This window comes from Sphingobacterium sp. MAE (assembly GCF_056711605.1).
In genome coordinates this window covers 3343446-3401116 of record NZ_CM160044.1, presented here as the reverse complement: position 1 = coordinate 3401116, position 57671 = coordinate 3343446, and the positions used below count along the sequence as shown (strand labels likewise).

General features: G+C 37.1%; 50 protein-coding genes (2 of these 50 cut by a window edge). 20 read left to right on the top strand and 30 right to left on the bottom strand.

Annotated elements, in window-relative coordinates; all coding sequences use genetic code 11:
• Positions 1–354 carry the 3' end of a DUF389 domain-containing protein gene (locus AC06G9_RS14650; protein WP_248753259.1) on the top strand. The gene continues 942 nt to the left of window position 1, outside the view, so the window shows 354 of its 1296 coding nt (coding positions 943–1296); the start codon falls outside the window, past its left edge; its stop codon occupies positions 352–354.
• A gap of 168 nt (positions 355–522) precedes the next feature.
• Here the strand turns inward: AC06G9_RS14650 and AC06G9_RS14645 are convergent, their stop codons facing one another.
• Together AC06G9_RS14645 and AC06G9_RS14640 are read right to left on the bottom strand one after the other, a co-directional pair.
• Positions 523–792 carry a hypothetical protein gene (locus AC06G9_RS14645; RefSeq protein WP_480956571.1) on the bottom strand — a complete coding sequence of 90 codons (270 nt, stop codon included), beginning with the start codon at positions 790–792 and terminating at the stop codon, positions 523–525.
• Positions 793–878: 86 nt separating this feature from the next.
• Positions 879–2201 (bottom strand): mechanosensitive ion channel family protein, encoded by a 1323-nt coding sequence (locus AC06G9_RS14640; RefSeq protein WP_260948937.1) that lies wholly within the window; start codon positions 2199–2201, stop codon positions 879–881.
• A 317-nt stretch (positions 2202–2518) separates the two neighbouring features.
• On the opposite strand from AC06G9_RS14640, the gene AC06G9_RS14635 reads away from it, so the two are divergent.
• The gene (locus AC06G9_RS14635; protein ID WP_293927571.1) at positions 2519–3358 is read left to right on the top strand and encodes a universal stress protein; all 840 of its coding nucleotides are present in this window, start codon (positions 2519–2521) and stop codon (positions 3356–3358) included.
• A gap of 53 nt (positions 3359–3411) precedes the next feature.
• On the opposite strand, the gene AC06G9_RS14630 is transcribed toward AC06G9_RS14635, so the two are convergent.
• The 3 genes from AC06G9_RS14630 to AC06G9_RS14620 form a co-directional block, all read right to left on the bottom strand.
• Complete coding sequence (locus tag AC06G9_RS14630) at positions 3412–4092, bottom strand: potassium channel family protein (protein WP_293927573.1); 681 nt, start codon at positions 4090–4092, stop codon at positions 3412–3414.
• Positions 4093–4132: 40 nt separating this feature from the next.
• Positions 4133–5305, bottom strand: a complete 1173-nt coding sequence (gene nhaA / locus AC06G9_RS14625) for a Na+/H+ antiporter NhaA (RefSeq protein WP_480958191.1) — start codon at positions 5303–5305, stop codon at positions 4133–4135.
• A 114-nt stretch (positions 5306–5419) separates the two neighbouring features.
• Positions 5420–6262 carry a helix-turn-helix domain-containing protein gene (locus AC06G9_RS14620; protein WP_248753266.1) on the bottom strand — a complete coding sequence of 281 codons (843 nt, stop codon included), beginning with the start codon at positions 6260–6262 and terminating at the stop codon, positions 5420–5422.
• A gap of 308 nt (positions 6263–6570) precedes the next feature.
• Here AC06G9_RS14620 and AC06G9_RS14615 point away from each other — a divergent pair, with 308 nt between their 5' ends.
• Positions 6571–7386 (top strand): undecaprenyl-diphosphate phosphatase, encoded by an 816-nt coding sequence (locus tag AC06G9_RS14615; RefSeq protein ID WP_281046944.1) that lies wholly within the window; start codon positions 6571–6573, stop codon positions 7384–7386.
• A gap of 88 nt (positions 7387–7474) precedes the next feature.
• Here AC06G9_RS14615 and gltS read toward each other — a convergent pair whose 3' ends face one another.
• Entirely contained in the window at positions 7475–8662 is a 1188-nt protein-coding gene (gene gltS, locus AC06G9_RS14610) for a sodium/glutamate symporter (protein WP_281046945.1), read from the bottom strand.
• A 349-nt stretch (positions 8663–9011) separates the two neighbouring features.
• Between gltS and AC06G9_RS14605 the strand changes: the two genes are divergently transcribed.
• Positions 9012–9824, top strand: a complete 813-nt coding sequence (locus tag AC06G9_RS14605; protein WP_293927583.1) for an AraC family transcriptional regulator — start codon at positions 9012–9014, stop codon at positions 9822–9824.
• On the opposite strand, the gene AC06G9_RS14600 is transcribed toward AC06G9_RS14605, so the two are convergent.
• On the bottom strand, positions 9821–12265 hold the full coding sequence (locus AC06G9_RS14600) for a TonB-dependent receptor (RefSeq protein ID WP_293927586.1): 2445 nt from the start codon (positions 12263–12265) through the stop codon (positions 9821–9823). The two genes, AC06G9_RS14605 and AC06G9_RS14600, sit on opposite strands and share 4 nt — an antisense overlap.
• A 382-nt stretch (positions 12266–12647) precedes the next feature.
• Between AC06G9_RS14600 and AC06G9_RS14595 the strand changes: the two genes are divergently transcribed.
• Positions 12648–14918, top strand: coding sequence for an inorganic phosphate transporter (locus AC06G9_RS14595; RefSeq protein ID WP_293927588.1), 2271 nt, complete (start codon positions 12648–12650; stop codon positions 14916–14918).
• Between the two features lie 187 nt (positions 14919–15105).
• Here AC06G9_RS14595 and AC06G9_RS14590 read toward each other — a convergent pair whose 3' ends face one another.
• The 9 genes from AC06G9_RS14590 to AC06G9_RS14550 form a co-directional block, all read right to left on the bottom strand.
• Positions 15106–16692: a M60 family metallopeptidase gene (locus tag AC06G9_RS14590; RefSeq protein WP_293927591.1), complete on the bottom strand. Its 1587-nt coding sequence runs from the start codon at positions 16690–16692 to the stop codon at positions 15106–15108.
• A gap of 177 nt (positions 16693–16869) precedes the next feature.
• Positions 16870–20040, bottom strand: a complete 3171-nt coding sequence (locus AC06G9_RS14585) for an efflux RND transporter permease subunit (protein WP_480956570.1) — start codon at positions 20038–20040, stop codon at positions 16870–16872.
• A gap of 33 nt (positions 20041–20073) precedes the next feature.
• A complete protein-coding gene (locus AC06G9_RS14580) occupies positions 20074–21219 on the bottom strand; it encodes an efflux RND transporter periplasmic adaptor subunit (protein WP_045752152.1) in 1146 nt (381 codons plus the stop codon).
• 25 nt (positions 21220–21244) lie between these two features.
• The gene (locus AC06G9_RS14575; RefSeq protein WP_480956569.1) at positions 21245–22573 is read right to left on the bottom strand and encodes a TolC family protein; all 1329 of its coding nucleotides are present in this window, start codon (positions 22571–22573) and stop codon (positions 21245–21247) included.
• Positions 22574–22577: 4 nt separating this feature from the next.
• A complete protein-coding gene (locus tag AC06G9_RS14570) occupies positions 22578–23165 on the bottom strand; it encodes a TetR/AcrR family transcriptional regulator (protein ID WP_045752154.1) in 588 nt (195 codons plus the stop codon).
• A gap of 297 nt (positions 23166–23462) precedes the next feature.
• Positions 23463–23888, bottom strand: a complete 426-nt coding sequence (locus tag AC06G9_RS14565; protein ID WP_480956568.1) for a c-type cytochrome — start codon at positions 23886–23888, stop codon at positions 23463–23465.
• Between the two features lies 1 nt (position 23889).
• Positions 23890–24537, bottom strand: a complete 648-nt coding sequence (locus AC06G9_RS14560; RefSeq protein ID WP_248753279.1) for an SCO family protein — start codon at positions 24535–24537, stop codon at positions 23890–23892.
• A gap of 1 nt (position 24538) precedes the next feature.
• Positions 24539–24967: a hypothetical protein gene (locus AC06G9_RS14555; protein ID WP_045755817.1), complete on the bottom strand. Its 429-nt coding sequence runs from the start codon at positions 24965–24967 to the stop codon at positions 24539–24541.
• Between the two features lie 61 nt (positions 24968–25028).
• Positions 25029–25508 (bottom strand): DUF4442 domain-containing protein, encoded by a 480-nt coding sequence (locus tag AC06G9_RS14550; RefSeq protein WP_045755818.1) that lies wholly within the window; start codon positions 25506–25508, stop codon positions 25029–25031.
• Between the two features lie 90 nt (positions 25509–25598).
• On the opposite strand from AC06G9_RS14550, the gene AC06G9_RS14545 reads away from it, so the two are divergent.
• A complete protein-coding gene (locus tag AC06G9_RS14545) occupies positions 25599–26831 on the top strand; it encodes an MFS transporter (protein ID WP_045755819.1) in 1233 nt (410 codons plus the stop codon).
• Positions 26832–27068: 237 nt separating this feature from the next.
• Here the strand turns inward: AC06G9_RS14545 and purN are convergent, their stop codons facing one another.
• Positions 27069–27641, bottom strand: coding sequence for a phosphoribosylglycinamide formyltransferase (gene purN, locus AC06G9_RS14540; RefSeq protein ID WP_248753281.1), 573 nt, complete (start codon positions 27639–27641; stop codon positions 27069–27071).
• A 147-nt stretch (positions 27642–27788) separates the two neighbouring features.
• Between purN and AC06G9_RS14535 the strand changes: the two genes are divergently transcribed.
• Positions 27789–28286, top strand: coding sequence for a TlpA family protein disulfide reductase (locus AC06G9_RS14535; RefSeq protein WP_480956567.1), 498 nt, complete (start codon positions 27789–27791; stop codon positions 28284–28286).
• Positions 28287–28384: 98 nt separating this feature from the next.
• Positions 28385–30295 carry an amidophosphoribosyltransferase gene (locus tag AC06G9_RS14530; RefSeq protein WP_094773477.1) on the top strand — a complete coding sequence of 637 codons (1911 nt, stop codon included), beginning with the start codon at positions 28385–28387 and terminating at the stop codon, positions 30293–30295.
• 75 nt (positions 30296–30370) lie between these two features.
• Here the strand turns inward: AC06G9_RS14530 and AC06G9_RS14525 are convergent, their stop codons facing one another.
• The 6 genes from AC06G9_RS14525 to AC06G9_RS14500 form a co-directional block, all read right to left on the bottom strand.
• Positions 30371–31582 carry an MFS transporter gene (locus AC06G9_RS14525; RefSeq protein WP_094773401.1) on the bottom strand — a complete coding sequence of 404 codons (1212 nt, stop codon included), beginning with the start codon at positions 31580–31582 and terminating at the stop codon, positions 30371–30373.
• A gap of 64 nt (positions 31583–31646) precedes the next feature.
• Positions 31647–32606, bottom strand: coding sequence for a metallophosphoesterase (locus tag AC06G9_RS14520; protein WP_480956566.1), 960 nt, complete (start codon positions 32604–32606; stop codon positions 31647–31649).
• Positions 32581–33345, bottom strand: a complete 765-nt coding sequence (locus AC06G9_RS14515; protein WP_293927648.1) for a 5'-nucleotidase C-terminal domain-containing protein — start codon at positions 33343–33345, stop codon at positions 32581–32583. The genes AC06G9_RS14520 and AC06G9_RS14515 overlap by 26 nt, the downstream gene beginning before the upstream one ends.
• A gap of 89 nt (positions 33346–33434) precedes the next feature.
• The gene (locus AC06G9_RS14510) at positions 33435–34502 is read right to left on the bottom strand and encodes an EamA family transporter (protein ID WP_281046951.1); all 1068 of its coding nucleotides are present in this window, start codon (positions 34500–34502) and stop codon (positions 33435–33437) included.
• Between the two features lie 20 nt (positions 34503–34522).
• Entirely contained in the window at positions 34523–34996 is a 474-nt protein-coding gene (locus tag AC06G9_RS14505) for an Lrp/AsnC family transcriptional regulator (protein ID WP_045755826.1), read from the bottom strand.
• A 207-nt stretch (positions 34997–35203) separates the two neighbouring features.
• Complete coding sequence (locus tag AC06G9_RS14500; protein ID WP_045755827.1) at positions 35204–35722, bottom strand: FUSC family protein; 519 nt, start codon at positions 35720–35722, stop codon at positions 35204–35206.
• A 161-nt stretch (positions 35723–35883) separates the two neighbouring features.
• On the opposite strand from AC06G9_RS14500, the gene AC06G9_RS14495 reads away from it, so the two are divergent.
• Positions 35884–38802 carry an FAD-binding and (Fe-S)-binding domain-containing protein gene (locus tag AC06G9_RS14495; RefSeq protein ID WP_480956565.1) on the top strand — a complete coding sequence of 973 codons (2919 nt, stop codon included), beginning with the start codon at positions 35884–35886 and terminating at the stop codon, positions 38800–38802.
• Positions 38803–38890: 88 nt separating this feature from the next.
• Positions 38891–39526, top strand: a complete 636-nt coding sequence (locus tag AC06G9_RS14490) for a hypothetical protein (protein WP_045755829.1) — start codon at positions 38891–38893, stop codon at positions 39524–39526.
• Between the two features lie 51 nt (positions 39527–39577).
• Here AC06G9_RS14490 and AC06G9_RS14485 read toward each other — a convergent pair whose 3' ends face one another.
• Both AC06G9_RS14485 and AC06G9_RS14480 read right to left on the bottom strand, forming a co-directional pair.
• Positions 39578–42109 carry a DUF5686 and carboxypeptidase-like regulatory domain-containing protein gene (locus AC06G9_RS14485; RefSeq protein ID WP_480956564.1) on the bottom strand — a complete coding sequence of 844 codons (2532 nt, stop codon included), beginning with the start codon at positions 42107–42109 and terminating at the stop codon, positions 39578–39580.
• Between the two features lie 373 nt (positions 42110–42482).
• Complete coding sequence (locus tag AC06G9_RS14480; RefSeq protein ID WP_480956563.1) at positions 42483–44192, bottom strand: pseudouridine synthase; 1710 nt, start codon at positions 44190–44192, stop codon at positions 42483–42485.
• A gap of 144 nt (positions 44193–44336) precedes the next feature.
• Between AC06G9_RS14480 and AC06G9_RS14475 the strand changes: the two genes are divergently transcribed.
• The 3 genes from AC06G9_RS14475 to AC06G9_RS14465 all read left to right on the top strand — a co-directional run bounded on the left by AC06G9_RS14475 (position 44337) and on the right by AC06G9_RS14465 (position 46493).
• The gene (locus AC06G9_RS14475) at positions 44337–44807 is read left to right on the top strand and encodes a Dps family protein (protein ID WP_248753287.1); all 471 of its coding nucleotides are present in this window, start codon (positions 44337–44339) and stop codon (positions 44805–44807) included.
• Between the two features lie 124 nt (positions 44808–44931).
• Positions 44932–45687 carry a hypothetical protein gene (locus AC06G9_RS14470; protein WP_480956562.1) on the top strand — a complete coding sequence of 252 codons (756 nt, stop codon included), beginning with the start codon at positions 44932–44934 and terminating at the stop codon, positions 45685–45687.
• 5 nt (positions 45688–45692) lie between these two features.
• Positions 45693–46493 carry a M90 family metallopeptidase gene (locus AC06G9_RS14465; protein WP_094773404.1) on the top strand — a complete coding sequence of 267 codons (801 nt, stop codon included), beginning with the start codon at positions 45693–45695 and terminating at the stop codon, positions 46491–46493.
• A 190-nt stretch (positions 46494–46683) separates the two neighbouring features.
• Here the strand turns inward: AC06G9_RS14465 and AC06G9_RS14460 are convergent, their stop codons facing one another.
• A complete protein-coding gene (locus AC06G9_RS14460) occupies positions 46684–48459 on the bottom strand; it encodes an ABC transporter ATP-binding protein (protein WP_094773337.1) in 1776 nt (591 codons plus the stop codon).
• A 172-nt stretch (positions 48460–48631) separates the two neighbouring features.
• Between AC06G9_RS14460 and AC06G9_RS14455 the strand changes: the two genes are divergently transcribed.
• From AC06G9_RS14455 to AC06G9_RS14425, 7 genes are all read left to right on the top strand, one after another.
• Positions 48632–49705 carry a Glu/Leu/Phe/Val family dehydrogenase gene (locus AC06G9_RS14455; protein ID WP_094773338.1) on the top strand — a complete coding sequence of 358 codons (1074 nt, stop codon included), beginning with the start codon at positions 48632–48634 and terminating at the stop codon, positions 49703–49705.
• Positions 49706–49760: 55 nt separating this feature from the next.
• The gene (gene nusB, locus AC06G9_RS14450) at positions 49761–50708 is read left to right on the top strand and encodes a transcription antitermination factor NusB (protein ID WP_045755835.1); all 948 of its coding nucleotides are present in this window, start codon (positions 49761–49763) and stop codon (positions 50706–50708) included.
• A gap of 10 nt (positions 50709–50718) precedes the next feature.
• Positions 50719–51186 (top strand): DUF1573 domain-containing protein, encoded by a 468-nt coding sequence (locus AC06G9_RS14445; protein ID WP_480956561.1) that lies wholly within the window; start codon positions 50719–50721, stop codon positions 51184–51186.
• Between the two features lie 22 nt (positions 51187–51208).
• Complete coding sequence (gene yajC, locus AC06G9_RS14440) at positions 51209–51520, top strand: preprotein translocase subunit YajC (RefSeq protein WP_045755837.1); 312 nt, start codon at positions 51209–51211, stop codon at positions 51518–51520.
• Positions 51521–51639: 119 nt separating this feature from the next.
• Positions 51640–52590 carry a YbbR-like domain-containing protein gene (locus AC06G9_RS14435; protein WP_045755838.1) on the top strand — a complete coding sequence of 317 codons (951 nt, stop codon included), beginning with the start codon at positions 51640–51642 and terminating at the stop codon, positions 52588–52590.
• A 1-nt stretch (position 52591) separates the two neighbouring features.
• Positions 52592–53173, top strand: a complete 582-nt coding sequence (gene coaE / locus AC06G9_RS14430; RefSeq protein WP_045755896.1) for a dephospho-CoA kinase — start codon at positions 52592–52594, stop codon at positions 53171–53173.
• A gap of 6 nt (positions 53174–53179) precedes the next feature.
• Entirely contained in the window at positions 53180–54127 is a 948-nt protein-coding gene (locus tag AC06G9_RS14425) for an MBL fold metallo-hydrolase (RefSeq protein WP_260948974.1), read from the top strand.
• A 65-nt stretch (positions 54128–54192) separates the two neighbouring features.
• On the opposite strand, the gene AC06G9_RS14420 is transcribed toward AC06G9_RS14425, so the two are convergent.
• The 4 genes from AC06G9_RS14420 to AC06G9_RS14405 form a co-directional block, all read right to left on the bottom strand.
• Positions 54193–55386: an MFS transporter gene (locus tag AC06G9_RS14420; RefSeq protein ID WP_480956560.1), complete on the bottom strand. Its 1194-nt coding sequence runs from the start codon at positions 55384–55386 to the stop codon at positions 54193–54195.
• 94 nt (positions 55387–55480) lie between these two features.
• On the bottom strand, positions 55481–56287 hold the full coding sequence (metQ, locus tag AC06G9_RS14415) for a methionine ABC transporter substrate-binding lipoprotein MetQ (RefSeq protein ID WP_045756076.1): 807 nt from the start codon (positions 56285–56287) through the stop codon (positions 55481–55483).
• A 17-nt stretch (positions 56288–56304) separates the two neighbouring features.
• Positions 56305–56958 (bottom strand): methionine ABC transporter permease MetI, encoded by a 654-nt coding sequence (gene metI / locus AC06G9_RS14410; protein WP_480956559.1) that lies wholly within the window; start codon positions 56956–56958, stop codon positions 56305–56307.
• Positions 56951–57671: the 3' portion of a methionine ABC transporter ATP-binding protein gene (locus AC06G9_RS14405; RefSeq protein ID WP_480956558.1), read on the bottom strand. The gene runs 299 nt beyond the window's last position; only the last 721 of its 1020 coding nucleotides appear in the window; its start codon lies beyond the right edge, outside the window — the gene reads right to left on this strand; its stop codon occupies positions 56951–56953. Before AC06G9_RS14405 ends, metI begins: the two co-directional genes overlap by 8 nt.

Genomic DNA, 57671 nt, shown 5'->3' with positions numbered 1-57671 from the left:
CTGATCCGTCAAGATAGTACTGATTTGAAGCGTGATATATTAGCTGAAATCAGTAGGCGTTCGGAAAATGTATCGGAAAAAGATATCGCTATTCAAAATCTTCGAAAAGAACTTGCAACTTATAAGTTTGATGATCAGGAATTAATTCAGGAAATAACAACGTTATTTCCAACGTTAACTCCTTTTTCGATCGGAAAGCAGCTAGCGGTGAATACCGTTGATAGTACCAAAATGGAAACGATATTATTTTATAATAGCAAAGAAAAACTAGATAGTAAAGAGCTCGCAAAACTTAAAAATTGGTTGAACATCAAAATTAAAGGTTCCGATATTAAGATCTTGAAGGGAGAGTAGCATTGAAAGTACTCGTCCAGTATCAACTAATGGACGAGTACTGTAGAGACAATTTTTAAATCGGATGTTTAGTCACCTTTTCTAAATTTGTTATTTACATATTCGTTAAATCTATATGGCACATTTTACTTCTGTTCTAAAAAAAGACGATGCGAACTGATGCTATTGTTAATCCTGATCTTTTAGATTGCTACCTATGAAAATCTCGTTTTTTTCATGTGATGATAAGGATAGAAAACGTTGATATTGTTTGAGAAAATCACTAATAATCTCATTTTTGGTAAAATATTGAATATCATATCCCTGACGTTCATCTCCAAAATAAGTCATAGGAACATGGGTTTTCATTGTACCGATTTCTGGTGCATTTTCTTCCTCAAGTAAGAAGTCTGATATTTCTTCAAGTTGGCTACCGACCCCACATTGAAAATCAGTCATAGCATCGTGTTTTATTTCAATTTCTACAGATGAAGGACTACTTAATATAATTTTCTCACGATAAAAAAATCAATAGTTGCATTATGCTATGGTTTTAACATTGATGGAGAATGCTTCTGATTTAAATGCTTCCGAAGATCATCTGATGCAGGCAGTTCAAAAACCTCTAGATCAAAATACTTAATAGCGGCAAATAGATGATCGAAAATATCGGACATGGTATCCTCAAAAAATGACCATTGTGTTCCTTTTGTAAACATATAAAGTTCCAAGGGAAGTCCATGTTCATTGGGAGCTAATTGACGAACCAATAATGTCAACTGCTGATGAATATCTGGATTTTGCACGGCATAAGCTTTAATGTAGGCTCTGAATAATCCAATATTGGTCATCCTTCTACCATTTACAAGAACCGTGGGGTCTACTTTGTTTTGTTCGTTGTACTCTTTTATTTCTTTTTCCCTTTTTTCTATATAAGGAGCTAAAAGTGCAATTTTTTTAAGCTCTTGGATTTCTTCATTGCTGAGATAACGAATCGTCGATATTTTGATGTTGATAGATCTCTTGATCCTCCGACCGCCACTTTCTTGCATACCCCTGTAGTTTTTGAAGGAATCACTGAGTAATGTATAGGTCGGTATCGTGACGATCGTTTTATCCCAGTTTTGTACGCGGACATTGTTCAGATTTATTTGTAGGATATCGCCATCGACCCCATATTTTGGCATTTCTATCCAGTCTCCCACGCGAACCGAATCGTTTGCTGACACCTGTATGCTCGCTACGAATCCGAGTATGGTGTCTTTAAAAACCAACATCAATATAGCAGATGCAGCTCCGAGAGAGACCAGAAATGACCAAGGAGAGTTGCCTGTAACTGCAGAAACAATAAGAGTTCCAACGACAAAGATTAGGAAGATCTGCAATACTTGGAGATAACTATCAACAGGCTTATCCAAAAATGCTTTTGAAGAACGCAATATATCTCTCAAAGTTTTTAATAGCGCATTTGCTACACCGTAGATAGCAAAAATCATCAGTATTCCGAGCAGTTTGGTAATGATATCGATGAATGAAGGGAACCCAATAAAAATATAGGGTAGCAACTGTTGAGCTATTGCTATTAGTATCAAACGGCTTAAATGGATCTGTACCTTATTTTCAAGTAACTTGTCATCCCAGTTGTTTTTACTTTTTTTAATAAATCCGGTAACGATTGAATTGAAAAAAAAACGCAAAATATAATCTAAAAATAGTAAGAGTATAAAAGTTGCGATTATGAGAAAGGTAGCACTTAAGATGTGTGCATTTTTGTCGTGAACTCCTATTGATTCCACGAGATTGAATGTCCATTGATAAATTGAACTTGTTGTTTTTTCGGTAATGTTAATGATGTTTGCTTTTTCCATATTAACAAACAAATGTACGAAAAATAAATAGTAGCGTTTTAAAACTCCTATTGATCATTCTAAATTTTTTAAATAAGTGTTTAATATTCAGTATTTTGCATCTGTTTTTCTCTTTTCAAAATTACTTTTGAATCTTTAATTATGGAAAAGCAAACTATAGACTACAATGGAAAAATGCGATGTAAAAAAGGTTTTCTAATTCCATTTGCTGGGACAAATGTGTGAGCTAAGTTTTCATTTTTTTAAACAATACGAGGGTACGATTGTTTAAAAAATGATAACACATCTTTAATGAACCGATTATAGATTTCAAGAACATGGAAACAATTGTTTTTTTAACTGACTTTTCTGTTACTGCTCGACATGCCTTCAATCAGTTATTGACTATCGCTAAACGGACAGAAATTAAAAATGTCATTATATACCACTCGCTTGCGTATTATAATAGCAGTTTTTATGGTAGTGGAGACTTCATGCTGCCGCCTCCTTTAATAGATGATGTTGAAATAGATGAAGTAAGGGGACAATTGCGTCATTTAAAGCGGGAGCTATTAAATGTCTCTCCACTAACAGATGTGAGCGCACATTACGACTTACTGACCGTGATGGATGGCGTCTTTCGAATTTCTGAAAATGACAAAATTGATCTGATAGTGGTTGGTTTGCGTGGAAGTGGCGATGGGGGGAAAAATAGTGTAGGATCGACAACCATTGATCTCATCGAATCACATGCCTTTAATCTATTGCTGGTTCCAGAAATGAATCCGGCACATCTTTATAAAAAAGCACTTTTAGCTGTAGATTTATCACATTTGCATGAAAGGCTACCTGTAAAAACGATATTTCAGATGCAGGAGCTCTTGAGTTTAGAATGGCATGTCGTCAATGTTAGTGTCCTAGGTCAGCAGTCTGCTGCTCAACTTATAGAAGAGCAGTCATTTTTACATTCAAGTTTAGACAGTCTTGAGCCTATTTATTCCTATCTGGAAGGAGAGGATATCGTTTCGAAAATTAACACCTATGTAGAAGATCATCACATAGACCTCTTAGTTACAGCACCTCGGAAATTAGGCTTTTTAGCCACTTTATTTCGTAAAAGTGCTTCTAAAAAGTTGGCTGTTCACACCCGAGTGCCCATATTGATGTTGGTTCCTTAGAGACAGTATTAAATGCTGCCGCTTTGGATACGAGAGCGACCCTATAAGGTATATTATACCTGATTTGATTTGCCATTATTAGAGACTAATCTCGCTATGACTACTGCTGGGTATAATATTCCAATTACGGACAACATCACTGATAGCATTCGGGCCGACATTCCGTCCGGATAGATATCGCCATATCCTACTGTTGTAAGGGAAACTAAACTGTAGTAAATATATACGGAATAATCCATGTCATTGTTTGCTAACAGCACATTTCCGGTAATCGATTTTCCTGTGTGTATGTTTAAAATTTCAAAAGCAAAAGCTCCCATCAAAGCAAATAACAAATACACATTTATAGCACCGATGATTCGGTACTTATTCGTATTGGTGTCCCTGAAAAGTAATCGAATATTAATAAGTATAAATTGACTCATATTGATAAGCCCTGCCAGTCGTTCGATCAGGTAGTATTCTTTTGGTGTATCGTCAAATCTGATCAGCTGTAGGATTAAATGAGCAAAAAACAAGAGTGATGATAGATAAATACTCCACCTTTCTTTACTGGAAAAAATTCCAATAAAATACAATACCAAAAATAAAACATTTAGTATGATGATATTTGCAAAACCTTGTTCCAGTAGAATAGGCATGACAAATACCATAAACATCAACATAACCACCAAGGTTACGAAACTAGCATCAGAAAGCCAGTAGTTCTTTATTTTATGAAGTGTATGTTTCAAAATTATTTTTTAAAAAGTATCGTCTCAGTCAGATCTTTTATTAAAGCTGTTCAGTTGATCTTTTATTACCGAAACTTTTCAATAAAAAATATCCAATTAATCCAGCTAAAACTGAAGAAATCAGAATAGATAACTTCGCTTCATTAACATACAAAGGATTTTCATAAGATAATATGGAAATAAAGATAGACATTGTAAAACCAATACTGGCTAATAATCCAATTCCTATTATATGTTTTAAATTACTACCTTCCGGTAGGCTGCTAATTTTTAATTTAGAGCAGATGAAGGCCATCAAAAATATCCCTAAAGGTTTTCCTAGTAAAAGTCCAAGGCTGATACCGAGACCCAACGGAGCTATTAAGCCATGAATCATTTCGCTTTCAATGGTAATATTGGTGTTTGCAAAGGCAAATATGGGAATAATTAAAAAATTGACAGGTTTTACCAGAGCATGCTCTAATCGCTCTAATGGTGATTCGATTGCCGTATCGTTAGTTGGTATCGTCATGGCAACCAATACGCCCGCAACAGTAGCGTGAATACCTGAATGGTGTATGAAATACCAAATAAATACACCGGGAATAAGGTACAAGTAGGGATTTAAGATATTTAATCTATTCATAATGACTAGAATAGTAAGACCAATTCCGGCATATATCAGATAAGTAATTTCAATACCAGAAGAGTAAAATAATGCAATTACTAAAATTGCGATCAAATCGTCCACAATCGCCAGAGCGGCTAAGAAGATTTTTAAGCTTGCTGGTATTTTGTTTCCAAGAAGCGTTATAACAGCCAAAGCAAATGCAATATCTGTAGCCATCGGAATGCCCCAACCAGAAGCAGTGTCTTTTCCTGCGTTTATACTCAAATAAATCAGCGCAGGAATAACTGCTCCACCTATTGCGCAGAGGATAGGTAATGAAGCCTTCTTAGGAGAGGACAATTCGCCTTCTACAATCTCTCTTTTAATTTCTAAGCCTACCAGCAAGAAGAAGATTGCCATTAAACCATCATTAATCCAAAGGAGCACGCTATATTTTAAATGGACAGCAGTTGATTCATATCCCAATTCCCAATCTAAAAGCGCCTGAAGAGATGATCCGAGTGATGTGTTTGCAATGATTAATGAAATAATGACACAGATAAATAATAGTATTCCGCCAGCATTACTAGATTTGAAAAAATCTTTAAAAACATTTAGATTAATTCCTTTTTACATAATTTCAATTGTAAAAGTTCAGTACAAAAATACAAATCATTGGAACCTCCAACTAGTAAAAAAGAGACATAAATACACCCTAGCGATTCTTAATTTAGTGAATCAGTTCCAGGAATAGTGTTTCGGAGAAACACCTAAATATTGTTTGAAATCTTTAAAAAAATGATTGTAATCGTAATAGCCTCCCTCAAAAGGTGCCATATTTAATGGAGTAGGCATTTCTCTTTCATACATTTCATAGGTGTATATGAAGCGTTGAAGTGAAATATACTTCTTTGGTGTAATGCCGAGATATCGAAGGAAATTTCTTTGTAACCATTTTTGATTTACATTTTCACCTAATAACATCACCAGTTGAGAAACCGTTAGATTGCCTTTATATGTGTCTATAACCGTTATTGAAGATTTCAGAATAGGAGGTAAAAAATCATTTATTTTTAATTGTTCAAGCGCGCTATTCCAGACGTGAAGTTTATCTTCTATATTATTCTTGGTATACATCTCTTTAATGATAGAAGACCATTTCGTATCGACGACATCTTCAAAACTGCATACGGTATTATTTGTTAGCGCAGTGCTATTGATATTAAAGATGGAATAAAATGAGGCCGGATTAAAACGAATGACTATAATATATGCTAAACCATCTGGTATTTCCCACTGCATATCTTTAATTATTCCGCAACATAACCAAACGGATTTTAATTTGATCAGGTCACCCTTTTTTCTTAATATAGTTTCATTCGACAAGCTAGGCATAAAAATAAGCGAAGGAATACCATCATTGAACAGGGGCTGGTTTTTTTCTAGATCTTTACATGGAAATACATAAGTTCCTAATATGTATTTATTAGAGCAATTTTTAGAAAGTAAGCTGTCGTTTAAAGAATGTTGTCTTTGACTAAGCTCATTTTTTTTGATTCGATTTAATAATTTTATTGGCATATTTATACGTTTCAATCTATTGTTAGATTACTTTGACAAGGTGGGGTATTTAATACTTATTTTATAGCAATAATCATACCCATAAGGGAATATCTAATGTATATTTTAACAAGGTTTGTTCTACTAAAATGATCAGTAATAAGAGTATTATACATTAATTTTTGTTCGCTTAATACAATCTGTTATTCAGTGTATTAATCTTTAGCATGTTTCTTGAAATTGGACCAGACCAACTTAGATAAATCGATATTTATGATACTTGAAAAAATATGGTTACATTGGAACCTTAATTTAAAAAGAATTACATAATGAGTGAATCGATCAAAGCTATTATTGTTGGAATTGTACAAGGATTAACTGAATTTTTACCCGTTTCATCTTCTGGGCATATCGTTATTGCTCAACAGTTACTAGGTCTTCAATTCGATCCTGAGGAAAATTTATTGTTTGCTATTGTTTTACATTTAGCTACAGCTTTGAGTACTATTGTAATTTTTAGGAAGGACATTTTGAAAATAATCAAAGGAATATTTCAGTTTAAATGGAATGAGGAAACAAAATATTCTTGGTATATCGTACTTTCAATGATTCCTGCCACGTTTGTAGGTTTTTTTCTAAAAGATACGCTAGAAGAACTCTTCTCCAATTTATTAATTGTGGGCATGATGCTTTTAGTTACGAGTTGTCTCCTATATTTTGCAAATAGAGCTAAAAATACGAGTAAGTCGATAGGTACTAAAGAGGCTATCATCATAGGACTTGCTCAATCGTGTGCTGCATTACTTCCTGGTTTATCTAGGTCTGGCTCTACTATTTCAACATCCATCTTATTGGGAGTTGATAAATCTGCAGCCGCACGTTTTTCTTTCCTCATGGTTTTGCCCTTGATACTTGGAGCTTCAGCCAAGATGGTATTAGATTTAAATATTGAATATCAATCTTTAGCATCTTTAACGATTAAACCATTTTCCTTGTTATTTGGATTTATTGCTGCATTTGTTTCCGGGTTGATTGCATGTACATGGATGATTAATATTGTGAAAAAAGCTAAACTGACCTATTTTGCTATTTATTGCTTTACAGTAGGAATTACAGTCATTACCTATGCGTTTTTTTATTCTTAATATTTAGCTACTTAAGTCAATAATTGGGCGTTAGAGCCAAATTATTGACTTCATGTATTGCGTATAGAAGTAAACTATGTATACTACCCTATGATATATAACTTACAAATAGTTTTATAAATAAGTTGTTTAATATATCGACAAAGAAAGCGCCTACCATAGGAACAATTAGAAATGCTTTATGTGATGGACCATATTTATCTGTTATTGATTGCATATTCGCTACAGCGGTTGGCGTAGCCCCTAATCCAAATCCACAATGTCCCGCACTTAATACTATTGCATCATAATCACTTCCCATCACTTTAAAAGTAATAAACATCGCAAAGAAGACCAACAAAACAGTTTGTAGTACTAAAATGATCAGTACTTGCGAAGCTAATCCCTGTAACTGCCATAATTGTAGAGACATCAGCGCAATGGTTAAGAAAAGGTATAAGCCTGTATTTCCAAGTACATCCACAGCATGATCATTGACTACATATGTTGATGTTCTATTAATGGTATTCCGAATGACAACCCCAACAAACAAGCACCAAACAAAATTAGGTAGTTCAATCCAAGAGCCTTTTCCATATTCATAGAGAATTTGACCCAATGTCAAGCAAATGGCAAACATGGTTAATGTTTCAATCATATTCCGCACATTGATTCTTCTTTTTGAAGCTGGACTTTCAAACATTTCTATAGGAAGTTCCTTTTCTTGAACTTCATTTGTAGGATTTATATTTTTCTTCTTTAATAGCACTTTTGCAACAGGTCCACCTATGAGTCCTCCCATCACCAATCCATAGGTTGCACAGGCCATAGCAAGCTCCATTGCTCCACTTATATGGAAAGTATCCGTTAGATTTTGTGCCCATGCTGCGCCTGTTCCATGACCTCCAGTTAGCGTTATTGAACCAGCGATCAGTCCATAGCTCGGGTTTATACCTAGCATTGAAGCTATAGATATCCCAAAAATATTTTGAACAACTATAAAAGCCCCTGTCAGAACCACAAATATTAATAACGGTTTTCCACCTTTTTTTAGTTTCTCAAATTCGGCACTTAAACCAATCGAAGTAAAGAAAAACAGCATCATGGTTGTTTGAAGTGAGGATTCAAATGAAAAGCTAAGATCCATAGTTACATGTAAGATGTAGAGAATAATAGCAACAAAAAATCCTCCAACAACTGGTTCAGGAATATTATAGTTTCTGAAAAAACTTACCTTCTTAACGATAAAAAATCCTAAAAGCAATACTAAGCATGCACAAGCTAATGTTTCAAACAATCCAAAGACCATAAATGTATTTTAAGTGAGTATTTTATATATAATAGAGCTTAAAGGTAGAGATATAAAATAGGAACTCCTATTTTGCACTTGTTGTTTTTAATGGTTCTGATTCCCATTAAATTTTCATAGTAGTATTTAGGAAGTTATGATCATCACAAATATGGATTATATTGAGCCTTTCTAAATACTTTAAAATTTGGTTGATTTGAAATAGATTTACTAGAAGATTTCTATACTGTTTCTGATAGCGGTTCATTGATTTTGGATTACGGTGTCATTACGTGACATGATTAAGTGGATTGTAATTGTGCTATTTTACAATATTGTTTACTATAATTGCAGAACGATGAAGGATAGAAAAAAGATCGAGATAAAAGATAAATTGGAAGTTCAACGGTTAATAAAAGTTGTCGATTTTGACTTTTCCAAAAATATAACCAGACCGCACAAGCATAATGGATACCTGGAACTGGTCTTTCTATCGTCGACATCAGGTAAACATGTCGTAGATGGTCGAGAATCCATTATAGAGACACCATGCTTACTCATCATTCAGAAGGATAACGTACATCATTGGGAGTTGGTCAATCCAGTAAAGGGTTTTGTACTCTTGGTAAAAGATACTTTTGTGAGCCAAAGTTTGGATCTTGAAATCAATAGATTGGTCAATACTATTGGTCGATATGATACGATATACTTTGATAAACCTGATATTTTTGAAAATCTCTTAAGAATTTTAGCTGTGGAGGATAATAAAATTTGCCAAGAAGGCTTGTTTAAAGCTTTCTTGGCAAAAGTATTAGAATATAAAGCCAGTTCAAAACAGGCCAAATCTACGCAGCAAAATCTTTATGACCGATTCTGTGACTTACTCAACAAGGAGATCAGAGTGGTAAACCACGTCGCTTACTACGCTTCTCAGTTGAATACGAGCCCACAAAACCTCAGTGCTAACTGTAAGACCAATGCTGATCTAACGGCTTCGCAGGTATTAGCAGGATATATCATCAAGGAAGCCAAAAGACTGTTGTTCTACACGGCAAATTCGATATCAGAGGTAGCATTTGACTTAGGTTTTTCTGATAAATCAAATTTTTCTAAGTACTTTAAGCGTTATGCAGGTATGACTCCTTCTGAATTCAAAAAACAAGAAAACTAGAATTCTTTTTCTCCAAATTCGCTTTTCGGAAGTTTAAATAACTTATTCAGTTTATGCATATTGAAGCTTAGATTAAGCAAAACTATATTTTTTTCATAAATGTAGTTTGTCGTGGTATAGAAGTCATGGGAGTAGGTGGTAATCCGTTGTTCGTTTACACCCCAGTCACCGAGTTCAATAAATTGCCATTGCAATTGAGCCGTGAGTGCTCCCTTCCAAAAAGCTTTACTTAAATTAAAGTTCGGTACGATAAATCGGGAATCCATACCCTGTACCGTGGGTTTTTCTGATAAATAATTGATCTGCAGTCCTGTACTCCAGTTTTTTAAGAAATCAGCTTGAATGCCGGCATTAATGGAATATACCCAGTCCTGATTTGTTCTGGTATCTTGATCATTTAATACCTGTCCAGAAATTTTGTAGTGATATACATTAAGTCCGCCATTTAGTTTCAGCCAAGAGATCAATCGAATTTCGCCACCGATCTCTGCACCATATCGAGAGGCATAATCGGCATTGGTAAAAACACGGTGGAGAATGGTATCTGCATATACGGAATTTACTCTTTGGATCGGATTTTTAGTGTTTTGGTAATAACCGTTCAAAAAAACACTTCCTGTTTTTAGTTTTTTGATCAGTCCAGTTTCAGTATTTACAGTGAACTCCGGTAATAATTCCGGATCGCCTTGTTCTAGAGTTTCGGAATGTTCCCGTTCTGGAATAGGATTCAGTTCAAAGTTATTGTTACGTTGCACCCGTCTGGATGCTGCTACTTTCCATGACCAACCGGATCCCAAATCGTGCATTAAATTAAAGGTTGGGTATAATTGATGGATAGCATATGGATATTTCTGATTGTTATGCAGTAAATATAAATCGCGTTGGTAATATTCGTACCGCAGACCTAGGGATAACTGGGTTGCTGAAAATTGCTGATTATACTGTGTGAAAATAGCATGTACACGGTTGGTCGCGGTTAGTTTACCGGTAAATTCTGGAACTAATTGTTGGTTGCTGCTACCATTTTGAGAAGCGTAATAGTCGAAACTCCCTTTTTGGTTATCGTTTCTTAGCTGGTAACCGGTCGATAATTCCTGATGATCAGATTTCCAGGTGTGCTGTAGGGAAAGTCTTAATCCATGAAGTGGATTTTTATACTTATTGTGGATCCACTGTACTGTATCTACATCACGTTCGATATTTCCATTTTTGGTTGAGCCATAAATATGAGCATATTCGTAGATAACACCCATTTGAAGGGAATTAGCGGTGTTGATTTTATATTCATAATTAAAATCAAACATGTAAAATTCTCCTTGTTTATTCTGGAGATTAGAATTGAAATAGTCTGTTCGTGCTATTTCCTCTCCGGTAGATGGACGGATGGTCCTGTTATTATAGTAAATATCGGCAAGTCGATCTTGAAATTTTCGGGAAGCTAGTATACCTAAGCTCACAGCATGTTTGTCGGATAGATCATAAGTACCATTCAACCTAATGCCAAAGTTGTATTTATCAAAACTTCTTTCACCTTTTGAAGGGAAAAAGGTCTGACGGTCTCCAATGACTGTATTGACATCACCTTCCCGAAATCCAGCATTGTCATTTCTGAGATAATTTGCAGCAGCATTTAATGCTAATTTTTTCTTATTGTATTGGAAACCAATGTCGCCTCCAAAACGCTTTTGCGGTTCACGATTATTATAGTCATCTATACTCGGTAAACCGGCTTGAAGATTGACTAACCAGGAAAATCCAGCGACAGTAGATTTTTTTGTTTTTAGATTGATGATGCCACCTTTGCCATCCGGATCAAACTGGGCGGTGGGACTGGTGATATATTCTACTTCGGTGACATCGTTGGCCGCTATTTGATTTAAGATAGTTGCAGGATCCAGGAAAGAGGGTTTCCCATTTATTAATACAATGACACCCGTATTACCACGCATACTGATATGGCCACTCGCATCAACCGATGCAGAAGGTAAATTTTTTACAATATCCAATGCAGTGCCACCAGTGGCATTTTTGTATTGACTTGCCATATACGCCTGTCTATCACTACTGTGTTTTTGTGTTGCTGTATTAGCAATAATGGTTACTTCTTGAAGATTTTGTCCAGCTGCAGCCAGTAATAGAGTTCCAATATGGATTTTCTTTTGGTCCTTGATTTCAATAGACCGGTGTATTTGTTTGTAACCGATGAATTTGACATTGATTTTGTATTTTCCCTTCTTGATATTGGAAAATCGAAAAGCTCCAAGTGAATCTGTCATCATTCCATCGATTACTTTGTTGTCGACATCGAGTAGACCGATACTGGCATAAGGTATTGGACTGTTTGACAAGGAGTCTTTAACCTGACCGGAAAGCTTTATGCTCTGGGCAATTCCAAATTGAACTGTTAATAGAAAGTAAAGTGCAATTAAATATCTAATCATCTGGCTTAAGTTTGCCCAAAAGTAGAAAAGATAAAAAGTTTTCCATTCTGGATTGAATATTATACCCTAATTTTTTCAAATGCACTTTTTTATGGAGCCATACCTCATTTATCATAAACTGATGTCTATTATCTTAATATTGATTTTTTACAAACATTCCGTGATAGGTATTGTTATCTATATACTTTTGACAACTTTAATCAAAAATTTTTCATAAAATTTAATTATATATAAATCTTCTCTAGGACAATATAAGTACGTCTGAAATATATAATTTGTTTGTTAATGTCGTTAACTATATGTGTTGTTAATAAAAACGATACTTAACATTAAATTAATATACGGGTCATCTTTTGTTCATACCTTTGCAAAAATAATAACTATGGACAATTATTTATATCTCGTAATTATTACGCTGATCACTTTAGGGATTATCGACCTCATGGTCGGCGTAACCAATGATGCTGTCAATTTCTTAAATTCGGCCATTGGCTCCAAAGCTATTTCTTTCCGCCTGATTATGATTCTCGCTAGTGCGGGTATATTGTCTGGGGCGGTTTTTTCAAGTGGAATGATGGAGATTGCACGAAGTGGAATTTATGTTCCAGGTATGTTCAGTTTTAATGATGTCATAGTTATCTTCCTAGCGGTCATGATTACAGACATCATACTCTTGGATGTATTCAACTATTTTGGTCTCCCTACCTCTACAACCGTGTCGATTGTTTTTGAACTCTTAGGAGCTGCTGTCTGTCTTGGACTCTATAAAATTGCAACCACTTCGGGCGATTGGTCAACTCTGTCACAGTATATTAATACAGAGAAAGCATCAGAAATTGTCGTCAGTATCCTCTTATCCGTATTATTGTCTTTTACTGTAGGTATGGCGGTTCAGTATCTTTCTCGACTCATATTCACTTTTCAATACGAACATAAAATCAAATCCTTTGGTGGTATATTTGGTGGTATCGCCTTGGCTTCAATTAGTTACTTTATCCTTATAAAAGGAATGAAGACAGTTTCTTTCATTGACAAAGCAACAAAGGAGTGGATTAACACACACGAGCTCCATTTAATATTGGGAAGCTTTGTGCTGTTCACTATTTTTAGTTTTATCCTGATCAGGTTAAAGATTAACATTCTTAAAGTTATCATCGGTATTGGTACATTCGCCTTAGCGCTATCTTTTGCGGGGAATGATCTGGTCAACTTTATCGGCGTACCGGTAGCAGCTATTCAGGCCATCGGTTTCTTTCAGGCATCTGGCGGCAATCCGGACACCTATATGATGTCAGAATTAGCTTCTGCAGATATCGTTGCCCCAGCTTGGATTTTATTTATCGCAGGAGCTATCATGATGATTACGCTATGGACTTCCAAAAAAGCAAAGACCGTTATCGAAACGGAGATGAGTTTAAGCAGTCAAGACGGCGGTTCCGAAAAATTTGAGCCTAATACCTTATCACGTTGGATAGTACGCGGCTTTGTAAATATTGGAGGAGCGATCAGCTATCTGATGCCACGTACACTACGATCACGTTTAGATAGCCGTTTCGAAAATACTTCCTTAGGCAAAAAGAATAAGGAAGAAGAGCCGATGTTTGATATGGTGCGCGCCTCTGTCAACCTGATGGTGGCCAGTAGTCTTATCGCTTTAGGTACATCCATGAAACTCCCATTATCTACGACCTATGTTACATTTATGGTCGCTATGGGTACGGCTTTTGCCGATAGAGCCTGGGATAGAGAAAGTGCGGTATATCGTGTATCTGGTGTATTCCACGTTATAGGAGGATGGTTCCTTACTGCTGCTACAGCTTTTGCTGGTGCATTTATGATCGCTTACCTACTTAAAATTGGTGGTATCATTACCTTTGTAGGTGCATTAATCTTCTTAGCGGTGCTCTTGGTATATAACGCTAAAAGCCACAAAAAGAAAGTTGCGGTACAAGCAGAGCGCAAACTGAAACTCGGCAGAGAAGATATCTATACCCTGCAGCAGGTTTCCGATGCTAGTGCCGATCAGATAAGCGAAGTTTTTGCCAAGTCAAATATCTTCTATAAAGAAATTGTGGACGGCCTGATCAAAAACGATTTGACAAGTCTTTCCATGAACAAAAAAATGATTAAGAGATTCTTGCGCGATTTGGACTCGACTAACGACAATCTCTACAACTTCATTCGCAACCTAGATGATACATCGGTAAAAGGGAGTCGGTTCTACATTATTTCCTTAGGCTACCTACAAGATATCGTGGAGAACCTTTACGTTATTGCGGGCAATGCACACAATCATGTCGATAATAACCATAAACTGCTTAAGGAATATCAAGGCAATGATCTGAGGCAGGTTGCCAATGAGCTTGGTAACTGGTATGCCGAAGTATATAATCTATATAAGCGCCGTGACTTCTTAAAGCTTGATTCAACGATGAAGCAACGCGATCAGCTACAGAAAGTCATTAACAATCTTTTAGACAAGCAGATTGACCACATCCGGACGACTGAAAATAGTCCGAAGAACAGTAAATTGTACTTCTCTATTTTGTTAGAGACAAACGAGCTGATAAGCTCAACGTTTAAACTTTTAAGATTGTTCAAAGAGTTTGAAGAGTTCAAAATCAATAATAAAAACAAAACTAGCGTCAACTAATCATCTAAAGCCCGATATATTATCGGGCTTTTTATTTGAAATGATTGCTACTTCTCCTATGTGTTTGTGAGGTACGTGTCTAAATAATTCCGCATTAGATGATAAATGTGAATTATTTACATTCAGATTTAGTATGTAAAGAAATATAGAATTTACAGTTAGCAATATATTTTTGAATAAGATAAGATTAATCCGTTAACTTAGATATATCCATACTTGGTTTGGGAAGGTTCAACTGTTTAATTTCCTGTTTACACTTATCGACCATTTCCTGAGTCATTTCATAAGTATAGTTGCCATAATCATCATAAGTAAATTTTCCGACATAGAAGAAGCCATACAGGTCAAAGAAATCGGATAGATCAAGTTTTGCAACCTTTGATGCTGTTTTTACAAAATTCAATTGATGTATTGCAGGGTTGTTTCCGCGATCGCCCATGACTTGACCGCCACCCCGTCTGCTTCTACGTTCTGGATTCTGTTGGCGAAAAGCTTCAAATAGATCGGGATAAAAATTAGGATTATGACCTTGATTTGCGAAGTACAATTGAAGTTGCCAGAAAGGAACTAAACGATTGAATACATCCGGATCTTGTAGGTAACTGATCTTGCGATTGATAATACTTTCTCTTGATTTTTTGTAATTATTTTGTGCCGAAAGACGGCTTTTATTGCCATAAGAAGTGGTGACATACAGAGAGAAAATATTGTTGCTCACTTCGCCCAATCCTCCCCAATTTAAGTAAGGTCTTAATTGATGCACGTGTCCTACTTCGTGTGAAAAACCCCAACATGGATCTCCTTTGATCACTCGGGCCGGATCTACAACTAGTGGCATCGCATTGCCCGGGTCTGTACCCATATAAGCGACCCCATCACCATCACGAAACATATAATAATTATAGTTTACGCGCGATAGAATTTTGTTTTCAGGGACTTTGTTATATTTAATAAGTCCCATAATCCGGTGCTGCCTGTAAATCAAGGAATCATAATTACTGATCAATTCGACACCTTTTCCATAAGCATATTTTTTGATATCGGCAGTAGGGTAGGCGATCTGAATGTGGCGACCTTTGGCATCTATAATCGGATACACAGCTTGATCTACTAATCTGTTCCAATCTTCATCGTTGTTTTTCGTAATATCAAAGTAACCATTGACTGCGCTACCCATAAAATGTACTTGGATTGCTTTCTCATTTTTAGGATCTTCAGAGAAATAGTCGATATAGGCCAAACCATCAAAATCTTTGACATCAATGATGTTGACACCATTCTTGAGTTTGAATTCTTGCTTAACAATGCCCCATCCTTTGGGATCTTTGGTCGGATCCATTCCTTCAGGAGCTCTGCGGTTCCAATTCGGAATGATCAATTTAACATCATGATCAGCAGAAATATGGTCTGCCGATATAATATGACGTCCTACAGGAAGATAGATGCCGGTCATGTTTTCATATTTGCTATAACCATCACCAATCATTAAGCTATGTCCCAATGTTGAGGGGCTGAGAATAGCTTTGTATTCAGCAAACCTATAAGTTTGATCGTATTGATTTTTAAGTATGGCAATCGCGACCTCTTTGACTTGCGGATTTTTGATTTTGTTGAGATCATTTTTTTTAATTCCTTTTCTGAGCTTAAGCGCTAAGGGGCTTTCAAATACTTGTAAATCTTGATACGCATCTGCATAATCTTTAGCAGATTGGGCATGTAGTGTTGTTGTCATTGCTCCAGTAAGCAATAGCAACGTGAGAAATTTTAATTTCATGATTTTGATTAGGTTTAATGAGCTAAATTACAGATTTGTTAGTATCAATATCAAGGTTACCATGTAAGAATGTTGTGATGATAGAGTAAGGTAAATTTTGGATACGCGAGAAAAAAAAGAAAGCCTTTCAAATTGAATTGAAAGGCTTTCTTTATCCTGTTGAGTTTGTTTTAATGTCTAGTGAGCAGACAAGTTTTTCGCTTTTTCTTCATCAAAATTAGCCTCTAATTCTGCTAATTTTTTCTTACCATAAGCTAATCGTGTGATCACAACGAACAATACGGGAACGATAAATATCGCTAATACAGTCGCTGCAGTCATACCACCAAATACGGTCCATCCAATCGTCTGACGTGAAATCGCTCCAGCACCTTTTGAGAGCATTAAGGGTATGATACCTAATATAAATGCAAATGATGTCATGATAATCGGACGAAGACGAAGTTTAACCGCATCAAGCGTTGCGTCGTACAAGTTCATACCGATATCGACACGTTCCTTGGCAAACTCCACGATCAAAATGGCATTTTTAGCGGCCAAACCAATGATGGCAACTAAACCAATTTGAGCATAGATATTATTATCCAACGTAGGAATCAAAGTTAACGTTAAAATCGCTCCAAACACCCCAAGAGGTACCGATAGTAAAATCGAGAATGGCACAGACCAACTTTCGTAGAGTGCAGCCAATAATAAGAATACAAACAAAATACAAAGACCGAAAATCATAATCGTCATATTTCCAGATTTGGTCTCTTGTAAAGCCAATCCTGAGAAATCATACGAATATCCGTTTGGTAATGTTTCTGCAGCAACTTCCTGAAGAGCTCTAATGGCATCACCAGAAGAATAACCTGGAGCTGCACTACCACTCACCTCGATACTTCTAAAGATATTATAGTGATTGATAATAGCAGGGTTTTGTACCAAATTCCAAGTAACCAATGAACCTAAAGGAACGGATTCGCCACGACTATTGTTGACATATAGTTTGTTGATATCTTCAATATTCATGCGGTAATTTTGATCCGCCTGTGATACTACCCTAAAGTTACGTCCATATCTGGTAAAATCATTGATATACGATGATCCCAAGTAGGCCGATATAGTGGAGTAGATGGTCGAAACCGGAACGCCCATTTTTTTAGCTTGCTCTCTATTAACAGATAACTTGTAATTTGGAGTTTTTGTATTAAATAGGGTATAAGCCATTCCAATCTCTGGTCTTTGATTAGCTGCTGCTAAAAATTTACCAACAACGCCTTCAAAAACTTTGATATCTACGGTTTGTTGATCCTGAATCATCAAACTGAAACCACCAGATGTACCTAATCCTGGAATAGCAGGAGGAGTTACAGCAAGTACGCGAGCTTTGGTATAACCTGCATATTTACCCATGATACCACCTGTAATTTGATTTGCTGTACGTGCTCTTTCACCCCAAGGTTTTAACGAAACGAAGACCGTTGCTACGTTTGGTTGGAAAGCACGGTTCAAAATATTAATACCTGCAATGGCGGTAATATCTTTTATCTCCGGATAATCTTTACGTAACTCTTGTTCTACTTCATGTAGAATTTCTTTTGTACGAGTTGAAGAGGATCCCTCTGGAAGAGTGATACCAGCGAAGAACATACCATTGTCTTCACCAGGGATAAATCCAGTTGGTTTTTTGTTGAACATATATCCTGTACCGATGAAGATACAGAGTAAAATGATAAGCGCCATAGGTGCTTTTTTGATACAATATCTGACACCGCGTGAATATTTGTTCGTTACTCTTTCGAACCAGATGTTAAACTTGTAAAAGAACTTGTTGAGCCCTTTCGCTTCCGAGTGAACTGCTGTTGGTCTTAACATGATCGAACATAAAGCTGGAGTCAAAGACAAGGCAATAAATGCCGATAACATAACCGATACGGCAATGGTAATGGAGAATTGTTGGTACAATTGTCCCACCATACCCGGGATAAACCCTACGGGTACGAATACAGCCGAAAGAATCAAAGCAATCGCAATAACGGGAGCAGTAATGTCTTTCATGGCGCGACGTGTTGCATCTGCTGCTGACATTTTATAATGGTCAATATAATGCTGTACCGCCTCGACGACCACAATCGCGTCATCCACCACGATTCCAATCGCAAGTACGAATGCCAGTAAAGTCAAGTTATTGATCGAGAAACCAAACAATAAGAAGAAAATAAAAGTACCTACAATAGATACAGGGATCGCTAATACCGGAATTAGAGTTGCTCTCCATGATTGTAGGAAGAAAAATACCACTAATGTTACCAATAGTAAGGCTTCGATCAAGGTATGGATAACGGATTCGATAGAAGCATTTACAACGGAAATGGTTTCATAACCTACGACATAATCAACATCATCAGGAAATGATTTTTTCAAACGTTCCAATGCGGAATAGATACCTTCTGCCGATTGAACAGCATTACCTCCTGGCGTTTGAGATACCATCATACCCGAAGATGTCATCCCATTTACACGTGTACTGGTCGCATAACTAAATTGACCTAATTCAACTCGGGCTACATCTTTTAATAAAACAATCGATCCATCCGTATTTGATTTCACAATAATATCTTCAAAATCTTCTACTGAAGATAAATCGGAATCCGTGATCACCGGATATTCAAATACCTGATCCGATTTTTGAGGAGAAGAACCTACTGATCCTCCCGGGATTCTTAAGTTTTGTTCACCAATAGCTGCAGATACATCAGCAGGAGTTAGTCTTAAACTGGTTAATTTATTTGCATCTAACCACACACGCATGGAGAATGGTTGCCCAAATGCGGTCACCTCACCAACACCATTGACACGTAATAATGCATCTTTAATGTATAAATTGGCATAGTTATCTAAAAATTTTGCATCACGTGTACCCTTTGGAGATACCAGAGAAACCAACATCAAGATATCGGTATTTGCTTTACGCGTTGTAACTCCTAGACGTTTAACGGCCTCAGGTAGTGCAGGTTCGGCAATACCGACACGGTTTTGTACATCCAGTGTCGCAATATCAATATCAGTACCTACTTCAAAGGTTACTGTAATCTGTGATTGACCATTTGATGTACTATTAGAAGACATGTAAAGCATGCCTGGAGTACCATTAATTTGACTCTCGATTGGAGTCGTTACTGTCTGTTCGACAGTTTGGGCATCCGCTCCCGTATAGTTCGCTGTGACCGATACGGTTGGCGGCGCTACAGATGGATACTGACTGATCGGCAAAGACACAATTGAAATTCCTCCTACGATCAAAATCAATAGGGAAATAACAATGGCTGTGACGGGTCTTTTTATAAAAACTTCTGAAATCATATGTTTTTGTATATCTTATAAAATCTGTGAAAATTATTTTTTTGCAGCACTTGCATCTGGCGCTCCAGCAGGAGCTTCAGCAACTTTTACTCCTGTTTGCACATTCATAATACCGTCAACAACAATTTTTTCACCGACTTTAAGTCCTGATTTTACGACTACTTTATCGCCTAGTTTTATACCTAACTCCACTTTACGTTGTTCCGCTTTACTGCTATCGCCAACTACGTATACATTAAATACACCTAATTGATCTTGAATAGCTTTATATGGAATAACCACTTCTTCTGTAGCAGAATTCGTTTTAACGTTTAACGAAAGATTCATGCCTGCTCTCAAAATATTGCTTGCATTGTCAAAATTAGCACGTACTTTAATTGTTCCTGTCTGTGGGTCTACAGCGCGGTCAATCGTTGTGATTCGACCGGAAGAAGCGTATTCTGTACCATCTGGCAATACAGCATTGATCTGAGCTGCAGAACCTGATTTTTGTAAATTGACAAATTGCGGAATATCACGCTCGCTTACTTGAATTTCTACTGCAACTGGGTTGACAGATGATAGCGTATTTAGACGCGTAGTACCAGGATTAACCAAAGCTCCAAGACGTACTTCCGATATACCGACAATACCCGCAAAAGGAGCACGGATGGTCGAACGATTTAAATTTGTTTGAGCTGTCGTTACCGCGGCTTGAGCGCCCAAAATTTGGGCTTTTTGATTGGCCACATCTGTTTTCGCGTAGTCCAATGTTTGTTTCGCGATCGCATCTTTGTCTGCTAATGCTTGGTAGCGGTTTAAATCTGTTTGTACACGATCCAAATTGGATTGCGCAATTCTCAGATTGGCTCTCGCCTGATCTAAAGCTGCGGTATAGCGTGTGCCATCTATTTCATATAGTTTTTGACCTTTGGAGACAGACGCTCCATCAGTGACAAATATTTTTGTTACATAACCAGAAACTTCAGCAAATAATTCGGCTTCATTCAAAGGTTTTACAGTAGCTGGATAAGTTTGGTTGCCCGTAACGATCTCTTCAGTGGCTGTAGCAAGTGATACAGGTACAACACGCTCTGCTTGCTGCGCAGCCTGTTGTTTCTGCGCATCTTTATTGCCACATGACTGCCAAATTAGCGTAGTTCCAATAAAAAAAGCGGCTAATAAATGTTTTTTATTCATGATATTCTTGGTTTCTAAATGTTGTTTATTTTGTATCTACAGTTCCTAAAGCTTTTTGAACATCTAACTTGCTGGAAAGAAGTGCATAAAGCGCATTTAAATAATTCAATTGACTCGTCTTGAGATCAGTCTCCGCTGTCATTAAGTCCAAATAAGTTTTGATCCCTTCGTCATATTGCAATTTAATGGTGTCGTATACTTCTTTAGATAGATCGACATTATCTTTTGACGTTTTCCAGTCAATTAAATTAGCATTGTAGGATGCTGTAGCAAGCGCATATTCCGTATTGATTTGGTTTTTCAAATCCTCCATGCTTAAATCAATTCTACTCTCGCGAAGTTTTGATTGATAGATCTGATGTTTTCTCTTAAATCCTTGAAAGATTGGGATCGAGACCGATAAACCCGCCACAGAACTTGGGAAATTGTCTTTATATAGATCTTTAAATTTGTTGTCTCTATAATTGAAAGCATAATTGTAAAATGCACTTACATTTGGTAAGTAAGTCCATTTATAATATTGAGTTTCCAATTCCTGCATTTTTTTAGACGTTTGCAATTGTTGGAATTCGATTCTGTTGGTCACGCTTGCGGATGAAGTCGTGTCAATCAAAATCTGGTTTTCCATATCGGCATTCTCAAAAGATAAAGTAATGTCAGTTTGGTGATCCACGGCTAACAAATTTTTTAAATAATCGTATTTGTAGCGGCGCAGTTCAATGGTACGTTTCTCGTCAGCATTGGCATTGCTTAATGCAATCTGTGCTCTCTTGAAATCGGTTTTATCAACCATCCCCACTTCGTACCGTACTTTGGCATCGTTATATTGCTTTTGAAGTCGAGTAATATTTTCACGTACGATTTTGATCTGCTCTTCACTCGTCAAGATATCATAATACGCTTTACTCACTTCAACGACCATATTGATCTTTTGATTTTCTGTATTTTGTTTATTGGATTGACGGATGAGTGTCGCTGCTTTTGAAGCTTGCATCAATGCAGGATTCAAAATCTGTTGATCAGCCTGCAGGGTCAGGGCACTCGCATTTTTTTGTCCTAGCGCAATGTTTTGACCACCTATAAAAGAAGTTGGTACCTTTACATTGTAGTTATAAGAACCATTCGCATTGACCTGAGGCAACCAGCCAGATAAGGCAATGTCAATATCTTTTTCGCCAATTTCTTCATCAATTGCAGCCTGCTTAAGACTAATCTTATTATTAAGGGCATAGTCAATAAGTTGCTGCAAATTTGCTCTAGCAGGTAATGCCTCATTGCCTGTTTGTTGGGCATAACTAACATTCCATACGGTCGTTAGGGCTGCCAAAGAGAAGGCTATTTGTCTAAACTTCATATAATTATTTATTTTTAACTCCATCCCAAATGATTTCTACAACATCCGAGATACTTTCATTTGATTTTAATTTATTGTGCTTTACTCCTTTAATTGCTGATACAGCAGTTCCAAAGAATATACAAGCGAGTACTTCAACATTGGTGTTTTTAAGTTCACCTATTTTAATACCTTCTGTTAAAAATTTGAGGATACTGCTCTGACCACTAATCGATTCGTTCGTTTCGTAACTGTTCACTTTATAATATGGAGAAGAGTAAAATTGTTCAAAAAAACTAAACATTTCTACGTTTTCTCGATAAAATTTGACAAACCCCTTCCATATGTGAAAAAAAGTTTCCTTATACGTTAATTCCTCCTGGATGGACTCAAAAATTGATTCATGGAGTGCGTCTCCGCAATATTGAAACAAGCTGACGATCAAATCATCTTTTGAAGGAAAGTAATGGTATATGGTGCCGATTGCGACATCAGCATCTTGAGCGATTTTACTCATTGCTGTGCCATGAAAACCATGATCTTTGATCAACCTTAAGGTGGTCTCAAATATGGAAATCACTTTTGAATTATTTTTTGTGTATTGAACGTTCATTCGGTTCCAAATGTAGAAATTTTAATTAGATCTATCTGTCAAAATAATGTAATGAAAAGATGAATTTTATTCATTATAGCCATCTCCATCGCGATGCAGGAAATGTTAACGTAAATTTAACATCAGTTAGTTTGCTAATCATTTTGTATGATCTATATTTGCACATCATAATTTAGGTTTATAATTGGTTAGTAAAGGTTTTCATTCTCCCCGTTTGAAAACCTTTCTTTTTTATTTTTAGCCATAAAAAAAGCCTAGTTTATAAAAACTAAGCTTCTTTATAGATATTTAACGTACTTACTTACAATTTTTCAAATCTTCTTGTACTTCTTCAAGACTGAATATTTTATCTTGTTTTGCAAAATTAGTGGTTATGTAAGTCAAAACATAAGCAATATCAATATCTGTTAACGTTTCGTTTGCAGGCATAATCGTATTAAAGGTTTTTCCTGCAACAGTTATTTCTTCCTGTAAACCATTTCTGACGATACAGGATAGACGTTCCCTATTTTTCGTTAAAAAATCAACATCCGTTAAGGGGGGATATAAAAGCCCTAGACCTTCACCCTTATCCCCATGACAATTTTTACAGTGATTGATATATATTTTTTTTCCATTCACAGCATATTGTGCAGTTTTAATGTCCTCACCAGATTGACAGCCGATCATGGCACTAAAAATATAGATGAAAACTAGTACACCTAAACTATATATTTTGGTCATTTTACTTTTCTTGTAATAGGATCGCAAGCTCTTTTTGTAATTTGGCCACTTGCTCGTCATTTGTTCCATCATATGCACCACGGATACGTTTTTGTTTATCGATTAAGACCAGATAGCCTTGATGATCGTAACCTCCTGGAGCATTTTTGTCTTCAGCAGTATAAACGAGATACTGATTAGCGATTCCATAGATGTCCGCCTTTGAGCCTGTCACAAAATTCCAATGATCGTTGCTAACGCCCAATTTATGAGCATATTCTTTTAATACATGAGGTTGGTCATATTTAAAATCAATGCTATGGGAGAGGAAATAAACTTGATCACTATCTTTATATTGCTCATAGACCTTCAACAGATTTCTATTCATGGTAGGGCAGATACTTGGACAGTGTGTGAAAAAGAAATTCGCGATATATACTTTATTATCGTAATTCTTGTCCGTGATATAAGTACTATCTTGATTTAAAAATTTAAACGCGGGTATGGTATGATAAAGCGTATCCGTAATGGTTTTACCATCAACAATTTTTTCAACAGGTTCACGTTGACCATAGATCGGAAGAGTAGCTGTATTGGATTGGCAGCTAGAAATTCCCAATGCCGCAAGTGCTAAGAAGAATGAAGCACGAATATGAAATGATTTGATCATACTAATACTTGTTTAAGATTTCTTGTTTTTCTTTTGATACACGATCAAATACAGCTTTCATATCTTTAACTTTAGTTAATTCGCGATTGGCGTAATCTACTGTGGTAGAATCTGCACTGTACCCTTTCATCCAGTCCATCATGTGATCTGTAGCTTCTTCAAGATTCTTTTTTAACTGGGTTAACTCTTGACGAGTTTGAGTTGTATCAAGCGCCGGCTTAGCTGTTTTGATTGCTTTAAGATGCGTTAAGATAGAGTCGATCGTAACAGCATCTTTGTCAAATACGCTTACTTGTGGCATGATCTCATCATGAATTTTCATGGTTTCTTCTTGCGTTTTAGCTAAATCATTTTGGTTATTGGTGTTTGAGCTATTGTTACATGAAGTAATCGCAAAAGCTGATGCAATTAAGAAAGCTAATTTTTTCATATCGAAATATTTTGTCTGTTATAGACAAAGATACCAAATAGATCAGGAAGATAATAGCTAATTATACCCTTGTGTATGTAAAATTCAAGTCACGAATGTAGATTTCATTCTTGGCTATGGCACATATTTCATTTTGATCGTTGACAATTTCGACGGAAAACGTTTTGATCATCCTTCCTCTACTTTTTAAGGTGTCCATACAAGCATTGAAATCAGAGTCATCGATTTTGATCGAAAATTTAAGATTGGTCAAGCCAGGCTTTTTATATTCAATAGATGCTGATTTGAGCCAAGCTACAGTTTTTTTAAAGCCATGAGCCTGCAGTCGCTGGTCGATTAGTATGGCATAAAAGGGATCGACTGCTGAAAATATCGTTCCACCAAATATGGTATTGTTAGTGTTTTTGTTAAAAATACTTTTGATGATTTTAACGTCGACACCTTGAAAATCAGGATAAATTCGTTGAACCCATATCCGCTGGAATAAAAAAGGAGGGTAGATTCTCAATAACCATTTTAGAGATTTCGGACTATACAACATCGCGCAAAGGTAATACAATAAATTAAAAATCGTTTGCTATTTAACTTGTAAAAATGCTTGTACAATGATACTTTTATAAAAAATTGAATTATGACTAACCAATCAAATTCGCACACAAACAGGAATGTTTGGATCATTGTTCTTGTGGCATCGTTGGGGTATTTTGTGGATATCTACGATCTGATTATTTTTTCGATTGTACGGGTCAAATCATTTGAAGAAATAGGTGTATCACCCCAAGATATGCGAGCCGAAGGTGAGTTTGTATTGAATATGCAGATGGGGGGCTTATTGATTGGTGGTGTGATATGGGGAATTATAGGGGATAAGTTTGGTCGACTGAAAGTCTTATTTGGTTCTATTTTATTATACTCCTTGGCCAATATCTATAATGGTTTTGTTCAGGATGTGATGACATACGGTATTATTCGTTTTGTTGCGGGTATCGGATTGGCAGGTGAATTAGGTGCCGGAATTACATTGGTCAGTGAAAGTATGCACAAGTCAAAACGTGGTTACGGAACTATGTTGGTGGCAACAGTAGGTGTACTGGGTGCGGTACTTGGATATTTCATATCTGAACAGTATGATTGGCGTACGGCCTATTTTGTCGGTGGTGGGATGGGGCTGCTGCTTTTACTAATGCGCGTAGGAGCGCTGGAATCTGGTTTGTTTAAAACAGCAGAAAGTAAGACGGTCGTTAAAGGCAAGTTCAGTATGCTTTTTACGGATAAACACAGATTTAAGAGATATCTATACTGCTTATGTATCGGATTGCCCATTTGGTTTGTCGTAGGTGTATTAGTCACCCAAGCTCCGGAGATCGGAAAAGCGCTGCACGCTCCCGCAACATTGAGCGCTGGAAAAGGGGTATTGTTTACTTATCTTGGTATTTCGTTGGGTGATCTGCTGGCCGGTTTATTGGCGCAAGTATTAAAATCTCGAAAAAAAGTGGTATTAATATGTCAAATGGTGATTTTGATCAGTGCATCCTGGTATCTGCTAAGTGATGGTTTATCGGAAACCAGATTTGTCTGGTTATGCTTTTTTATGGGGCTGGGGATTGGATATTGGGCTACTTTTGTAACGATCTCCGCAGAACAGTTCGGTACCAATTTGAGAGCCACAGTTGCGACCACTGCACCTAATTTTGTCCGTGGCGCGCTGATCCCTTCGACCATGTTGTATGGGATTCTTGTCAATCAATGGGGGATTATCATTGCGGCTTTTGTCATGATCTTTTTCCTTTCAGGAATCGCCATCTATGCGCTAACACAACTGGAAGAAAGTTTTGATAAAGATCTAAACTATCTGGAAGAGTAGTATAGATTAACGTTTTGGACATTTACTGCATCGATTACCTTTTTTATATTTCTTACAACATTTTTTAAAACATGCACATGAAAAAGGAGAGAATGGACTTGATGCTTTTGTATCTGCACAAAAATCCATTTTCTCCTTTGAAAGCGTATCTTGAAATCCTAATCCTTGCAATTCTAAAGTATCCATAGCGCAAAGATACATATTATTTATAAGCAGTCTAAATAAAAAAGTGTTAAATTACATTTTTTTAAGTAAGTTGTCGATGACTTTAGGGTACTGCTGATGCTCCAGTTGCTGTCCTTTGAACTTAATCACCTCTAAGGTGTCTTGCGGTTCTACTTTAAATCGCCCTTGATAAATGACTTCCCCTTCATCAAAATGCTCATTAGCAAAATGAATGGTTATACCATGCTCTGTTTCCTTGTTTGCCAATACAGCTTTATGGACATGATCGCCATACATACCTTTGCCACCGTATTTAGGTAATAGCGCTGGATGTATATTGATGATCTTATTGGGAAAAGCTTGTAATAAATGGGGTGGAACTAACCAAAGGAATCCTGCAAGTACAATTAAGTCGATGTTTAAATTTTTTAGCATTTTAACAATTTCGTCCGATTTGAAAAACTCTTCACGGTCAAATACATGTACAGGTATTTCAAAATTGTCAGCTCTCTGGATGACGTAAGCATCGGCATTATTACTCAATACAATAGCGATCTCGGCATCTTCAGAATATTTAAAATACTCCATTATTTTTTGGGCGTTGGAACCAGAACCTGAAGCAAATATGGCAATACGTTTTTTCACAGTTTAATTGTGTTAAGTGACGTTCTAAAAAAATTTAATCAATCAAACTTACGTTATTTTTTGTAAATAAACTAACATAATGGTGTCATGTGTACAATTTGTCTCGTATATTTAACCTGATTCAATAGCATTTTATTTTTTGATCTCATGAGGACATTTACATTTCTATTCATTACATTTTTAGTATTATCAGCACAGCATGCCAGCGCTCAGGCACCGCATCAGATACCTAATTTTTCCCTGCAGGAGGTATATACAGGAAAGGATTTTAAACCTGCAGATCTACCCAAAGATGGTCTTATTGTGTTTAATTATTATGATACTGGATGCAGTCATTGTCAAAAAATGGGAGCAGGGATCGCAGAGCAGATGAGCACTTTTAAGCGTATTAAATTTTACTTCGTCGCCATGAATGACCGCGAATATGTCGATGGATTTATCAATATGTTTGCTAAGAAGTTGAAACCAGAGTCCAAAGTATCTTTTATTAGGGATCCCGACGGGCAATTTATCTCTTTGTTCAAGCCCACACAGACCCCTTCACTTTATATCTATGACGCCAAAACAAAAAAATTATTGAAACATTTAGATGGTGTAGATGATGTTAAAGTGTTGCAAGTCGCTTTGCAACAGCTAGCCAGATAGTTTTGCTTGTCTTCTAGTTGTAATTTTTAAAAACAGGAGTCTTTTTTTGATACAACTAATTATAATTATTTGCTATTTTTGCGACATCAAATCAAGATATGAGCGACTCAATTAAACACGAGTGCGGTATAGCACTTATTCGACTGTTAAAGCCCCTTTCTTATTACCAGGAAAAATACGGTACGCCTTACTACGGCATAAACAAATTGTACTTATTGATGGAAAAACAGCACAACCGTGGCCAAGATGGCGCGGGTATTGCAACCATTAAATTCGATGTCAAGCCAGGAAATCGATACATTTCTCGTTACAGAGCGATGGGATCCAGTGCTGTAGCTGATATCTTCGAATATGTACAAAAGAAGTTTGCTTCGGTGCAAAAGGCTTATCCAGAGCAATCTAAGGATACGCAATGGTTAAAAGATAATGTTAGTTTTACCGGAGAGGTATTGCTAGGCCACTTGCGTTATGGTACTCATGGAAAAAATAGCATTGAAAGCTGTCATCCTTTTTTAAGACAAAATAACTGGATGTCTCGCAATTTGGTTGTTGCTGGAAACTTTAATATGACAAATGTTGACGAGTTATTGCAACAATTGTATGAATTGGGTCAGCATCCCAAAGAAAAAGCAGATACAGTCACTGTGCTAGAAAAAATCGGACATTTCTTAGATGATGAAAACCAAGACTTATTCGATAAGTTTAAGCAAGAAGGGTATTCAAATATTGAAATCAGTTCGCTAATTGCTCAAAATTTAGATGTTCCGAAAATTTTAACTCGTTCGGCAAAAACTTGGGATGGTGGCTACACGATTGCCGGTATATTTGGACATGGAGATGCATTTGTCATGCGTGATCCAGCGGGTATCCGTCCAGCTTTTTATTATAAAGATGATGAGGTACTTGTCGTTGCTTCGGAAAGACCGGTTATTCAGACAGCATTTAATATCTCAATAGATAAAGTTCAGGAAATTAAACCTGGTCATGCCTTAATCGCCAAGAAAGATGGTACCGTGACCGAGGAAATGTTTAGAGAGCCTGTTGAACAAAAATCATGTTCTTTCGAACGTATTTATTTCTCTAGAGGTTCTGATGCAGATATTTACAAAGAACGTAAGCAACTGGGACGTCTTTTGTGTCCACAGGTGCTAAGCGCAATTGACAATAATATTAAGAATACCGTATTTTCTTTCATCCCTAATACAGCTGAAGTTTCCTACTATGGTTTGATGGATGGTATCAATACTTACGTAAGAGATTTTCAAAAAGATGCACTACTCAATAGAGCGGATAAAATTGAAGATGGCGAATTGGAAGATATTTTAAGCATTCACCCTCGTTTTGAGAAACTGAATGTCAAGGATGCCAAACTGCGCACTTTCATTACACAAGATGCCGATCGTACAGATATGGTACAGCATGTGTATGATACGACCTATGGTATTGTGAAAGATCATGAAGATACTATCGTAGCGATTGATGATTCCATTGTAAGAGGAACAACCTTAAAACAAAGTATCTTAACGATTTTAGATCGTCTGAATCCTAAAAAGATTGTTATCGTATCTTCGGCGCCGCAGATCCGTTATCCAGATTGTTATGGTATCGATATGTCTAGAATGGGCGAGTTTGTCGCATTTGAGGCTGCAGTTTCTTTATTAAGAAAACGTGGATTGGCACATATAATTGATGAAGTCTATCAGAAATGTTTGGTTTCCATAACAGCTGATATTGATGATATAGACAATTACGTTAAAGAAATTTACGAACCTTTTACTGATGAAGAGATTTCAAATGAGATCGCAAGAATCATTACACCTCATCACTTAAAAGCAGAAGTAAAAGTCATTTTCCAGACATTGGACAACTTGCATATTGCATGTCCTGATCATAAAGGAGATTGGTATTTCTCAGGTAATTACCCAACACCAGGAGGTAATAAAGTTGTTAACAAGGCTTTCATGAACTGGGTAGAAGGTAAAAATGTAAGAGCTTACTTCAGTAGTTAATAAGCTTTGTATATAAAAACAAGAAAGGCTGATATCCTAGGATATCAGCCTTTCTTGTTTTTATATAGATCTTTTTTACATACGTTTTAAAATAAAGAAGAATCCAGCTGCAGTACAGGCTAGTACTGCTGAGGTAGCCCACCAAAGGGTTGTGAAGCCAAAAGAGCCCACGATATTGGTTCCTAAGAGCGGCGAAAAAATATTTGCAGCAGAGAAAGCCAATGAATTGAATCCCATGTAAGCACCCTGTGTTTTGGGTGTTGATCGATTGATAGTGGCTGTCGCCATAAAAGGCAAGGTCAGCATTTCACCAATGCCAAATACAAAGAATGTAACATAAAGCATGAATAACCCAGCATGTATATTGAACATGGCATAAGAAATGGAACAAAAAAGTGTCCCGATAACTAATGTTTTGGTAATCGTTAATTTGTGTTCTGCAATATGTACGATAAACATCTCCAATAATACGATAATCAAACCGCTCCATCCCATCAAAAATCCGATCTCATGTTCATTGAGGTGATGGACTTCACGATAGAAGATAGGAAGAGTGGATATCAGTTGGAAAAAGCATAACGAAAATATACAGCACAGGATATTGAAGATAATAAAGGGCCCATCTTGATAAGGGTTTCGTTCTTTTTTATTGTGTGATGTAGTCGTGATCGGTGCAGCCCTCAAAGCCTTTAGGTTGTTTTTTTCTTTCTTATAAAAGAAGAGGAAAAATACAATAGCCGCCGCCGCTGCTGCCATGGCATTTCCATAGAATATCCAATCAAAAGATATACCTGCCAAAAAACCTCCTACAGCAGGACCGATCGAAAAGCCAAGGTTAACGGCCAATCGATTTAAAGAGAACGCTCGCGTTATATTTTCGGGTTTAGCATAACTGGCTACAGAAACTGAGTTGGCAGGCCTAAACGCATCAAAGACGGCACTCAATACAAAAATCATGATGCCTAAGGACTCTACAGTTTTAAAATAGGGTGTGATCAGAAACAAAGGAGCTGCTAAGGTTAAACTGAACAGTTGGACTTTGAAGCTACCAAATCGATCTGTGAGCCAGCCGCCCACATAAGAGCCACACACAGATCCAAAACCGAAACACATCAGCACAAGACCCACTTGTTTGATATTAAAATGAAGAGCTTGGGTCATATAGATCCCTAAAAATGGGATCACCATACTTCCCATTCTATTGATCAACATCACGATGGCGAGCAGCCATGCGGAGCGGGATAGTCCTTTAAAGGATCCGATGTATATAGATAAAAGTTTTTTCAAGTGAATATGTAAAAAGCCAAAAGAATACATCGTATCCCTTTGGCTAGTTTAAAAAATAGTTATGTTACACCAATTGTGATGCTGCTATCGTATCATTGACTTCATACGTGGAAGCGATGAGGTTCTTTTTGCCCGTCGAAGGTTCAAAAATAATATCGATTCGTCCCAAGTTGATACCTGCAAAGCCAACCTGATTGACCGCTGTTTTTGTTCCCTTTAAGTTGGTTACAAAAGTAGGTTCTTTCAAGAAGGTATGCGTATGCCCACCAATGATCACATCAATATCGCTTGTTTGAGCTGCTAGCACCAGATCCGATACCTTATCACTCTCATACTGGTAGCCCAAGTGCGATAAACAGATAACCAGATCACATTTATGCTTTTCCTTAAGCTCTTTGACCACCCGATTGGCAACGGCTATCGGATCGAGATATTTCATCCCTTTGAAATTGTTGGGATCGACCAGTCCTTCAATATCCACACCAAGACCAAATACACCTATTTTGACACCTGCTTTCTTAAATAGCGTATAATCTTGAGTTTTCCCTTCCAAAACAGTACCCGTAAAGTCATAGTTTGCCGTTAAGAAAGGAAATTTAGCATGGTCCAGATATTTGACCAGTCCGTTTAAACCATTATCAAATTCATGATTACCAAAAGTACCCGCATCATACCCTAATTTAGTCATGAGGTCAAGTTCTAATTTTCCACCAAATAAGTTGAAATAGGGGGTACCTTGAAACATATCGCCAGCATCCAGCAATAAGACGTGAGCTTCCTCAGCTCTGACTTTTTTGATAAGTGTGCTTCTGCGTGCAACTCCTGCTAGACCCTGATATCTTCCGCCATCCATTGGAAACGGTTCTATTCTACTATGCACATCATTGGTATGTAGAATGGTCAATTTTATTTTTTTAGAACCTGCAAGCGAGGTCAGTGGCAAACCACCCAAGGTGGCAACAGCGGAAAGACCAGCTGCTGTTTTCAGAAAGCTTCTTCTATTTAATGACTTTAACTCTTCCATCTAATTGCATATTAATTTTTTGACCTTTTTTAGTAAAGCTAGCGATATACTCCATTAGACTTTCTCTCACTTTTTGTGGGTAGTCTGTTCTTTTAAGTGCATGGGTAAATAAATCTAAATTGTCACCTCCATTGGCTAAATAATCATAAGTAACGACTTTATAGATTTTATGAAGATCCAGATCTTTTCCTTGCACCTGAATATTTACTGGCTTTTTGTCCTGTATGGATAACGTTATACCGGTGACCGGCTGTCCACCAGTTGCAGCAATGAAATTGGCCAGTTGCTGAATCTGTTCTCCATTGAGTTCCATTACGGTCAATTGATTTTCAAAAGGCATGACCTCAAATACACTTTCAATGGTAATATCTCCAGCCTTTATTTCGTTACGAATGCCTCCTTTAGTAGCAAATGCGATGTCTGCTTGATTGTTAACTTTTGCACTAGCCACTAGTAATGCTTGAGTAAAGAAATTTCCCATTAAAGTTTCAGGAGCTTTTTCTTTTGTCAATGCAACTTCGGAAAATCCAATGATCCGATTCATCTCTGCCTGCATCTGCTTTTTGTAGGGCGTATAAATCGCTACGATCGTGCTGTCATCAACGGTGTTTTTATTGATTTCGTATTGTTTGAAGTCCTTTTGGATAGGACTTAATTTTTTGCTGCAAGATGTGCTCAGTAGGATAGCTAAAAACCCGAGGGCTACATATTGAAGTTGATGTAAAGTTCGTTTCATCATGTAATAAGTGTTTTCGGTACAAATGTAGATAATAAAAGCCTAACATTTTGTTAAGCTTTTATTATGAGTATGCAAAAGAAGGCGTTTTTTTAATTGGCAACTTCTGTTTTTTTAATATCTTTTCTGATCACTGCATCTCTTTGATTTCTCAATCGTATCGATTTTCTACGATCTGCAATTGTCGTTTTCGTGATTTTTGCGACCATTTTATTGTTCTTATATAATTTCCAGTTCATCAACAGAACGGAAACCAATATGATCACCAAACCTATGACCTGTGTCGAAGTAACCGCATGGCTACTGAAAAAGTAACTTAGTACTAATGCAACAATAGGATTGACATATGCATAGGTACTCACTTCGGTCGCAGGTCTTACCGATAGCAACCAGATGTAAGAACTAAATGCCAAGATCGATCCAAACACAATTAAGTAAGATATATTGAACCAATCGATAGGAGTGACCTGTTGAAAGCTGAAACGGGAAAATTCACCGTTTAAGCTAGCTACAACTGTAAATAGCACCCCTGCTGTAATCATCTGCCATGCCGTCTTTACGGAAACATGTAGATCCTCTTGTTCTTCTTTTTGGCTTTTCTTTTGGTATTTAGAGTATAAAGAACCTGCCGTCCAAGCGATCGAACCGAGCACCATAATCACTAAGGCAATAACGGTTATTTCTTTATTTGCTGATGATTTGCTGGCAATGATCTGCTCTACAAAGAGTAAAATAACACCGCAAAAACCTAAGATCAAACCCGCAATGGTCGATTGGCTGCTAAAATTTTCTTTCCATTTTGGTTTATCCAAAATAACAAACCAAATTGCAGCCGCTGCCGCAATAATTGCCGCTACACCACCCGAGACGTATTGCTCAGCCCAGATAAGGCCACCCATATCAATAAACAAGAGTAAAAATCCAACAACAATAGAATCGCGGATCGCTCTTTTGTTGAATATTTTATAACCTTTCAATACACAATACCCCATCAACAATATGCTTGCTGTAATAAACCTAAATGAGCCTAAAATGAATGGTGGGAAACTGTGAAGCGCCTTTTCAATAAAGAAAAAAGTTGACCCCCATACAATATACACCACAGCATATGCGAGTATGACCATTAAAGGGCTTGCTTGTTGTACTTTATTATTTAACATCTCTAAATTCCTTTCCTAAATTATTCCGGTATAACTAACTGTTGTTCTTCTTTTACTGTTTGTAAGACAATGGTGGTACGTGTTGAAATGATTCCTTCAATTTTACCCAATGTATTACGCATCAGATCGACTAAAGCAGTAGAATCAGCTGTTCTAACTTTGATCAGGTAACCATCGTCTCCAGCGATATCGTGGACTTCCTGCACTTCAGGTATCTCGGCTAGAAGAATCCCAACTTTCTGCTCTCCAATGATATCGTTCGCTTTGATAAATATAAACGATAATAGTTTTTGATCGATTGCCGCTGGATTTATTTTAGCATTATATTGTAAGATTACATTTTTCTGCTCTAATTTTTTAACACGCTCTAAAATTGCAGAAGGAGCCATACTGAGCTCTCTTGCAATATCGGCGTTGTTGATACGGGCATTGTCCTGCATTAAACGCAAGATTTTGTAATCTACATGATCTAAATTATATTCTACTTTTGTCATATCGAGTGCAAAGGTAAGTATATTTCGAATTATATTCAAATAATTTGATAAAAATCAGAATATAATTCTATTTAAGATCTTTTCTATTGGTTTGTAAATAGCCTATTTTGGTAGCTGGAGGACTAACTTAATATTGTAACATGTTATTTTTTAGTCGATTACGTTTAATTTGAATTATCTTTGGCAATTGTGCTATCTCATCGAACATTATTCGCCAAAGGTTTCCATGGAATATTTTTCCCGTAATATCTTAATCATATAACTCGTACTCAGGGTGACGAGCAAGCCTACCACACAACCGATAGTGACACAGGCAAAGCGATCGAGGGCCGCAATGTACGATTTTAACTGATGCTCATGAACCACAACAATAATCATAGCCACCATCGCTGTACGTGCTACACTTAAGATATTAAAGAGTCTGCAGATCGCGACAGATGTAATCACCCCCAAAAGCATGGACCACATCTGAGGAAGATTGGTAAAGTAAAAAAGTATACCCGTGGCTGAACCTATAAAATTGGACTTTGTTCTATCAAAAGCAATCTTAGTGGCTTCGGTATCATCTGGAGATATCACTAATACAATGGAAATTAAGGTCCATATGGCCGAATATTCAGGAAAGCTGATATATAAGAAGTAGCCAATAGAAAAACCAATCAAAATACGGATCAAATAGATGATGAAGTCGGAGTGTAGGCTATATCGCATCAGTGTTTTACGCATCTTAATTTGTTTTTTTGCAAAAGTACATCTTATTTGTAGAATCAAAAATCATTATGATTGCGTTTTTATGCGTGTTTCATATTGTTTTTTCATTTTCTTGCAAGATCAATTCTTTTGATTACTTAAAATAGTTAGCTTTGTTTATATAAATTATACCAACTGTGAAGGAAAATATTTCTTTAGATCAATTATCGCAATCTTTGACAGGAGACTTGTACTATGATGATTCTGCATATCACCATACGATCCGCATTGCCTATTCTACGGATGCGTCCGTCTATCAGGAATTGCCACTAGCTGTCGCGATACCGAAAAATACCGAAGACATTAAAATTTTACTCCAGTTTGCTTCTGCAAACGGCATCACGATTATTCCAAGGACAGCAGGCACCTCTTTGGCTGGTCAGGTTGTTGGAAATGGTATTGTTATGGATATCTCCAAACACTTTAACAAGATCCTTGAACTTAATGTCGCAGAACGGTGGGTGAGGGTTCAGCCTGGCGTGATTCGTGATGATCTTAATCATTATCTCAAACCGTTTGGTTTTATGTTTGGTCCAGAGACTTCAACAGCAAGTAGAGCGATGATTGGTGGTATGATTGGCAATAATTCTTCAGGGTTACATTCTATCGTATGGGGCGATACGAGACAAAATTTAGTATCTGCAGACGTGATATTGGACGATCAGTCGGAGGTCGTATTTGAAGCTTTGGATGAAGCTTCTTATTTCAAGAAATTAATTCAGAAGGATAGGGAAGGATCAATCTATCGTAGACTGAATGCCTTATTGACGGAAGAAGAAAATATACAGGCGATAGCACAAGGATATCCGAAACGCTCGATCACAAGACGCAATACCGGATATGCATTGGATATGCTATCTGATAAAACGGTACCATTTAATATGTGCCGATTGCTCGCCGGTTCGGAAGGTACACTCGCTATAGTCACGGAAGCTAAACTGCAATTATTGCCATTACCGCCTAAAGAATTAGGTCTTCTTTGTATTCACTTTGAAGATATGATCGCGTGTATGAAAGGAAATGTGATCGCTTTGTCACATCATCCCGAAGCTTCGGAACTTGTCGATAAGTACATCATGGATTTTACGGTTGGGCATCCAACGTATCAATATAATCGCTTTTTTATTGAAGGTGATCCCAAAGCTCTACTTATTGTCGAGTTTAGAGGAGATACTCCAGAAGAAGTGGAAGCTAAGGCGATGGCGTTAAAAGCGGAGTTGATGGAAAAGCAATTGGGTTATGCATATCCCTACATCACCGGAGATCAAACTAATTTGGTTTGGGATGTCCGTAAAGCTGGATTGGGCTTGATCCGTAACCTTCCTGGAGATAGTCAGCCCGTCAATTTAATTGAAGATTGTGCCGTTTCTCCCGAAGACTTACCTGCATATGTGGCCGATATTCAAGATTTATTGATTGCAGAAGGAGTCCATGCCTCTTATTATGCCCATGCCGGAGCGGGGGAGCTCCATATTGAACCTTTTGTCAATCTAAAAACAGAGGAAGGTATCAAAACTTTTCGTTTCATTTTAGAGAAAACAACAGATCTAGTTCTCAAATACAATGGTTCTTTAAGTGGTGAGCATGGTGACGGTCGATTGAGGGGCGAATTTATTGAGAAAGTTTTAGGAAAAAAAGTGTACAGCCTGATCGAGGAAGTGAAGGAGATTTTTGATCCTAAAGGGGTTTTCAATGCTCATAAAATCGTGAATACGCCACCAATGGATACCTATCTTCGCTACGATAATAATAAGAATACAACACAGATTAAGACTTATTTTGATTTTTCAAAAGAGGAGAGTATCCTGCGTCTGGCAGAAAAATGTTCTGGCTCTGGGGACTGCCGAAAGACAGAGATCACGGGAGGAACGATGTGTCCTTCTTTTATGGCCACACGTGATGAAAAAGATACGACACGTGCACGTGCCAATATGCTGCGTCAGTTTTTGACAAACTCAACCAAAGACAATCGTTTTGACCATGAAGAATTAAAAGAAGTCATGGACTTGTGCCTATCTTGTAAAGGCTGTAAAACCGAATGCCCTTCTAGTGTTGATGTCGCTAAGATGAAAGCTGAATTTTTGCAGCACTATTACGATGAACATGGTGTTCCTTTTCGAGCGAGAGTGATTGCAAATTTTACAGAGTCACAGAAATTAGGATCACTGGTAGCGCCATTATACAACTTTGTTGTCAAAAATGACTTTTTAGCGGGCCTTGTAAAAAAAACCATTGGTTTTGCCCCGAAGAGATCACTACCGTTGGTCGCTGGTACTACATTGTCACAATGGGTGAAAAAGCAACCTGAGCATACCCATTTAAAACGAAAGGTGTATTTATTTGCTGATGAATTTACCGAATACAACGATGCAGAAATTGGTATGACCGCTTACAAATTGCTTACCGCATTGGGGTATGAAGTGATCATCCCGAAGCATATTCAAAGCGGCAGGACATATCTTTCAAAAGGATTGGTCAAAGAAGCAAAAAAGATAGCGAATAAAAATATTAATTTTTTGAAAGATCTGATTACTGAAGAGACCCCTTTATTAGGAATAGAACCTTCGGGTATTATTACCTTTAGAGATGAATATCTTGCTTTGGTTGAACCTGAATTATACGAAGATGCGGCAAGACTTGCAAAAAATGCACTGATGTTTGATGAGTTCTTATTAAAAGAGATTCAGGTTGGACGTATTCATAAAGAGCAGTTCAGTGCTGAGAATAAGATCATCAAGCTTCATGGTCATTGCTATCAAAAGGCATTTCATTTGGTTGAAACAACCGAAAAGGTCTTGTCATTTCCCATGAATTATAAAGTTGAGGTCATCCCTTCTGGCTGTTGCGGTATGGCGGGTTCATTTGGGTACGAAAAAGAACATTATGAAATCTCGATGAAAGTTGCAGAATTGGTCCTACTGCCTACCATACGCAATACCGATACGACTACCTGGATTGCGGCAGCTGGTACATCTTGTCGGCACCAGATAAAAGATGGAGTAGGGCGCCATTCTTATCATCCTGTGGAAATTTTGTATGATGCTTTAATTAAGTAAAAACAAACCTGCTATTTTATATGTTTATCAGTAAAAATCGCTAATTTTAGTAAACGATTTTTACTGATAAACATAATTACTGAAAACGATGAGAAAAATAAATCAAATTGCTGTTCTGTCTGCGTTAGCATTTGCAACAGCATGTGGTAACACGAATCAAAATCAACAGGGAGGTGATCAATCAAAAAAGAATAATACTCCGATAGTAGATCTTACTATAGATGGTCCTGTGACCAATAATAAGCATCTTTTCTTACGTATTGTGGATGATGTAAAAACGGACTCCAGCCGTATTTACACTGCTCGAAGTGTTTTTAAAGGTGATACTGTTGGATTCAAGGTCGAAGTCGTTAATTTGATCCCTGCGGGAATTATAAATGATCAGCCCAGTGATGATGTAGGATTCACAAAAGGAAAAATTAAAATTTCTTCAATAGGTGCAGAAAGTGACAATTTTATTAAAGCTTTGGGTACGATCTATGAAATACCTGCCTCAGGCTCGTTTTCAAACACCACATTAGTACCCACTGTATTCTCTTCCAATAAAGTAAATGTTGATCTTGATAAAACAGCGACGTATAGTTTTAAACTCTTTTTAGATCAAAAATCAGGAGAGCCGGCGGAGATGTTTTTTAATGTTGATACGTACAAGAAATCAGTAGAGTTTCAGGAAAAAGATCCTAAATTCCGCGCTCCATTTATTGCAGCTTTGCAGGGTAAATAGCGTAAGTTTAAAAAAAGAGGCTTTCTAATTTAGAAAGCCTCTTTTTGTTTTTTAGAAATCAAATTTAATACGCGCCCTAATACCTGACTTAGGAGCACCTGGATGATTTAGATAATTTAATCTTCGAACATAATCAACACGCAATATTTTAAAAATATTGGATAATCCTGCACTTGCTTCCATGTAAGGTTCAGTTCCAAAAGTATACGATGACTGCTCATTGTTTGCATTCTTTTGGAAGTCAAATACCTGATCCGAATGATCTGGATTGTTCTCCTCCCGCAACCCCCCGTAAACTGCTTTGAAACTAAACACTTCACGAAGTTTCAATTTTTTAATCACTGGAATTTTATTCAATAAGAATCCATTCATATAATATTGAACATTTGCAGACACATGATGATCACTCACAAATTCCAAAAAGTTCATTAAGTTGTAAGAGTTCAACTGATAAGCATACGTCTGGTTGGCGCGATGTATGGTTAAGAATGGAAAAGGAATTCCCTTTCCAACAATATAAGTACCTGCTACGTCTACATCTGCATAACCAAATTGACTTAAATAAAATCTTTTGAAAGCACCAACGTTAAAGTTGTGGTAACTGTATTCCCCTTTAAACACATCTTTAAGTCCCGCTGTATAATTGAAATTGAATATCGGGTACTTATTGAAAATAGGCGTACGGTATAACTTGCCTTGATAAAACTGTTCATGAGGAGCATAGCGCACGTTTAACGATAACTCTGTTGAGTTGATCTCGTTGAATACTTTTGTCTGTCCAGCTTGATCAATGATCTGATATCTTAATGTTCCTGCTGGTGATTGTTTTGTTGCGTTGAAGCCTAATCCAACACTTAAACGATTTTCAAATTCTTTTCTATAATCGATACGATATACATCATTATAGATATAGTTTTCATTATCGCCTCTTTTAAAGGATAGCAAAAAGTTGTCCTCTTGAATAAATTCTAAGGCTTGCCCCGGAATCTTTGTATCCCGCTGGAAAGAAGCTCTGATATAATGTTGAGGAAAAGAATAGACAGATTTATTGTTGAATGCATAAGTGCCACTTAGAAAGTATTTCCATTTCTCATCTTTAAAACCATAGGCTGCATACGATTCGGCATAAAATCTTTTACTGAAAGATTCTGTTGTTCGGCCACCGACACGCAGTCTAAATCCCTCAACCGGATTGAAACTATAGAATGTATTCACAGGTCCTATCTCCACAGGTCCAGCTTGTTTGTATCCTGAAAAAACTAAAGCTGCAATATCCATAAAGGTTTTGAAAGAAGGAATCTGTTGCAGGGTGTCGATATTGTGATAGATATTGAGCTCATTTTTAGTCAAAGGTATCTGGCGTTGCGCATCAAATAATTTGCGTGTACCCTTTCCGTCGGATATATTATAGGCAATTACCGTTTCTGGACCGCTATAAATACTATCGGGCTGTGCGATTCCTGTTTTGTAATTTTTATAATTCACCGTCCGATTACCGCGTATACCTGTTCCTTTATCTGTTAAGGAAAAGTCAATGCCCAATGTACTTTGGCTCAAATAAAATCTTTTGCTTTCATCTTGATCAAACTTAAGCTCAATATTCATATCTCGAACAAAGTTTAGGTTGATATCATCTGCGACAGTCATATTAGCTCCTTGCACCGCATAATTGCCATCTAAGGTGATATACAGTTGTCCTTTGAAGAGCATATCAGCTTTATTCCTAGGGAAAAAACTAAGCTCGACTAACCAAGGCTGTTGCGTTTTGATCGTATCCGTGATAAAAAACTTATAGAAGGTCGGCGAGGAATTGGCAATAGGACTTAAAAATTGATTAGTCACCAGCGTGATATTGTTATCGTAAATATCAACTGATTCGTATAATTTATTGAAATAAGCACTAAGACCATCATTGTCTATAAATTTGGGGTCAAACTGCGCGCGCTGTTCACCAACTATATATTGTTTTGTCTTTTTGGGATCTTTACGAAAGTAAACTTTTGATAGTTTCTCTTCCATGAAGGCTGGCAATAAGTATTTATTTGCTGTTTTTGCAGAATCATCCAGTTCAAAAAGGAACTGATAATTTTTAAATATTTTTTTATTTACAAATTTTTCAGATAAGTTGCTGAGACCTAAAGAAATTTTTTCATATTGATCATACTGTGCAAACTCTTGTCCTGTCAATCTATTTTTGTTTTTATTTTCGATTACCTTGCGGATAAGGGCGACAGCAGGATTTTCCTTATTTGTATATTTTCTCTTTTTTGCTCTGACAACGACCTCATCAAGCGTATTGTCTTGCGCTTCCATCAATATTTCAATCTGCTGCGTCTCGTCGTTTGTCACAAATACATCTTTATAGTCGTAACCAATGCTCGATACACGGATTTTTGTGTAACTCATTGGGAATTTTAAAGTAAAGCGACCAGATTCTTGAGTAGACATCGCACTACCTGGCGAAGAGGGAGCTCCAACAACCGCTACTGTTGCATAAGCTATAGGTTCTTTCGTTTTACTATCCTTGACAATACCCTGTACAGTTTTAAGCTGCCCTAATGCAACAGTTATACTCAGAAACATAACTGTAACAAGTAAAAATAGTATTTTTGTAATTGCGCTGGTACTCCGTTGGTATTCCATAATTTTACATTAATGATATCACAAATTATGAATACGTGTTATGACACAATCTTAATTTCTGACTTTTTAACTTAAATGTTCTAATAAGTTGTATGCAAAAGAAATAAAAAATTAAGAATTAATAAAACATTTGCAATTTTTTAACAAGACTATTTTTTATAGATAACTTTCTAACAAATTGAAATTCAGCCAATTTGTTTTATTGTCAGAATAAATTGACTGTAATTTTACTTCTTTATGATGAATTTAAAGATGAATATATCTGTTTTATTTGACTATTGTAACAAAAAGGTCAGTTGAATTGTTTGATATTTTAAAAATTTGGTTCTACGTAGAAATGAATGCGTTCATTCGTGACGGGATGATTGAATGCGATGTATGCAGCATGTAGGTGCAAGCGATTCGCCTTTTGACCATAAAGATCATCCCCTACGATGGGGCAATTCATACCGCTGGGGTGTGCAGAGTGGAGGCGGAGCTGATGCGTACGTCCTGTGAGCGGAAAATACCGCACCTTTGTTTTGCCGGCTACAACAGCAATTTTCTCCCATCTTGTAACTGCTTTTTTTCCATGTTCATAGCAGACTAGCTGCCGGGGCCTATCGTCTAAATCTACGCGTATAGGCAATGATATCATACCAGCATCTTCGGTGATAATGCCGTCTAGTAAGGCAATATATTGTTTGACGATGGTGTGGTTGATAAACTGGCTTTGTATGATCTTATGCGCCTCTTTATTTTTTGCTAAAACAAGAATTCCCGATGTCGACATATCCAATCGATGCACGATTAACGGTCCAGCATCTGGATATTTTTTGAGCATGCGGGTGTAGACCGAATCTTGGACATGGATACCCGGGACGGATAAGAACTCCTCAGGCTTGTTGATGATCACCAAACTTTCATCTTCATAAATAATAGGAAGCGCTATATTTTCATCTGGGTTTTCAAGCATTGGATTTTTATCCACAACTAATCCCTGTAGCATATATCCAAGTATGGGTTCACATTTATTTCGACAAGCAGGGTAATAGTGTAAATGCCTACGTACCTCAGCCGAAGGAGATTGGCCCCACCAGAATTCCGCAAGTGCGATCGGTTTATACTGATTTAAATAAGCATATTGTAGTAATTTTGGGGCAGCACATTCTCCCGATCCTGCAGGTGGCTGTAACTTATTAAAAGCCTTAAAAATGTCCATGACATTTTTACTTTCGCCATTTGCATTTAGAAAATTATACTGGGCGAATAATTGATTTTGGAGTCGAGAAGAACGTTTTCTACGTTCTTCTTTTAGATCTGCGATGGTATCAATGTAATCTTGTAAAGGCTGTTCAGCAGCAGCCATATCCAGTTGATACTGCTTCTGGAAAACATGGAGTTCATACTTGTCTCGTAAGCTCTGTTTAATCAGATCTTGCTCAAGTAATGCGTATGAGGCTGCAGATAGAACCGATTTTGAATGATCTCGAAGAAGTTTTCTTTCTTTCTTTTGAGTTTTTAGCTTTTCCTTAAATTGTATTAATTGCTGGTCGAGGTTGATTTTAGTTTCCTCAAGTGCACGTTTGAGTTCAATGCCCTTTTCACTCCCTTCCAATACAGCTATTTGTTTATTGAGGTCATTTAAATGATCTTCTTCTAACAGAAAAAATGAATTTTCAGTCAGCATATCAAATACCGGAGGAACAAAATAGCGATGGTCGTTTTTTCCGGCCAATTTTCCCGAAAATCCAGCTAAAAAACCAATTTTTTTATTCTGATCCTGAACAACTAAAACACCAAACATCTTTCCAATAGCTTGTCCTTCCATTTTAGGTTCCAAACCAAAGTTGTGGATCCATTCCTGCTGCGTGAGAATATATTGCTGAACATATTCACTTGCCTTTTTTGCCAATAAATGTGGTTCGTAGCAGAAAGGAAAAGTGAAATGGGTAGGCAAGGGTATCGCATTGATCTCTTCATCAAATTCATGAAAGTATATATCCTTGCTCAAACAATTATCCATCATTATTGTTGTTCTCATTATAAAGGCAAAAGTACAAAAATGATGTTATTTTTATGACAATATAAATGCTTAATTCATGGACTTTAACCCAGTATTTTATTAATATTGTATATGAAATAACGATAATTTTAATTATTAAAGTAAATAGTAAAATAATTCATTATGAAAGCAAAAATTGGTATTAAAGAAGCAGACTTAGCTAAAGTATCCGCTATTTTGAATAATCTATTGGCTGATGAGAGTGTAGTATATCAAAAAACAAGAAACGCACATTGGAATGTCGAAGGACCAGATTTTCATGCAGCACATTTATTTTTAGAGTCTCAATACGATCAGTTAGCTGAGATTATTGACGAAGTCGCTGAGCGTATCCGTCAACTCGGACACTATGCTGTAGGATCATATGCTAAATATTTAGAATTAACGCACTTGACTGAAACAAAGTATGAGCATACAGATAGTAAAGGTTTTTTTAAGGAATTGTTGTCAGACCATGAGTCTATTATCATGAGTATAAGAGGAAACTTGGATGCGGTGGAGAAAGCAGGTGATCAAGCAACTGAAGATTTTTTAGTAGGCGTACTGGCGCAGCATGAAAAACTAGCGTGGATGTTACGTGCACATGTGTCGTAGGATACAAACTGTTATATAAAAAAACAGTAATCAATTTGGTTACTGTTTTTTTTATGCCTACTAATAAAGACTGCATGATAATTGTTCAAGTAGTTTCATTATTTAAATTTGTTTTTTTGTGTGTATGCGTAACTATTTTATTCTGATCGCTTTTTTATTTCTTTTCACTTCCTGTGCCGAATCTTTAGTGGTACAATCCACGGGAGTTTTGCAGAATGCAGCTCGGGTACACCATTTGAAAAATGGTGATCGGGAGATTATTTATATTCCCATGCGTCATCTCGGTAAGCGTAATTATTACGATTATATCCAACGTCAAGTTGATTCGCTCCAACAGCAAGGTTTTGTGGTGTTTTATGAAAGTATCGCTTATCAAGTGGATAGTGCACAGCAACGGGATCTGTATGATCGCAAGTTTAGAAAATTAGTTGGCCATACAGTCGGCAGTATCAAAACCTATGAAAAGACATCTGATACAACCAAAGTATTGATGGCCCCTATGTATAAAAATCTTGGAAGTAGAATCATTCAGCAACCGGAGTATTCGTTTTTTAAAGTAGACTATAATACCGCTGTGGTAGCCGATATACCCAAAAATGTCCTACTTGATGAATTTGAATATACGTACGGAGATATTGTTTTGGAGCCATGCGATTGGAAGGCGCCTCTCCATGAACCCTACAGCTGTAAAGCTGCAAAAGGAAAATTAAAAAGGATTTTTGATCGTCAATTCATTATGAAAAGAAGAGAAGAAAATTTAGCAGCTTTAGTTGCAGATGCTGCACAAAAGAAAATTCTGATTATGTTTGGGGCCGCGCACTATAAAGGATTCTTAAAGCATCTGCAAGAGCGTGATCCAAATTGGAAAATTTTAAAATAAAATATATGGAGAAATTGTTTATCATCATATTGGTACCAGCTGTTATTTATCTAGTTTATTATTTGTTAAATAAAACGCACAAAAATAGTAAAGCCATCAGACGAGTTTTAAGTAAAGAGGGAAAAGCTATTTTATTGAAAGAAGTACAATACTATCAACATCTCGATGATGCGGATAAAATCGAATTTGAAGAACGCTGTTTACGTTTTTTAGATCAGGTCAGTGTTGAAGGTGTGGGTGTCGAAGTTTCATTAAAAGATTATATGTTAGTTGCCGCGAGTGCGATCATACCTGTTTTTGCATTTAAGAAATGGGAGTATGCCAATCTAACGACTGTGCTGCTCTATCCCAATACCTTTAATCAAGAATATCAGTTTGAAGGCAATGAGGAAAGAAGAATTTTAGGTATGGTGGGAGAGGGTTCTATGAATGGTCAAATGATTTTATCCAAGGCAGCACTGGAAGCAGGTTTTCTTAATACAAAAGATGGGCAAAATACCGCTATCCATGAATTCGTTCATTTATTGGATAAGACAGATGGTGAGGTGGATGGTCTACCCGAATTTTTAGTTGATCATACTTATACCTTAGCGTGGTTGGAAATGATACGAAAAGAAATTTTGAAAATTCAAGATGGCAAATCGGATATCAATCCATATGGTATTACCAATCGAGCTGAATTTTTTGCTGTGGTTTCGGAGTATTTTTTTGAGAACCCAGATCGTTTAAAAAGCCATCATCCTGAACTTTATAAGGCATTGAGCACTATTTTTAAGCAGGACTTAAGTTTTGATTCATCCATGTAAATGACGAGCTTACCTACGCTTTGTGTGCACATGTAATTGTAAAGTTGCTGAGCATCTGTAGCCTGTGGTTAATTGACTGTCTTTTCCTTCGGTGAACATCAGGTATTAAAAAATAAAACGCCCTTCAACATGATATGGAAGGGCGTTTTTTATGGTCCAATTGCCTGAGCAAAAACCACTTTAGAAGCGCTTAAATTGCTTCCAGAAGTTGCTTTTCATGCAATTCAAAATATTGACCTTTTAAGTTCATCAGTTCTTCATGTGATCCTTCTTCCGCAATTTTTCCCTGATCTAAGACGATGATTTTATCCGCATTCTTGATTGTGGATACACGATGCGCGATAAAAACACAGGTCTTGCCCTTCATGATACGGCTTAGCGATGTGAGTATCTGTTCTTCAGTCTTGGTATCGACGGCAGATAAACAATCGTCGAATATTAAGATTTTAGGTTCTTTAATTAAAGCACGCGCGATAGACACCCGCTGTTTCTGACCACCAGATAAGGTAATACCACGTTCGCCAACAGAAGTTTCAAAACCTTGATCAAAGCCTATTATATTCTCGTACACAGCAGCATCCTTCGCCGCTTGCTCAACTTGTTGCTGTGTAAAATGATCCAGTCCAAATGCGATATTATTACTAATCGTGTCGGAAAATAAAAAGACCTCCTGAGGTACAAACCCCGTTTGCTGTCTCAGGTCTTGATAATCTAAGTCCTTAATGGATACATCATCATACTTGATACTGCCTTTTTCAATATCAAACATCCTCAACAATAAGTTGGCTAAGGTCGATTTGCCGGAGCCCGTTTTACCAATGATTGCTAAGGTTTGACCTGCAGGGATATGAAACGATAGATCTTTGATCGCCTGAATACCTGTTTCAGGATAGGTGAATGATATATGTTCGACTTTAAGGTCTCCGCTGAGTGTTTTTTTCGTCGTGCCATTGATAATAGGTGAGTTGGTATTCAAAAATTCATTGATTCGCTTTTGCGAAGCCGAAGCCCGCTGTACCAAAGAAGTAACCCAAGCCAGAGACATGGCAGGGAAAGTCAATTGATTGACATAAATAATAAACTCGGCGATATTTCCAGCTGTGATGGTACCTTTCGCGACTTCCAAGCCACCCACATAAATGGTGATAATGGTACTTAGACCTATAAGCAATAAGATCAAAGGAAAAAAAACAGCTTGCACCTTTACCAGCGACAGTGCTGTATTGCGATAGATGGTGCTCTCGTCTTCAAAAGCATCCATTTTATATTTTTCTCGATTGTAGGTCTTGATCACCCTGATACCGGCAAAGTTTTCCTGCACAAACGAAGCAAGACGAGCCAATTGTTTTTGAATTTTTTCACTCCTTTTGTTAATAATTTTATTGACAAACAAGATCACAACAGAGAGAATCGGGATCGGGATGAGCGCATATGTTGCTAGGCGAGCATTGACATCGTACATGGCATAGATGACCATGATAGAAAGAACAACCGTATTGATCGCATACATGATCGCGGGGCCTAAATAATTGCGTACCTGATTGACATCCTCTGTCGCTCTGCTCATGAGGTCGCCGGTATTATTTCTTCTAAAAAAAGCAAAATCGAGCTTCTGGTAATGGCGGTAGATTTCATTTTTTAGATCATACTCGATATGTCTGGAAGTCAAGATAATGGTTTGACGCATCATAAAGAGGAAAATGCCGCGTAATAAGGATAGGAGTAAGACCACTCCACCGAAGAAAAGTAAACTCGATCCAAAAACCTTGTATATCAGCTCCTGTCTTTCAAATCCACTGTAGAGTTTATATAAATAAATGTTCTCCTGTACTAAATCAAAGGCTTCGCGTATTACCTTAGCAGGAAGAATACCAAAATAATTGGAGATGATAACGAAAATAACACCTGGAACCAACTTCCAGCGGTATTTGTAAAAATATTTATTTAAATAAGCTAACTCTTTCATATAATAATACAAATGTAAAACTTATTCAGCATTAAATTTTGTATTTTACAAACTTATACTGTCACAAACAATTCATAAGTTTTGTATTTATTTTGAAAGAAAAATTTAGTGTGAAATATATTTTCTACTTTTGTTTCCAAATTACCATAAATAAAACTTGAAGCAGAATTTTATGTCAGCATCTCAAACTCCAATTTTCGAATTACTGGGTCAATTTGGTCACCAGAATTTGTTTTTTTGTAATGATGAAGTAGTTGGTTTGAAAGCAATTATTGCCATTCATGATACCACATTAGGTCCAGCAATAGGCGGAGTCCGAATGTTGCCCTATTCCAGTACAGAAGAAGCAATCGAAGATGCTCTTCGTCTTTCCAAAGCGATCACTTACAAATCAGCAATCACAGGTCTCAACCTAGGTGGTGGAAGTGCAGTTATCCTGGGAAATCACCGTATCGATAAATCTGAAGTATTATTAAGACGTCTCGGACAATTTATTGAAGGTCTCAGTGGCAATTTCATTGCTTCGATCGATGTGGGTATTGGACAACGTGATTTGGAGCATATCTTTGCTGAGACTTCGCACGTCGCAGGTCTTCCCAAAGCTATTAATGGAGGTGGTGATACTTCAGTTTTTGCAGCTCAAGGTGTACTTTATGGTATCAAAGCTTCTTTAAAAGAATTATATGGCTCCGATAGTTTAGCAGGACGCAAAGTAATCGTACATGGCATTGGAAGTGTAGGTGAGCGTCTGATTGAGATGTTGCGGGACGAAAATTCACGTGTCTATGTGAGTGATATTACCGAAGACCGAATGTTAAAAACTGCGGCTAAATATAAAGTGGAGACCATCGCATTTGACAAAGTTTTTGATTTTGATTGTGATGTCTATGCTCCATGTGCACTTGGAGGTACTGTTAATCCCGAGACCGCTGCTAAAATGCAATGCAAAATTATTGCAGGCGCTGCCAATAATCAATTGAAAGAAGAATTGATCACAAGTAATATTCTCCATGAAAGAGGCATTTTATATGCACCAGATTATTTAATCAACGCTGGAGCATTGGTCAGCTGTTATTCCGAAATACAGGGATATGGTGCTGATCATACCGAATTTGTCATCAAAAATATTTACAACGCAACACGCGAAGTATTCCAAAAATCAAAGCAAGAAAATATTTCTTCATTCCAAGCTGCTAATCAAATCGCAGAAAAGCGTATCTTTGACATTCGAAAACTCAAAAGATAGAGAAAACAACAAAAAAAACAATCGTTCTTATATACAAATCGTTCTTTAAAATACTATGTTAAATAGAAGACACCTAAGGGTCAAAGTAGTGCAAACGCTTTATGCGTACAGTTTATCTGAAGATAAAGATATCAAAGCCTTTGAAAAGGCATTATTGCAAAATGTGGATGAAGTGTACGAAATGTACATTTGGACATTAAATCTGCTAGATGAAGTGGCTGATTACGCATTAATAGATGCAGAAGGTCGTGCAAATAAATTTTTGCCAACGGAAAAAGATTTATCGCATAACACAAAACTAAGTAGCAATACGTTTATCGAATCTTTAAGACAAAACCCACAGTACGCAGAAGGAGTAAAGAAATACGGTGTTTCTTGGAACTTTGATCCTGAAATTGTTCGTACAGTATTTGCTCAGTTGAAACATTCTGAAGACTATGCTTATTATATGCAGTCGTCAGATCGTTCAATCGCTGTTGAAAAAGATATCATTAAATTTATTTTCAAAAAAATAATTTTGAAATCTCCGGTTATCGAGCAGGTTTTTGAAGAAAAATTTATCAACTGGACAGTCGATAAAGAAGTTTTGCAAGCGTTGATTGCCAAAACATTCAAAAATTTTAGCTCCGAAGAGCCTAGACAAAATAAGCTAGCAGAGCTGACACAAAATTGGTATGATGATAAAGATTTCATCTTGAATCTGATTGCAAAAACAATCCGAAACACAAATGAATATCAAAAAATGATTACCGAAAAGACAAAAAACTGGGAATCAGACCGTATCGCTTTAATTGATACGCTATTGATGCGCATGGCTATTTGCGAATTGGTGAATTTCCCTTCTATTCCAGTAAAGGTTACGATTAATGAATATATTGAAATTTCAAAGGTTTTCAGTACACTTAAGAGTAATACCTTTATTAATGGTATTTTAGATAAAATTTTAAGTGATTTAAATCAAGATGGCCGTATTCAAAAACAAGGTCGTGGATTGAATAATTAGAAAGATATTTATGAAAAAATTGAACTATTCACTTCTTTTAGCATTAGGCATTTGTACGTTGAGTTCATGTGGCTCCAACACTAAAAGTGAAAAGACAACAGCAGAACCAACAGTTACGACAGAAGATACTGTTGCCAATCGTGAAGCTGCTGCAGCTGCGATTGGAACAATTGAATTTGCTGAACCTGTACATGAGTTTGGACAGATCAAAGAAGGGGAAGAGGTAACGCACGTTTTCACCCTGACTAATACGGGCAATGCACCTTTGATCATTTCAGAAGTAAGAGCTTCATGTGGATGTACGCAGCCCGAGTTTTCAAAAAACCCTGTTCTTCCGGGTAAAACATCAGACATTAAAGTCACTTTCAAAAGTGAAGGTCAGGTAGGGAAGCAACAGAAAATCATAACCATTCACTCTAATGCTTCAAATGGACTGACAACAGTTCAATTAAAAGGCGAAGTATTGGCGGCTAAATAATTAAATATAAAACAGATAACATATGAATACAGTTTTTTTACAGGCAGCGGGCTCAGGAAGTAGTTTAATGAGTTTCTTACCGATGGTACTTATCGTGGTTGTTTTTTATTTCTTTATGATTAGACCTCAAATGAAGAAACAAAAAGATCATAAGAAATATATTGAAGAATTAGGTGTTAATTCTCAAATCGTCACAAATGCGGGTATTCACGGTCGTATTGTTGAGGTTTCGGAAACAACATTTTTAGTAGATGTAGGTTCTGGTGTTAAAATTCGTTTTGACAAGTCAGCAGTTGCATTAGATGCTTCAAAAGCATTGAACGCTAAAGCATAATACAATAGAAATTGAAGGAAGCCGATCTTATTAAAATAGGATCGGCTTCTTTATTTAAGGAGCTTCAATTTGCAATTTATTTCGTCAGGATATGAAAGGCAAAATGATTAAGTTTGTATATGGCAAGTATTATTCGCATCAGTAAATCACAGAAAAGAAAATTGATCACATTTACACGGTGTGTTCTTATTTCCTTATTTGCTTGGCTATTATTTTCAATTTCAAATGAATATACCATTACTGTAAAAGCAGGAATAGAATACGTCAACTTGCCTGAAAAACGTGCCTTTCATCCACAACAATCTGATACGGTCAACATCAAGTTGAAAATGACGGGATGGCAGGTGCTGTTCTCTAAAGTCAAATCTGAAGTTCCAACAGTACATGTGGATATCAGTGGCCTGAAGAATAAGAATTGGATTGTGCTCTCCAACCAGATCGGCTTTATCAATCGTCAATTCCCCCATGAACAATTAGTGGTTTCCGTCAGTCCAGATACCTTATACTTTGACTTTTCAAAGCAGACGCAGCGTAAGGTTCCCGTAAAAGCGATGGCAGATATTCAATTTAGAAAGCAATATGGATTTATCGGTGAAACTCTTGTCAGTCCCAAATATGTCACGATATCAGGACCCTATGAAGATGTTGCCAATATAGAATATTGGGAGACGGATACGATTAGAGGAAAGGACGTATTCACTGATCTCCGCACGGTAGCTTATCTCAATAAGAACCAAAAGGCAAATATCAATGTCTACCCGACCTCTGTGGAAGTGTTGATGCCGGTGGGTGAACTGACCGAAAAAATTATTGAATTGCCTCTGAAGGTTGAAAATAATACACATTTTAAGTCCGTAAGAACAATGCCAAGTAAAGTTGCCATTACGGTACTCATGTCTGTCAAAGACTATAATAATTATACAGCAAGAGATTTTGAAGCTGTGGTCGATATCAATGATTGGGAAGGAGCTAAGGTGAAATATTTACCTGTTATCTTGACCAAGGTGCCAGATTTTTGTTCTATTCTAAGAGTAGAGCCTCAAAATGTTGATTTTTTTGTGCGTAAATAATATGGGAATTAAAGTAGGAATAGCAGGTGGTATTGGGTCTGGAAAAACAATCGTATGTGATATTTTTAAAGTTTTAGGCGTACCAATTTACAATGCCGATCTAGAGGCAAAGTTGATCATGAATAAGAGCGATCAGGTTCGACAAGCAATTATAGCCACATTTGGTGATCAGACGTATCAAAATGGGATATTGAATAGGGAATTTCTAGCTGCTCAAGTCTTTAATGATGCTGACCAATTGGCCAAACTAAACGCGATTGTCCATCCCGCAGTGATACAAGCTGCAGAAGATTGGGCTGATGCCCAAACAGCGCCTTATTCATTAAAAGAGGCTTCCATCCTGTTTGAAAGTGGATCGTACAAAAAATTGGATTATACGATTTTGGTGACAGCTCCGGTCGAAATACGTATAGCGCGAGTCATGGCAAGAGACCAAGTCACAAGAGAACAGGTGCTGGCACGAATGAACAATCAGCTACCTGATGAAGAAAAGGCCAAATTAGCCGATTTTGTGATTATTAACGATGGAATAGAAGCATTAATTCCACAAGTGATGGCATTACACCATCGATTTCAGAAATAGTTTTTTATGTTAAATATATTATCAGACTTTTTGGTTCGAAAACCAGAAGGTTATTATTGTCAATATGGAGATTTTTATATTGATGCCCTACTGCCCGTTTCTATAGATGTTGTATCTCATGGACATGGTGATCATGCAAGACCTGGCCATACAACGATTTACAGTACAGCAGTTACTGCCGCTATAATGCGATACCGTTATTCCCAACAACCGCAGTCCAGCTATAGAACAATAGATTTTCAGCATGCATTTCAGATTGGTCCAGTGCAACTGACTTTTATTCCCGCAGGACATATACTCGGATCTGCCCAGATCTTGATGGAATATAAAGGAGTTCGGTATCTGTATACAGGTGATTATAAATTGCAGGAGGACGAGACCTGCGAGCGCATTGAAATTGTTCAGGCAGATGTTTTGATTACAGAATGTACATTTGCAGATCCGGAAGTCATTCATCCAGATCCGATTGATGAAATCAAAAAATTGAATGATCAACCTTTTAATATCTTACTGGGAACTTACTCACTAGGGAAAGCCCAGCGTTTAACTGATTTGATCAATAAGCACTGCCCAGACCGAAGAGTATTGGTGCACCATGGTATCCTGCCGCTTCACCGTATCTATGATGATATGGGCCTTAAAAAGCTTACCTATGAGCAGTACAATAGAAGAGAGATGAAGGTGGGAGAACCCAATAAGGTCTATATGGTTCCGCCCATGACATTCAATAGTTACATTCGTGCGACTAAAGTCGTTCGAGCTTTTGCTTCAGGATGGAAGAGACTTCAGCAGCATAATGATCTTTCCCTCTACATTTCTGATCACGTGGACTGGAATGATATCCTATTTTTCATCAAAGAGGTCAAACCTCAGGAAGTATGGACACTGCATGGAGACGGTCGGATATTAAAACAGTATTTTGAGGGGCAGCTAGCTGTTCGTGATATCTTTTGATCTTTGTAAATCAATTTATTATCGCCATCTATTTAATTATTAAATTTAAATAGATGGCTGTTTTTTTATTGAGATTTTACCTTTGATCTGATCAATAAAAGACAGACAATAACCCCTAATACTACTAAAAATAGACTGAATGGAAATATAAAGTCCATGCCAAATTGCTTGGCCACTAAGCCGATAAGCGGACCTGATACACCCAGCGAAATATCAATAAATAGTCCATAGGCCCCTAAAGCCGCACCTTTATTTGCGCTGGATGCTCTTTTGACAGCCTCAACTCCCAATGCCGGAAATACCATTGAAAATCCTAATCCAGTAATAGAAGCACCAATGATCGTCAATAGCGGTGAGGGGGCAAAGGCGATCAGCAACAGTCCGGCACTTTCAATCAGCATCGAATATAAAGCTATTTTGACACCTCCAATTTTATTGATACTTCCCGTCAGCACAAAACGGCCTAAGACAAACATCGTACTAAAACACGTAATGCAAATGGCGGCATTTTCCCATCCCTTATAATTGTAGTACAACGTGATGAATGTTGAGATTGTTCCAAAACCTATACCTGCCAGTGCAAGACCTATTCCAAAGGGAGATACGACTTTAAAAACAGAGAAAAATGAATTTCTAACTTCATTGGATAGCGAATACAGTGCTTTTTTATTGATGGTCGAAATAAGACCTATAAAGCCCACCACGATGGTAAATGCTGCGATTGACCAATTGCCTAGGTGCTGAGATAAAATGACGCCTAGGGGAGCGCCTATAGCCATAGAGCTGTAATTGGATATCCCATTGTAAGAAATTGCGGTACCAGTGTGTTGGTCGCCTACGCGCAAAATAGCCCAGTTGACTGGACTTGCACCAACCATACCTTCGCCACAGCCTGTTAATAATCTGGAAATAGCCAGTAAGCTAATGGAAAGTAATGGGGTAGCGCTGGTCGAAAATGCAGCCCATAACAGGATCCCTGTGACCATAAAACAGATCATACTCGCGATAATAGTAGGCTTAGGACCTTTTTTATCGACGATCGTCCCCGCGTAGGCACGCATAAAAAAGGTCATGATATATTGAGAACCAATGACTGCACCTGCAATAATGGTATTGAAACCTAATGTTTCATGGATGAAAATAGGAAGTACAGCTAGCGAAAGACCAATTGTGAAATATCCGTAAAAAGTTAAAATCACATAGCTAGCAATCTGAAAACGGTAATCAAGAGCCGTCTTTTGCAAAGATTTGGATAACATGCTGCAAAGGAAGCAAACCTAACGGGGATAAAAAAATAAAAGGCGATATTCTCGTTCAGAATATCGCCTTTATTACAAAGTAATTATAATAAGATTACCAGCCCTTTATAGCACCACCTTTAAAGACTCTTTTGGCAGTTGCTTCTACTTCAGGCGACTGGTACGCCTCAATAAATTGTTTGATGCGTTCATCATTTCTATTGTCCTCTCTGGATACGATTAAATTGACATACGGCGACTCGCTATCTTCAGCAAATAAACCCTCTTTTTCAGGATTTAACCCCGCTTGAGCAGCGAAAGTATTGTTAATGATCGCAATGACCACTTCCTTATCGTCCAAAACTCGTGGTAATTGAGGAGCTTCAAGCTCCATAATATTTAATTTCTTGGGATTATCGATGATATCTGTCTTTTTGGGCAATAGACCAACGTTGTCTTTTAGTTTGATCAATCCTTCTTTTTGAAGCAATAGCAGTGATCTTCCTCCATTTGTGGGATCATTGGGAATCACAATAGTAGCACCTGGTTGCAATTCACTGATCGATTTTATTTTTTTAGAATAAGCAACTATCGGAAATACAAAAGTATTGGCAACGGCTGCTAATTTATAACCCCGTTGTCGAGATTGTTCTTGAAGATAAGGTAAATGTTGGAACGAGTTGATATCAATGTCACCTTGGTTTAAAGCTTCATTGGGGACTACATAATCGTTGAAAGAGACCAATTCAACATCAAGGTTGAATTTCTCCTTAGCAACTTTTTTTGCTGTTTCAGCAATTTCTTGTTCAGGACCGGCGACAATTCCTACTTTAAGGACTTTCGAATCTGTTTTTTTTCCGTTACAAGCAATCAGGCCAACTAAGGTCAGTGCTACCACGCAAAGTTTAGAGTGTAATCTCATAGTTTTTAAAATAGATGTTAACGATGATTAGCTTTTTTAGACATGTAATCTCCAGTAAACTGAAGAATAAATACAATTAAAATTAGTAAAATTAATACAGCATTCATAATAAAAGTATCATAACCAATATAACCATACTGATATCCAATCTGCCCCAGTCCTCCGGCACCGACAGCACCTCCCATAGCTGAATAACCAACTAAGGTAATCAATGTAATGGTCACATTATTAATGAGTGATGGGAGTGATTCGGGCAATAATACCTTGAAAATAATCTGTATTGTAGTCGCTCCCATAGCACGTGCAGCTTCAATCAGTCCATGAGGAATTTCCAGTAAACTATTTTCAACTAATCGCGCAATAAAGGGTGCCGCAGCCAAACTTAAGGGTACCAAGGCTGCTGTCACTCCAATGGAAGTACCTACGATTTGCCTAGTGAACGGAATCATCCAAACAATAAGAATAATAAAAGGGATCGAACGAAATACATTCACCAGTACAGCAAGTAACTGGTGTATCAATTTGTTCTCATGCAATTGGTTTTTGCGGGTTAAAAACAGGAAAATACCTGTAGGAAGTCCAAGGGCAAAACCAAAAAATCCCGACAGGAAAGTCATGATAATAGTTTCTATGGTACCATTGATCAATAAATCGATAACTGTATCAGACATATCCTATAATTTCTGTTTGTGAATAATTTGATTTTAAATAGCTCAGGCCATCGACGATGCGTTCGGCATCACCAATAAGTTCCAAATTAAGGATCCCAAATTTAATTGACCCTACATAATCAATCTGCGCACTGATAATGGCAACATCAATGTGATAGTGTTCATGCAAATGTTTGATAACCGATATTTGATTATGATGTTCTGCTAGATAGATCTGTACAATAGGATTGCCGCTTTCTTTTAGGCGCTCTTGGTAGATCGCAGGAAGTTCGGCATGCAGAGAAGATTGAATAAAATGTTTGGTAAGAGCTTCCTTTGGAGACGTGAAAATCTGTTCTACAGTACCGGTCTCTATTAATTTGCCACCATCTATTACGGCTACTTGATCACAGATGATTTTGATTACCTCCATCTCATGCGTAATAAGCAAAATCGTCAAGTTTAGCTTTTTATTGATTGACTTGAGCAATTGCAAAATAGATTTGGTTGTCGCAGGATCCAGTGCACTGGTCGCTTCATCACATAACAGAATTTCGGGATCACTAGCTAGTGCTCGAGCGATAGCCACACGCTGTTTCTGTCCTCCGGACAAATTAGCGGGATAATCATGGACCTTATCCTCGAGTGCTACTAACGCAAGAAGTTCCATTACTTTGAGCTGGATATCTTTTTTTGAAATACCGGTCAACTCCAATGGGAACGCAATATTTTGA

Bases quoted from the DNA above. Each gene is read 5' to 3' on its own strand.
- AC06G9_RS14590 (WP_293927591.1), bottom strand. From the start codon at position 16,692: ATGAAATTAAAATTTCTCACGTTGCTATTGCTTACTGGAGCAATGACA.
- AC06G9_RS14545 (WP_045755819.1), top strand. From the start codon at position 25,599: ATGACTAACCAATCAAATTCGCACACAAACAGGAATGTTTGGATCATT.
- AC06G9_RS14520 (WP_480956566.1), bottom strand. From the start codon at position 32,606: ATGGAAGAGTTAAAGTCATTAAATAGAAGAAGCTTTCTGAAAACAGCA.
- AC06G9_RS14515 (WP_293927648.1), bottom strand. From the start codon at position 33,345: ATGATGAAACGAACTTTACATCAACTTCAATATGTAGCCCTCGGGTTT.
- coaE (WP_045755896.1), top strand. From the start codon at position 52,592: ATGGGAATTAAAGTAGGAATAGCAGGTGGTATTGGGTCTGGAAAAACA.
- AC06G9_RS14480 (WP_480956563.1), bottom strand. From the start codon at position 44,192: ATGAGAACAACAATAATGATGGATAATTGTTTGAGCAAGGATATATAC.
- metI (WP_480956559.1), bottom strand. From the start codon at position 56,958: ATGTCTGATACAGTTATCGATTTATTGATCAATGGTACCATAGAAACT.
- AC06G9_RS14470 (WP_480956562.1), top strand. From the start codon at position 44,932: ATGCGTAACTATTTTATTCTGATCGCTTTTTTATTTCTTTTCACTTCC.
- AC06G9_RS14435 (WP_045755838.1), top strand. From the start codon at position 51,640: ATGGCAAGTATTATTCGCATCAGTAAATCACAGAAAAGAAAATTGATC.
- AC06G9_RS14535 (WP_480956567.1), top strand. From the start codon at position 27,789: ATGAGGACATTTACATTTCTATTCATTACATTTTTAGTATTATCAGCA.
- AC06G9_RS14605 (WP_293927583.1), top strand. From the start codon at position 9,012: ATGAAGGATAGAAAAAAGATCGAGATAAAAGATAAATTGGAAGTTCAA.
- AC06G9_RS14555 (WP_045755817.1), bottom strand. From the start codon at position 24,967: ATGAAAAAATTAGCTTTCTTAATTGCATCAGCTTTTGCGATTACTTCA.
- AC06G9_RS14570 (WP_045752154.1), bottom strand. From the start codon at position 23,165: ATGAACGTTCAATACACAAAAAATAATTCAAAAGTGATTTCCATATTT.
- AC06G9_RS14460 (WP_094773337.1), bottom strand. From the start codon at position 48,459: ATGAAAGAGTTAGCTTATTTAAATAAATATTTTTACAAATACCGCTGG.
- AC06G9_RS14420 (WP_480956560.1), bottom strand. From the start codon at position 55,386: ATGTTATCCAAATCTTTGCAAAAGACGGCTCTTGATTACCGTTTTCAG.
- AC06G9_RS14640 (WP_260948937.1), bottom strand. From the start codon at position 2,201: ATGGAAAAAGCAAACATCATTAACATTACCGAAAAAACAACAAGTTCA.
- AC06G9_RS14510 (WP_281046951.1), bottom strand. From the start codon at position 34,502: ATGTTAAATAATAAAGTACAACAAGCAAGCCCTTTAATGGTCATACTC.
- AC06G9_RS14615 (WP_281046944.1), top strand. From the start codon at position 6,571: ATGAGTGAATCGATCAAAGCTATTATTGTTGGAATTGTACAAGGATTA.
- AC06G9_RS14620 (WP_248753266.1), bottom strand. From the start codon at position 6,262: ATGCCAATAAAATTATTAAATCGAATCAAAAAAAATGAGCTTAGTCAA.
- AC06G9_RS14455 (WP_094773338.1), top strand. From the start codon at position 48,632: ATGTCAGCATCTCAAACTCCAATTTTCGAATTACTGGGTCAATTTGGT.
- AC06G9_RS14575 (WP_480956569.1), bottom strand. From the start codon at position 22,573: ATGAAGTTTAGACAAATAGCCTTCTCTTTGGCAGCCCTAACGACCGTA.
- nusB (WP_045755835.1), top strand. From the start codon at position 49,761: ATGTTAAATAGAAGACACCTAAGGGTCAAAGTAGTGCAAACGCTTTAT.
- AC06G9_RS14445 (WP_480956561.1), top strand. From the start codon at position 50,719: ATGAAAAAATTGAACTATTCACTTCTTTTAGCATTAGGCATTTGTACG.
- AC06G9_RS14585 (WP_480956570.1), bottom strand. From the start codon at position 20,040: ATGATTTCAGAAGTTTTTATAAAAAGACCCGTCACAGCCATTGTTATT.
- AC06G9_RS14560 (WP_248753279.1), bottom strand. From the start codon at position 24,537: ATGATCAAATCATTTCATATTCGTGCTTCATTCTTCTTAGCACTTGCG.
- AC06G9_RS14485 (WP_480956564.1), bottom strand. From the start codon at position 42,109: ATGTTTCTGAGTATAACTGTTGCATTAGGGCAGCTTAAAACTGTACAG.
- AC06G9_RS14490 (WP_045755829.1), top strand. From the start codon at position 38,891: ATGAGAAAAATAAATCAAATTGCTGTTCTGTCTGCGTTAGCATTTGCA.
- AC06G9_RS14580 (WP_045752152.1), bottom strand. From the start codon at position 21,219: ATGAATAAAAAACATTTATTAGCCGCTTTTTTTATTGGAACTACGCTA.
- yajC (WP_045755837.1), top strand. From the start codon at position 51,209: ATGAATACAGTTTTTTTACAGGCAGCGGGCTCAGGAAGTAGTTTAATG.
- AC06G9_RS14645 (WP_480956571.1), bottom strand. From the start codon at position 792: ATGACTGATTTTCAATGTGGGGTCGGTAGCCAACTTGAAGAAATATCA.
- AC06G9_RS14565 (WP_480956568.1), bottom strand. From the start codon at position 23,888: ATGACCAAAATATATAGTTTAGGTGTACTAGTTTTCATCTATATTTTT.
- AC06G9_RS14475 (WP_248753287.1), top strand. From the start codon at position 44,337: ATGAAAGCAAAAATTGGTATTAAAGAAGCAGACTTAGCTAAAGTATCC.
- AC06G9_RS14550 (WP_045755818.1), bottom strand. From the start codon at position 25,508: ATGTTGTATAGTCCGAAATCTCTAAAATGGTTATTGAGAATCTACCCT.
- metQ (WP_045756076.1), bottom strand. From the start codon at position 56,287: ATGAGATTACACTCTAAACTTTGCGTGGTAGCACTGACCTTAGTTGGC.
- AC06G9_RS14500 (WP_045755827.1), bottom strand. From the start codon at position 35,722: ATGCGTAAAACACTGATGCGATATAGCCTACACTCCGACTTCATCATC.
- AC06G9_RS14600 (WP_293927586.1), bottom strand. From the start codon at position 12,265: ATGATTAGATATTTAATTGCACTTTACTTTCTATTAACAGTTCAATTT.
- AC06G9_RS14635 (WP_293927571.1), top strand. From the start codon at position 2,519: ATGGAAACAATTGTTTTTTTAACTGACTTTTCTGTTACTGCTCGACAT.
- AC06G9_RS14595 (WP_293927588.1), top strand. From the start codon at position 12,648: ATGGACAATTATTTATATCTCGTAATTATTACGCTGATCACTTTAGGG.
- AC06G9_RS14530 (WP_094773477.1), top strand. From the start codon at position 28,385: ATGAGCGACTCAATTAAACACGAGTGCGGTATAGCACTTATTCGACTG.
- AC06G9_RS14465 (WP_094773404.1), top strand. From the start codon at position 45,693: ATGGAGAAATTGTTTATCATCATATTGGTACCAGCTGTTATTTATCTA.
- AC06G9_RS14505 (WP_045755826.1), bottom strand. From the start codon at position 34,996: ATGACAAAAGTAGAATATAATTTAGATCATGTAGATTACAAAATCTTG.
- AC06G9_RS14425 (WP_260948974.1), top strand. From the start codon at position 53,180: ATGTTAAATATATTATCAGACTTTTTGGTTCGAAAACCAGAAGGTTAT.